The sequence below is a fragment of the Acidihalobacter sp. genome (genome assembly GCF_037381185.1).
Taxonomy (GTDB): Bacteria; Pseudomonadota; Gammaproteobacteria; order DSM-5130; family Acidihalobacteraceae; genus Acidihalobacter_A.
On the sequence record NZ_JARRQY010000007.1, the window covers coordinates 56,547 to 114,217 of the forward strand.

Consider the following 57,671-nt stretch of genomic DNA (forward strand, 5'->3'; position numbering starts at 1 on the left):
CCACCGAGAGCTCGCTCTCCCGGTAAGTCTTTCTCAGCTCGCTTACGCGCAGCACGGGCTCGTTGGAGGAAAGAGCGTCTAAGACCATGGTTGATCCGTTATTCGTATCGCAACGCTTCGGCCGGCTGCGTGCGTGCCGCACGCAGGGCCGGGTAAATGGTCGCCAGCACGGTCAGCACGAAAGCGATCACGCCGATATGCAGCACGTCGCGCCATTCCAGATAGGACGGCAATTGGCTGATGTAGTACACCTGCGGCGAAAGGAATTGCACATGGAACACCCGCTCGATCGCCGGAACGATGGTTTCCACGTTGAGCGACAGCACGACGCCACCGGCGATCCCGACCAGCACGCCCACCAGGCCGATCACCGTGCCCTGGATGACGAACACCCTCATCACCCGCCCCGGTGACATGCCCAGCGTTCGCAGAATGGCGATGTCGGCCTGCTTGTCGTTGACCACCATGACCAGCGTCGACACGATGTTGAACACACCGACCGCCACGATCAGGAACAGGATCACGAACATGACCGTCTTCTCCGTGCGCACCGCATGAAAGAAGTTGGCGTTTTCCCGAGTCCAGTCGGTAACCCAGTAATTCGGTCCCAGCGTGCTGCTCAGGCGCGCAGCCACCTCGGGTGCCTGCATCACCTTATTCAGTTTAAGTCGCAAGCCGGTGACGCCGTCGAGGCGGAACAGACGCGAGGCGTCCTGCATGTCGATGAAGGCCATGCCGCGGTCGTACTGATACATACCGGCGGAAAAGACGCCGACCACGGTGAAACGCCGGAAACGCGGCAGAACTCCTGCCGGCGTGACCGTCGCATCAGGCGTGATGACGGTAACGTGATCGCCCAAGCTCACGCCCAGATAAGCGGCCAGATCCTTACCCAGCACGATGCCGAAACCGCCAGGCTTGAGCGCCGCCAGCGAACCGGAAACCATATCGCTGCCGACTTTTGAAACCGCACCTTCGCGCGAAGGCTGCACGCCGCGCAGAACCGTGCCGCTGACCGCACGGCCGGCCGAGACCATGGCCTCGCCCTGCACGTATGGCGCCACACCGGTCACTCCCGGAGCCTTGCCGACACGCTTGCTCAACTCCTGCCAATTCTTGAGCCCGCCACTGAACTCGCGCACCGTAACGTCGGAAGCGAATCCAAGAATACGGCTCTGCAGTTCACGCTCGAAACCGTTCATGACCGACAGCACGGTGATCAAGGCCGTCACGCCCAGCGCAATGCCAAGCATGGAGATCAGCGTAATGAAGGAAATGAAATGATTGCGCCGCTTGGCTCGCGTGTAACGCAGTCCGATGCTGAGTTCGAGAGGTCGGAACATAGCGGGCGATTAAACCATAGTGATATGACCAGTTAACAGGCTTGCGGTGGATATTCATGTGGGATAGGGCCCCTGGACATCGATCACCTTTGCCTAGAACCGGACCCACCTCATGCCAGCGCTCAAGCGAACGAACACCATACTTAGTCCGCGACAGTTCAATGTCTCCCATCAACGGCCAGTGCAATTTGAAACTCCAAAAGGCTATAGTCACGAGGGCAGTCCCAAAAACCGCCGCCGGCCGTGTACAGCGCCCGCTCAACCTGTACCGGCACGGGCCTGGTCGATGGTTCCCGGGAGACTGACATACACAATTCGAACAATTGACTGGAGAGCACCATGTCGCGCGTCCTACAACTCAGCCTGACGGCTCTGCTCGGACTGACCCTCGCCTCGCCCGCGCTGGCCCAGGTCATCATCCTGCCCAACGGACACGCCCAAGCTTCGACGCTGTCGAAGCAGCCGACCCGCGGCATGACCATGCAGCAGGTACGCAGCCAGTTCGGAACGCCGCTCAAGAAACTGGCCCCGACCCCGACGGCTCCCAACTACCCGACCATCGCGCGTTGGATCTACGCGGACTACACCGTCTACTTCGCGGACAAGCACGTCATCCACACCGTGGTACACACCGGCAAAACGGCCGCAAAACCCTGACCTCCGGACACACCGTGACCCACACCGAAACCCAACGGACCCTTCCTGCGGAATGGGCCCCGCAAAGCGGCGTCATGCTCACCTGGCCGCACGACCGCACGTTCTGGGCTCCGCAGCTGACCGCCGTCGAAAGCGTCTACCTCGAAATCGCCAACACCATCTGCACGCGCGAAGACTTGCTCGTCGTCTGCCGCGACGCGGACCACCGCAGCCACGTCGAAGCGATCCTGCGTAAAGGCGGCTGTCCGCAACCGCGCCTGCACTTGGCGATCGCCCCTTCGGACGACACATGGGCGCGCGACCATGGCCCCATAGCCATACTTCAGAACGGCATACCACGCCTGCTAGACTTCGCTTTCAATGCCTGGGGAGGCAAATATGCCTATGCGCAGGACGACGCCATCAACCGCACCGTCGCCGCTGGCGGCGCCTTTGGCGACACGCCGCTGGAGCAGGTCGGGCTGATCCTCGAAGGCGGCTCCATCGATACCGACGGCGCGGGCACGCTCCTGACCACACGTCACTGCCTGCTCACCCCGACCCGCAACAAGGGCCTCGACGAGACTGCCATCGAAGCCGAACTGCGTGAAACCCTTGGAGTCAACAGGATTCTGTGGCTAGACCACGGCGCATTGGCAGGCGACGACACCGACGGCCATATCGACACGCTGGCCCGCTTCTGCGACGAACACACCATCGCCTACGTGCACTGCGGCGACCCGACCGACGAGCACCATGCCGAGTTGCAGGCCATGGAAACCGAACTCATGGCGCTGCGCGACGCTGCCGGGGAACCCTACCGGCTACTGCCCCTGCCAATGCCCAAGGCGCACTACAAACATGACGGCCAGCGTCTGCCGGCGACCTATGCCAATTTCCTGATCATCAACCACGCCGTGCTCATGCCAACCTACGACGATCCGGTGCACGATGAGGCCGCCATGGAGATTCTGGGCAGCGCCTTTCCCGGCCGCGAAATCATCGGCATCAACTGCATACCGATCATCCAGCAGTACGGCAGCCTGCACTGCCTGACCATGCAATTGCCATTCGGCGTGCTCACCCCCCACGATCGCTAGAGGCCCCAGCCATGCGCGTCGCACTCATCCAACAAGCCAACTCGGCCGACCGCGAAGCCAATCTCGCCACGAGCATCCACGGCATTCAGGAAGCCGCCGAGCAGGGCGCCGAATTGGTCCTGCTGCAGGAGCTGCACGCCGGACTGTACTTCTGCCAGACCGAAGACGCCGAAGTCTTCGACCAGGCCGAACCCCTGGACGGACCGACCGTCGCCGCTTTGTCCGAAGAGGCCCGCAGGCACGGCGTCGTGATCGTCGGTTCGATCTTCGAGCGCCGCGCCGCCGGCATCTATCACAACACCGCCGTGGTGCTCGAACGTGACGGCAGCGTCGCCGGCATCTACCGCAAGATGCACATTCCTGACGATCCCGGCTACTACGAAAAATTCTACTTCACGCCCGGCGACCTCGGCTTCGAACCGATCGACACCAGCGTCGGACGGCTCGGCGTACTCGTCTGTTGGGACCAATGGTACCCGGAGGCGGCCCGGCTCATGGCCCTGGCCGGTGCCGAGCTGCTGCTCTACCCCACCGCCATCGGCTGGCACCCCGAGGAACCGGAAGACGAGCATGTCCGACAGCTCGACGCCTGGCGTCTGGTGCAGCGCGGCCATGCCGTAGCCAACGGCCTGCCTCTGCTGGCCTGCAACCGCGTCGGCCCGGAATCGGACCCGAGCGGCGTGCTGGCCGACGCGCAGTTCTGGGGTGCCAGCTTCGTCTGCGGCCCGCAGGGCGAACTCCTCGCCGAAGCGCCATCCGACGCGCCCTGTGTGCTGCTCGCCGACATCGACATGCAGCGCAGCGAACAGGTGCGCCGCATGTGGCCGTTCCTGCGCGATCGCCGCATCGACGACTACGACGAGATCCTGCTGCGCTACCGGGACTGAACGACCCGGCGGACAGCGGACGGCAGCTCATGGACACACGCTCCTGGCTCGAACACTTCCCGGCCCTGCGCGAGATCGACGATCCGGCAGGACTGCATGCGCTGGACGCAGCTGAAATCGTCCGCGCTCCCACCGACACGCGGGTATTCGAAAGCGGCCAAGCCTGCCACAATTATCTGCTGATCATAGACGGCAGCATACGCGTACAGCAGCTTTCGGCCAGCGGCCGCGAAATCGTGCTGTACCGGGTCGCCCCCGGCGAGTCCTGCGTGTTGACCACGACCTGCCTGTTGGCACACGGGCACTATACGGCCGAAGGCATCACGGAAACCGAAGTGCTCGCCGCGGCCATCCCCGCAGCCGCCTTTCGCGCCGCTCTCGAAGCTTCGGACCCGCTGCGGCGATTCGTTTTCGCCTCTTACGGCGAACGCCTTGCAGCTCTGCTGCAGCTGGTCGAGGAAATCGCGTTCGAGCGCTTCGATTCGAGACTTGCCAGACGGCTGCTCGGACTTGCCGGCTCCGAAACGCGCATGACCATCACGCACCAGGCGCTGGCGGTTGAACTCGGCAGCGCACGCGAGGTGGTCAGCCGCGTACTGAAGCATTTCTCGGATTGTGGCTGGGTTCGAGTCGGACGCGGAGAACTCGAGATTCTCGAGCCGGCGGCATTGCAGCGGCTCGCGGCGAAATCATCTGAACGACCTACCCTCGAACGGTGATCTAGTCACCGAAGCGAAAACCTGCCGGGAGCATAATGAGCCCACTCAGCTATGCGACATCGCACACGCTGTTTTCGCCACGCATCAAATCACGTCCGGAGGATACAAGCATGAAGATGAACGTCGGCGGCATCGACCGCGTGATCCGCATCGTTATCGGCCTGTTGCTCATCTCCCAGGTTTTCATCGGCCTACAGTCGCCCTGGGGCTGGATCGGCGTCGTCCCGTTGTTAACCGGCATTGTCGGCTACTGCGGCGCCTACACCCTGTTCGGCATCAATACCTGCCCGCTAAAAAACAAGTCATGAAGCCCCCCGGCGCCCCATCCCAGGGGCGCCGGGACACCCAGCCCCACGCACGCCCCGCCCCATGTATCGCTCCGCCCGCGCAATCACGGCAACGGCACAGGAACGATTCTCCCTCCCGCATCCCGCGGACCTGAAATTTGCATCATGAGAGAGTAATATTCGTCCTTTTTCCCCTTGGGAGACACCATGCCCTCGACCGCCCGCTTCCCCGGACTGGAACGCCTCGAACTCGACTATGCCGATCTGCGTACGGCGCAGGGACTCGCCCGATTCGACGCCGCTTTTCTGGAGGAATTGAGTGCCAAGGCGCCGGAACTCGCCGGGCAGTTGCTGGCTTTCCGTGCCGGAGGGCAGGCCGAAGACAGCGCTCTCAGTGAATGGCTCATCGCCGTCGCCGCGCATGTCGAGGACTTCATCGTCCGCATGTTCACGGTCGAAACGGAAATCGACGAGTTGCGCGCGGAAATTCTCGCCCAGGACCCGGTCATGCGCATGAAGGCCGGCCTGGTGTCGCGCCGCGCCCGCCGCTACCGCGGCCAGGTCACGGTCAGCCGCGAGGAACTACACGCCTGGGTTGCCGAACGCGCCGCAGAACTCGCCTCCGACGATATGGAACTCGGTACCGCCCTGCTCTTCGACCGTCTGGTCAATGACCCCGAGGCCAACGAAGACCTCGACCGTCTGATCCAGTGGGCCGTCGTCACGCTCAAAGAACCGGAACTGGTCTCCGGCTGGGCAAGCTTCCGCCTGCCGGGCCGCGTGGATCACGCGCGCCTGGTCGAGTTGCAAGAAGCGCCTGGCGACGCGCACGGCCGTCTCCAGGCACAGCCCGTCCATTGGCGCCCGCGCGACGGCTTCGCGCTGACCGACACCCGCGCCGGTCAGCGTGAAGTGCAAGACCAGGTCAACTACTGCATCTTCTGCCACGATCATGACGGCGACTTCTGCTCCAAGGGCTTCCCGGAAAAGAAAGGCAGCCCCGAGTTGGGCCTCAAGCAGGACCCGCTGGGCAACACCCTGACCGGCTGCCCGCTGGAAGAGAAGATTTCCGAGATGCACCTACTGCGCCGCGACGGCCGCCCTCTGGCCGCGCTGGCCGTCGCCATGCGCGACAACCCGATGATTCCGGCCACCGGCCATCGCATCTGCAACGACTGCATGAAGGCCTGCGTCTACCAGAAGCAGGATCCGGTCAACATTCCGCAGATCGAGACCCGCGTATTGACCGACATCCTTGACCTACCCTGGGGCGTCGAACTCTACGATCTGCTCACGCGCTGGAATCCGCTGCGCGCCAAGCAGCCGGTAATGCGGGAATACACCGGCCGCCGCGTGCTTATCGCCGGCCTGGGACCGGCCGGCTTCACCATGGCGCACCACCTCACGCAGGAAGGCTGTGCCGTGGTCGGCATCGACGGCCTCAAGATCGAGCCGCTTCCGCAGCAGTTGATCGACGAACCGGTGCGCGACTGGAACGAGCTGGTCGAACCGCTGGATCGGCGCATCCTGCTCGGCTTCGGCGGCGTCGCCGAATACGGCATCACGCCCCGTTGGGACAAAAACTTCCTCAAGTTGATCTATCTCACGCTGCTGCGCCGTCCGACCTTCCAGGCCTTCGGCGGCGTCCGCCTGGGCGGCACGCTGACGCTGGAAGATGCCTGGCGCCTCGGTTTCGACCACGTCTGCCTGGCCACCGGCGCCGGCCTGCCGCGCGTGATTCCGATCGGCAACAGCCTGGCCCGCGGCATGCGCCAGGCCAGCGATTTTCTGATGGCGCTGCAGCTGACCGGCGCCGGCAAGGAGGACAGCCTCGCCAACCTGCAGGTGCGCATGCCCGCCGTGGTCATCGGCGGCGGCCTCACCGCCATCGACACCGCCACCGAGGTGCAGGCGTACTACATCAAGCAGGTCGAAAAGGTGCTGCAGCGCTACGAGACGCTGCAGGCCGCGGGCAGCGACGGCGAAGTGCTGCCCGGCCTCATGCCCGAAGATCAAGGCGTGCTGGAGGAGTTCCTCGGCCACGGCCGCGCGGTGCGTGCCGAACGCGAACGCGCAGCCGCCGAAGGACGTGCCCCCGAATTCATCCACCTGCTGCGCGAATGGGGTGGCGTCACCCTGGCCTACCGCAAGGGCATGAACGCCTCCCCCGCCTATCTGCGCAATCACGAGGAGATCACCAAGGCCGCAGAGGAAGGCATTTACTACGCCGAAGGACTGGATCCGCTGCGCGTCGAACTCGACGAACACCAGCACACCGAAGCCGTGGTATTCCGCCGCGTGGTGGCCGAGGAAGGCCGCTGGATTGGCACCAACGAGGAAGTGCGTCTGCCCGCACGTGCCGTATTCGCCGCCGCCGGCACCGTGCCCAACACGCTCTACGAGCGCGAGTACCCGAACACCTTCGAACTCGAGGGCACACACTACAAGCCGCACCGCAACCACACCGGCAGCCTGCAGCCGGTCGGTGTCGCCGAACACTGCAAGAGCAACGAGTTCGGCGGCTTCACCTCCTACGAGCACGAAGGCCGCAAGATCACCTTCCTGGGCGATACAAACCCCGTGTTCAACGGCAGCGTGGTCAAGGCCATCGCCTCCGCCAAGCGCAGCTACGGCGGCGTCATGCGCTCACTGAATACCCTGCCTGCGCACGATGATGAGGCCTACGACGCCTTCGCCGCGCGCCTGCACGACCGTCTCACCGCTACCGTGGCCGAAGTGCTGCATCCAAGCCCGGCGGTGGTCGAACTCTGGGTGCGTGCCCCTATGGCTGCGCGCAACTTCCGCCCCGGCCAGTTCTTCCGCCTGCAGACCTTCGAAAGCAACAGCCCGACCGTCGCCGGAACTCGGCTGCAGATCCCGGTCATCACCGTCAGCGGGACCGGCGTCAAGGGCGATCGCATCCGTCTGCTGGTGCTGCAGTGGGGCAGCGGCCCGCGCCTCACCGGCCGCCTCAAGCAAGGCGAACCCGTGGTGCTCATGGGCCCAACCGGCGCCCCGGCGCACATACCCGAGGGCAAGACGGTGCTCATCGTCGCCGGCCGCTGGGGCGCTGCGGTGATGCTGGATCTGGGCCCCGCCCTGCGCGCTGCCGGCAACCGCGTGATCTACGTCGGCGCTTTCAGCTCCGCGCACGAACTCGACCGCCAGGACGAACTCGAACAGGCCGCCGACCAAATCATCTGGGCGGTCAGCTCAGGCCGCCAGATCGACGCCCGCCGGCCACAGGACATCAGCATCGAGGCCCGCGACGTGGTCGATCTGCTGCAACGCTACGCCCGCGGCGCACTCACCGGCGACGATCAGGCGCATACGCCGCTGGCAAGCGTCGATCAGATCATGGTGATGGGTTCGACCGGCTTGCTCGGCGCGTTCCAGCAGGCACTGCAGCCGGAAGGCCGGCTACACGAGGCATTCAAGCCCGGCGTGCAGGCCTACGGCACGGTCGGCAGCCCGATGCAGTGCATGCTAAAGGGCGTCTGCGGACAGTGCCTGCAATGGCAGATCGACCCCGAGACCGGTGAACGCACGCGCGCGGTGTTCTCCTGCGCCGAGCAGGACCAGCCGCTGGCCTGGATCGACGTCGGCAACCTCGCTGCCCGCCAGTCGCAGAACCGCCTATCGGACCGGCTCAGCGCCCGCTGGCTGGATCACGTGCTAGCGCAGGTGCCTGTCGAAGAATGAAGCCGCGCGACCCCGGCTACGCGCCGGCGGCCGCCGTTTCCCGGATCAGGCCGCGCAGCCACACGTGACCGGCGTCCTTGTTCAACAATGGACTCCAGATCATCTTCAGCTCGAATGGCGGAATAACGAACGGCGGCGGAATGATCCGCAGTTGCGGATCGCCACCGTAAAGGCGCGCCGCGCGGCCGGGCAGCGTAGCGACCAGGCCGGGCTCGCGGGTCAGGTGCATGGCGACGTGATAGTTGCGCGTAAACACGCTGATGTTGCGCTTGGCGCCCAGCACCGCCAGGGCCTCGTCCACCCAACCGAGTTTCTGCACGTCTTCGGTGTCCATGCCGACGCCGACACCGAAGCCGGTCTTGCTGACCCACACGTGCCGGGCCGCCAGATAGTTCTCCAAATCCGGACGTTCGACGAATGCGCTGTCCGCATGCACCAGGCAGCAGAAATCGTCCGTCCATAGCGTGGACTGGTGGAAAGACAGCGGCAGGTCGTCGAAACGGTTCAAGGCCATATCCACCTTCCCGCTCTCCACCTCGTGAATGGTGACGTCGCTGGGCGTCATGATATCCAGCGCGACTTCGGGCGCCACGTCCGTCAAACGCTTCAGCAGCGCCGGAACCAGCGTGCTCGCCGCATAGTCGCTGGCCATGATGCGGAAAACGCGCCGGCTGGCTTCCGGCTTGAACGCGTGATCCGGCTGCAGCGTCTCCTCCAGCGTCAGCAGCACGCCACGCACCACCGGCTGCAGCCTCAGGGCGCGCTCGGTAGGCACCATGCCGACCGAGGTTCGCACCAGTATCGGATCGTTCAGCAGCGTACGCAGGCGCTTCAGGCCGTTGCTCATCGCCGGCTGGGTGATGCGCAGGCGTGAAGCGGCCCGGGTCACGTTCTGCTCGCGCAGCAAGACGTCCAGATAGAGCAGCAGGTTCAGATCGAACTTCTCGATATTCATATTCACACCATGAATTACGAAGATAACAACAATAAATTGGCTGAATTATACCCTGTCCCACTACACTGGCTTCCGAGGAGTCAAGGATTGAACGATGCGGGTCAGCAATCGGAAAGAACCCGCCGCCGACACATCCGAATCAGTCATATCACGGGGGACACGCCATGTGCGCCAGCAAACGTAGCGAACAGATTGCCCAGATCGAGAAGGATTGGCTCGAAAATCCGCGTTGGAAAAACGTGAAGCGTGGCTATAGCGCCGCAGACGTCGTACGTCTGCGCGGCTCGGTGCAGCCCGAATACACCTACGCCCGCAACGGCGCAGAACAGCTCTGGAAGCTGGTCCGCGGCGGTGCCCGGAAAGGCTACGTCAACTGCCTCGGCGCCATCACCGGCGGTCAGGCGGTGCAGCAGGCCAAGGCCGGCGTGGAAGCGATCTATCTGTCCGGCTGGCAGGTCGCCGCCGACGGCAACACCTCCGAAACCATGTATCCGGATCAGTCGCTGTACGCCTACGACTCGGTCCCGACCATGGTCCGGCGCATTAACAACGCCTTCAAGCGTGCCGACGAGATTCAGTGGGGCCGTGGCCTGGAGCCCGGCGACGAAGGCTTCATCGATTACTTCCTGCCCATCGTCGCCGATGCGGAAGCCGGTTTCGGCGGCGTGCTCAACGCCTTCGAACTGATGAAGAACATGATCGCCAACGGTGCGGCCGGCGTGCACTTCGAAGACCAGCTCGCCGCGGTGAAAAAATGCGGCCATATGGGCGGCAAGGTGCTGGTTCCTACTCAGGAGGCGGTACAGAAGCTGGTTGCCGCGCGCCTGGCGGCGGATGTCTGCGGCGTTCCGACCCTGGTGCTGGCGCGCACCGACGCGGAGGCCGCCACCCTGCTGACCTCCGACGTGGACGCGTACGACCGTCCCTTCGTCACCGGCCAGCGTACCTCCGAAGGCTTCTACGAAGTGCGCAACGGTCTGGAGCAGGCCATCTCGCGCGGCAAGGCCTACGCCCCTTATGCCGATCTGGTGTGGTGCGAAACCGGCACCCCCGACCTGGGCTTCGCACGCGAATTCGCCGAAGAAGTGCTGGCAGACAATCCCGACAAGCTGCTGGCGTACAACTGCTCGCCGTCGTTCAACTGGAAAAAGAACCTGGACGACAAGACCATCGCAGAGTTCCAGGACAAACTGTCCGAGTACGGCTACAAGTACCAGTTCATCACCCTCGCCGGCATCCACAACATGTGGTTCAACATGTTCGACCTCGCGCACGACTACGCGCGCGGCGAAGGTATGAAGCACTACGTCGAGAAGGTGCAGCAACCCGAGTTCGCCGCGCGCGACAAGGGCTACACCTTCGTCTCGCACCAACAGGAAGTCGGTGCAGGCTACTTCGACGACGTCACCACGACCATACAGGGCGGCACTTCGTCGGTGACGGCACTCACGGGCTCCACGGAAGAAGCCCAGTTCACTGCCGCCGCCGGTCGCTGAAGCGAGACGGTGTCAAACCGCAAAATCAAGGATGACTCTGGACAAGGACGTCACCCCTTCGCGGGGCATGAGCAATGACATCCGACGCGAAAACGACCGGTTTCAAAACTGCCGATCTCTATGACGAATTCGGCGACCGGCTTCAGGTCTGCGCACCTGGGCTGGCAGATTTCGGTGGACGCCGGGCCTTTGCGGGCCCGGTCGAAACCGTGCGCTGCCATGATGACAACTCCCGCGTACGCGAGTGCGTATCGCAGCCCGGCCACGGCCGGGTGCTAGTGGTCGACGGTAGCGGCTCGCTGCGCTGCGCGCTGATCGGGGACATATTGGCACAGAAAGCCGTGGACAACGGCTCCGATCAGTTTTCTCGGCGTGGATTTTTTCCCGGGCGATCAACTATATGCCGACGAAGACGGCATCGTGCTGCTGTCGCCGCCGAATTCCTGAACCTCGCCCTGGAGCGCATATTCGTGGATGAAGCGCTGCGACTGAGGATAAGGAAAGACATCGGCAATCCTGCCCGCGCGAATGCCCTCCTGAACCTCGCGCCAGTACGCCGCATCGAGCAGTTCGGCGTGCATGCCCACGAACATCTGCCGCATGCCTGGCTGCGGCATGATGAACGTCACGAACTCCTCGGGAAAGATGTCGTTCGGCCCCACCGAATACCAAGGCTCTCCGGACATTTCCTGCTCCGGCGTCTGCGGCTTCGGAATCTTCCTGAAATTCACATCAAGCAAGTACTGCACCTCGTCGTAGTCGTAGAACACCACTCGACCCTGACGCGTCACGCCGAAATTCTTCAGCAGCATGTCGCCCGGAAAGATGTTGGCCGCCATCATGTCCTTCAGCGCCACGCCGTAATCGAAAATGACGTCACGCTGAGCGGCCTCGTCCAGATCCTTGATATGGATATTCAGTGGCGTCAGTCGACGTTCGATATACAGATGTTTGATGACGAGCAGATCTCCGTCGAACTCGAGCGACGACGCAATGCTCTGCTTCAGCTCCCCGAGCAACACCGGATCGATGCGCGCAAGTGGCAAGGCTACATCGGAATACTCCATTGTATCGGCCATGCGCCCCACCCGGTCGTGTTTCTTGACCAGTTGGTAGCGACGTTCGACGATGGCACGCGAAAAGTCCTTGCCGGGCGGGAAGCGGTCTTTTATGACCTTGAAAACATAGGGAAACGAAGGCAGCGTAAACACCTCCATCACCATCCCCCTGACGCCCGCTGCGCGCTGGAACATGTCCGACGAATTCGTCATGTGCGTCAGCAGCTCGCGGTAGAATTCCGTTTTCCCCTGCTTGTGGAATCCGATGGCCGAATAAAGCTCTGCAACTTTCCGATGCGGCAGCAATTCCTTGAGAAAATACACCAGCGCCGACGGCGCCTGGGTCTCGACCATGAAATACGCACGCGAGGTCCCGAAAATTACCGTCATCTGGTTGGCGTCGGTGATCAGTGTATCCATATAGAGTCCGATTCCTTCGCGATTCAGAATCGGGATGATGAACGGCTGAACGCCGCCGCGCGTCACCACGCGCCCCACGATATAGGCCGCTTTGTTGCGATAAAACGCGGACTTGAGAATATCGAAGCGCACATGATGCAGCTTATGGTTCGCCTGCTCGGACTGTCTGGAAAAGGCCCTGACCATCAACAGGATATCTCGGTCCATGTCGACGAACGACAGGCTGAATCCGAAGTCCGAAAGAATCCTTCGAATGGTATTGCGCAAGCCGTCGACACCCGGAAAATAACTCCGGTACACGCTCTCCTTGGGAACCGGAATAGTCTCCGCCAGGGTGGTTTCGACGAAGATATTGTCGTTGTTGAAATACCGACGGTCGAAAAGTTTGCAAAAAACCGAGTTGTAGAAGGTTTCCGCGAGTTCGGCCTGCGGATGAAACATCAGCAGATCGACATAGCGACGCTTCACTTCCTGCCACAGCGGCCCGTCAAGCTCGATCATGCCGGTATCGCCATGAAAATGCTCGACTACCTCGCGCACGCGCTCTTCGTAATAGGAAATGCGATCCGCCGAGGCCTTCTGCACTCCTTTCCAATCCGCCGTCTCGAAACGGGCCTTGGCCCCGGCAGTTATCTTCTGGAACAGCCTGAAATGCCGATTGAACCCCTTGAGGATCGTGTTCGCGATAATTTCTGCCTGATCTCTCATTCCAACCTTTCACGACTTGAAGCCTTGTCTACTAGATAGCAGATGCGTCCAAGGCGTGTACATCCGAAAAGCTGATTCGCATGACGAATATCAGGAGGAACAAACAATCATGAGCGATCGTATCCAATGCGCCGACCTATCCGTCGCCCCCGTGTTCCACGCATTCATCCGCGACGAGGCGCTGCCGGGCACCGGCATCGACGCGGAGACGTTCTGGCACGCCTTCAGCGGGATTGCCCATGAACTCGCGCCCCGGAATGCGGCCCTGCTGGAGAAACGCGACGCGTTGCAGCGGCAGATCGACGAATGGCACCGGCAACATCGCGATCATCCCCACGACCAGGATGCATACGAGACATTTCTGCGCGAGATCGGCTACCTGCTGCCCGAAGGCGAGGACTTCAGCATCGACACTGCCAACGTCGATCCGGAAATCGCCACACTGGCCGGTCCGCAGTTGGTGGTGCCCGCCAGCAACGCACGCTATGCGCTGAACGCCGCCAACGCGCGCTGGGGCAGCCTGTTCGATGCGCTGTACGGCACCGATGTCATTGCGGAGACGCCGGAAACCGCGCGCGGCGACGGTTACAATCCCGCCCGTGGCGCGCAGGTGTTCACCTATGCCGCCGGCTTTCTCGACCAGGCCGCCCCCCTGAGCAGCGGCAGTCACGGTGACGTCGTCGCTTACCGGCTTCGAAACGCCAGCTGCGTGGCGCAGCTGGCGGACGGCCGCGAAACCACGCTGGCCGATCCCGCTCAATTCGTCGGCTACCGCGATGCCGAAAACAGACTCGCAGCGGTGCTGTTGCGCAACCATGGCCTGCACATCGAATTGCAGATCGACGCCGCACACCCGATCGGACAGCAGCATCCCGCCGGCCTGAAGGACGTCCTGCTCGAGGCCGCGGTCAGCACGATTCAGGACTGCGAGGACTCGGTGGCTGCCGTCGACGCCGAAGACAAGACCGCCGTCTACCGCAATCTGCTGGGACTGATGAAAGGCACGCTGGAGGCGAGCTTCACCAAGGGCGGCCGCCAGGTGACCCGCTCGCTCAATCCCGACCGCGTCTACGCCACCCCCGAGAGCGGTGAGCTGAGCCTGCCCGGGCGCAGCCTGACACTGATCCGCAACGTCGGCCACCTGATGACCAACAACGCAGTGCTGCTGAGCAACGGCGACGAGGTCTTCGAGGGCATGCTCGACGCCATGGTCAGCGCCCTGATCGCACTGCATGACCTGCGCGGCGACGGCCCGATCCGCAACTCCCGCAGCGGCAGCGTGTACATCGTCAAGCCGAAGATGCACGGCCCGGAGGAGGTGGCCTTCGCAGCCGAGCTGTTCGCACGGGTGGAGGATGCCCTGGGCATGGCGCGCAACACGCTCAAGATGGGCATCATGGACGAGGAGCGACGCACCACCGTCAACCTGAAGGAGTGCATCCGGGCGGCCCGGGAGCGCGTCATCTTCATCAATACCGGCTTCCTGGACCGCACCGGCGACGAAATCCACACCTCGATGGAAGCCGGCCCCATGCTGCGCAAGGGGGACATGAAGCACGCCGACTGGATCCAGGCCTACGAGGATCGCAACGTCGACGTCGGTCTGCGCTGCGGCCTGTCGGGAAAGGCGCAGATCGGCAAGGGCATGTGGGCCATGCCGGACGAGATGGCGGCCATGATGGAAAGCAAGATCGGCCATCCCATGGCCGGCGCCAACACCGCCTGGGTACCCTCGCCTACCGCGGCCACACTGCACGCCATGCACTACCACGAGGTCGACGTGTTCGCCCGCCAGCGCGAACTCTCGGCGCGGAACACCGCGCCGCTGCGCCGCATTCTCACCGTCCCGCTCGACCCGCGGGCGGACTGGAGCGCCGAGGAGCGCCAGCAGGAGCTGGACAACAACTGCCAGGGCATCCTGGGCTACGTGGTGCGCTGGATCGACCAGGGCGTCGGCTGCTCCAAGGTGCCGGACATCAACGACACCGGCCTGATGGAGGATCGCGCGACGCTGCGCATTTCCAGCCAGCACATCGCCAACTGGCTGCACCACGGCGTCGTCGGCGAGCAGCAGGTCATCGACACGCTCAAGCGCATGGCGGCAGTCGTGGATGCGCAGAACGCCGGCGATCCGCAGTATGTCGCCATGGCACCCGATTTCAACGGAATCGCCTACCTGGCCGCCAGCGATCTGATCTTCAGGAGTCGCGAGGTACCCAACGGCTACACCGAACCCACCCTGCACAAACGTCGCCTGGAATTGAAGGCCCGACAGGCCTGAAGTGCAGGCGGCAGGCAGGCATCATCCCTGCCGGCCGCCTGCGGCACACCGCATCAACCGCCTGACGCGTGGCCCGGCAGCGCACCGCCGGCATGGCCGCGACGCCGCCACCAGCGCATCGCGGCGTAGTCCACCGACAGGGCGCCTGCGCCGTGGAACATGGGCGCCAGCAACAGCACGCCCCACAGGAACTGCTGATAGAGCGCCGCACCGTGCAGATCGGGATAGGAAATCACCGCGACGATGTTGTAGACGAACAGCACGAAGGCGGTGAACCGGGTCGCCGTACCGGTCGCCAGCAACACCGAGAAGATCACCTCGACCAGCATGCCCAGCCAGGCCGCCAGCACCGGCGGCAGCAGCGGTACGTGGTAGACGTATTCGAACAGCGCCACCGTCGAACTCATGCTCGCGAGCTTGGCCAGCCCGGCGTACCAGAACACCTGCGCCAGGACCAGGCGAATGGCCAGGTCTCCTGCCGGCACCGAGAAATCCAACACCCTGCGCGCATAGCCGTAGAGCCTCAGGCCCCATTGCAGATACCCGTTCATGACTCCCCCTCCACAGCAATCCCATACCAACGATCGACGACACCCACGGCAACGAAATGCTGCAGGCAGGCCGCGACGTCCAGTTCCTGATCCACTTCCCATGCCTGTTCGGCGGGGGTGGCTGGAGCCGGACGGAAGCGCAGGCTGCCGAACTCCGTCTCCGCAACGCTTCCCAGCCCCGAAAAGTCGAACTCCGCCGCATCGACGGCGGTCAATGCGGTCCGCTGCAGCCACTCCAGGCGTGCGACATCCGGCAGATAGGCCAAGGCGGCAAACTCCGGCACCCTGGCGAGAAATGTCGGCAGCGCGGCGCCGAGTTCGTGCAGATCGCCGCAGCGGGACGGATGCGCCTGGAGATAGCGTTCCACACAGCCGTCGAAGCATTCCTTACCGAGCAACACGCACACCGCCGGGAAAGCCCCCTGCAGCGCGTTGCAGGAAGCGACACGCACGTTGTTGCGATAGACGGCGGTGGCGACTTCCGCGGACAGGTGCGTCTCGTCCAGGCCCGCGATCAACCCGCGGCCGAGCACCGCGTCGGCCATCGCATCCTGCAGCTCACGCAGCGCGGACATCGGTCTTCTCCAGATAGGTCCGCGCCTTGTCAGCCTCAGCGAGCAGGGTTTCCAGCTCCGGCAGATCGTTGTCCCATTCGATCAGCGTGGGCCTCCGCCCCAGGCGCACCAGCGCCTTCGCATACAGTTCCCACACCGGCGCCGTCACCGCGCGGCTGTGCGTATCGACCAGAACATCTCTGCCGGCGACCTGTTGCACGCTGAAACCGGCCAGATGAATTTCTCCGACCGCCTCAGGCGGAATGGCAGCGAGATAGTCCAACGGATCGAAGGCGTGGTTGATCGCGTTGACGTAAAGATTGTTGATGTCGAGCAGAATGCCGCAACCGCTGCGCCTGGCCAGCTCGGCCAGAAAGTCCCATTCGCTGTAGTCGGCGTCTCGATACTGCAGATAGGCCGAAAGATTTTCGATCAGGATCGTGCGGCCCAGGCGCTCCTGTACGGCCCCCACGCGGGCGCAGACATGGTGCAACGCTTCGACCGTATACGGCAGCGGCAGCAGATCGTTCACGTAGCGGCCGTCGCCGGCCTGCCCCCAGCACAGATGCTCCGACACCAGAAACGGCTCGATGCGTTTGATCAGACGGTCCAGCTTGTCCAAATGCGTCTGCGACAACGGCGCTGCCGAGCCCAAGCCGAGTCCCACGCCATGCAAGCTGACGGGGTAGTCGGCGCGCACCCGCGCCAGAACGTGGATCACCGGGCCACCTTCCACGAAAAAGTTCTCGCTGTGCACTTCGACCCAGTCGACTGCGGGCCGCGTCGCGAGAAACACGCCATGGTGAGGGGCGCGCAGACCGATCCCCACGGCCTCAGGTGCGGGCGGCGCGCAGATTTCAGAAGCGCCGCTCCAGTCACCCGGCTCGGGTAATGCGCGAGCCGCATTTCGCTTGATCCGATTCATGTTGCCTCCCCCCGATAGGAACCGCCTCGCCCGAACGCTGCGGGCGAGGCGGTGGACGACTACATGCCCGGCTTGGTGCTGCCGCCGGCGAGCTTGCTGCAGACGCCCGTCGGCACAAGCACGAAGGACTGCGGATCGCTCGCCTTGCTGGCCTGGCCGGCGCATGCGTGATCGGAAGATCCGCAATCGTTCTTGTGCACGGCATTGACGCCGTAGCACTTTTCCATACCGGCAGCATTGGCGACCGTCGCCACACCGCTGGCTCCCAGGGCCAGCAGGCCCGCCATCGCGTAATTGATCGCCCGACGCTTCTGGTTCATCGTTGAATCCTCCCTTGGATCACTTGAGTTCGAAGACGCAAACTGCGCCCTCGCAAACTCAGTCGTCGCAAGTGCCCGAGGACTTACACCCGCAGCGAATTTTTTTGCGATGAAACGAAAACGGGCCGCAGCGGCTTTGCCGCTGCGGCCCGTTGGACGTACGAATAAAACTGGACGGAGCCTGGTATTCCGCGCCGATCCGCCTACTTGAGGCTTTCGACCCGGATGCGGGTCAGCGGCATGGTAATCGCCTCCAGCAGCTGAATGGCTTCGATCGCCTCGTTCATCTGCAACTCGCGCACCGGCGCGGTGAGAATGACGATCGAAGCATCTTCAGCGTCTTACCGGCAGATCGGCCAGCGCGTCCGGCTGGAAGGCCAGATGCGGTACGCGGTTGTTCGGATCGACGGTCAGGTCGCGTGCCACGTCGACCAGATCCGCCACCACGGCCGAGGCCGTGGGCTCGGCCCCGGCGCCGGGACCATAGTACAGCGTCGGCCCGACCGCATCGCCACGCACCAGCACCGCGTTCATCACCCCGTCGACATTCGCCAGCAGGCGGCGCTCCGGAATCAGCGTGGGATGCACGCGCAGTTCGATGCCTTCCGGCTGCCGGCGCGCCACCCCCAGGTGCTTGATGCGATAGCCAAGCTCCGCAGCATTGCCGACGTCCTCACGGGTAATGCGCGTGATGCCTTCGGTGTACACACGGTCGAACTGCAGCGGGATGCCGAAGGCGATGGAAGCCAGGATGGTGAGCTTGTGCGCGGCGTCGATACCCTCGACGTCAAAGGTCGGATCGGCCTCCGCATAGCCCAGGCTCTGCGCCTCGGACAACACGTCCTCGAAATCGCGCCCCTTGTCACGCATTTCGGTGAGGATGAAGTTGCCGGTGCCGTTGATGATGCCGGCGAGCCATTCGATGGTGTTGCCCGACAAGGCCTCACGGATCGCCTTGATGATGGGAATACCACCGCCGACAGCGGCCTCGAAGGCGACCGTCACGCCCTGCGCGCTGGCGCGGGCGAAGATCTCGTTGCCGTGCAGAGCGATAAGCGCCTTGTTGGCGGTTACCACATGCTTGCCGTTGTCTATGGCACGCATCACCAGCTCGTGAGCCAGCCCCGTACCGCCGATCATCTCGAGGACGATCTGCACTTCGGGGTCGTCCACGACTTCGTGGGGCTGCGAGGTCAGCGCAATACCGCTGAGGTCGCAGTCGCGCTCGCGCGTCAGATCACGGGCGGACGCGCGGACGATGCGTATGCCACGGCCCGCGCGGCGTTGGATTTCTTCGGCATTACGGGCCAGCACGCGGACCACTCCGCTACCGACCGTTCCCAGGCCCAACAGGCCGACTTTCACTGGCTCCAAGAAAAACCCCTTTGTTTTTCTATATGTTGCATGACTGTTCGCATGTGACTTGTCATTCGGAATTGCGCAGCATGTGGCGAATCCCGCGGATCGCCTGGCGCGTACGATGGCCGTTCTCGATCAGACCGAACCGCACGTGATCATCACCATAGGAACCGAAACCGACGCCCGGCGCCACGGCCACCTTGGCCTCCTTGAGCAGGCGCTTGGAAAACTCCAGCGAACCGAGTTCGCGATACTGCTCAGGAATCCGCGCCCACACGAACATCGTCGCCTTGGGAGACTCGACCTCCCAACCGGCGGAATTGAGCCCGTCGCAGAGCACATCGCGGCGTCCCCGATAGGTTTCGCGGATTTCGTCCACGCAGTCCTGGGGGCCTTCCAGCGCGGTGATGGCGGCCACCTGTATAGGCGTGAACATGCCGTAGTCGAGATAGGATTTCATGCGCGCCAGCGCAGCGACGAGCTTGGGGTTGCCGCACATGAAACCGACCCGCCAGCCCGGCATGTTGTAGGTCTTGGACAAGGAGTAGAACTCGACGGCGACGTCCTTGGCATCCGGCACCTGCAGGATCGAAGGCGCGCGGTAGCCGTCGAACACGATCTCCGCATAGGCGATGTCATGCACCACCCAGATGCCATGCTCGCGAGCTATGGCGATCACTTTTTCGAAGAAATCGAGTTCGACGCACTGCCCGGTCGGATTGCCGGGGAAGTTCAGGATGAGCATCTTTGGCCGCGGCCAGCTCTCGACGATGGCGCGTTCGAGTTCGTGGAAGAAGTCGACCTCCGGCGTCATCGGCACGTGCCGGATATCGGCACCGGCAATCACGCAGCCATAGGGGTGGATCGGATAGGCTGGATTGGGTACCAGAACGGCGTCGCCGGGGCCGAGCGTGGCCAGCGCCAGATGCGCGAGCCCCTCCTTGGAGCCGATGGTCACGATGGCCTCGGACTCCGGATCGAGTTCGACGTCGAAGCGTTCCTTGTACCACCCGCAGATGGCGCGCCGTAGCCGCGGGATGCCGCGCGAAACGGAGTAGCGATGGGTATCGCCGCGTTGCGCCGCCTCCACCAGCTTGTCGACAATATGCTTCGGTGTCGGCTGGTCCGGATTGCCCATACCGAAATCGATGATGTCCTCGCCACGGGCTCTGGCCTTCGCCTTGAGTTCGTTGACGATGTTGAAAACATACGGGGGTAGCCGCTGGATGCGCGGAAAATCGTCTTTCACTGAAGTCTCTGCGGGCAGATTGACGCGGGGGATTACAGAACGATCGACATTACGCATGAACCTGCAAACTGTCAATCGGCCCTACTTGGATCGCCTTGTACAATGCACCTGCGGCAGCGATTCCTCACCTCGAGCACCGGCAGACACTGCACGTTACACTTGGGCCTGCTCACACTATTGAGCGGTGAACTGTTGCGTCCGGTTGGCCACCACTCGGCGTTGCTCGTCGTTTACATGGGAATGACCAAACCTCTCGCCACGCACGATTATCAGCGAGACCAACCTCTGCCCAGTGAGAGGGATCGAAACGATGAAAATGACCGAGGACAAGGGAAACGCGCGTTACGTCATCAACGCCCATGCGCCGGGCCGGGTGACGATCAATCACAGCGTCTACACCCGTAGCCTGGTGATCGGGCCGCAACGGCTGGTTGCCGAGTGGCGGCCACGCAACCTGGACGAACTGGAAAGCGAAGATATCGACGTCGTACTGGAGGGCGCCCCCGATATCGTCCTGCTCGGCACGGGTAATCGGCAACGCTTTCCGGCAACCGAGATTCTGCGCCGTTTCGCCGAAGCGGGCGTCGGATGCGAAGTCATGGACAATGCCGCCGCCTGCCGCACCTATACCGTATTAATGGCAGAGCAGCGCCGTGTGATCGCCGCCCTGCTACTGGCCGACTGAGCCCGGCTGCGGGCTTCAGTCCTGCAACAAGGCCTCTTCCGAGAAACCCGTCGACTCCAGGGTCCTGCGCAGATGGCGCAACGCCTCCATCTGGATCTGCCGCGCACGTTCACGCGTCACACCCAAAGCACGCCCGACCTCCTCCAGCGTCGCCTTTTCGTAACCGAGCAGACCAAAACGCCGAACGATCACCTCGCGTTGCTTGGCGTCCAGTTCGTCGAGCCAGGACGAAACGTAGTGCACAATACTCTCGTCCTGCAATTGTTCGGAAGGCTCCTGTGACTGTTCGTCCGGAATGACTTCCGACAGCGAACGTCCGCCCTCCTTGCCCACCGGCACATCCATGGAGGACGCCCGTTCGCTAAGGCGCAGCAGGCGCTTGATGTCATCCAGCGGACGTCCCAGACTCTCCGCGACCTCCGGCAGGGTCGGCTCGCGCTTGAGTTGCTGGGTCAGCGCGCGGACGGTACGTAGATAGGCGTTGAGATCCTTGACCACATGGATCGGCAAACGAATAGTGCGCGTCTGGTTCATGATCGCGCGCTCGATGGTCTGGCGGATCCACCAGGTAGCATAGGTGGAGAAACGGAACCCCCTTTCGGGATCGAATTTTTCAACGGCGCGGATCAGACCAAGATTGCCTTCCTCGATCAGATCCAGGAATGCCAGCCCACGGTTCATATAGCGTCTGGCGATCTTCACCACCAGGCGTAGATTGCAAACGATCATCTTGTTGCGTCCGACCGGATCGCCCTTGCGCGCGAGACGCGCGTAATAAACCTCCTCTTCCGGCGTGAGCAACTTCGAATACTCGATCTCACGCAGATAGAGGCGCGTCGCATCGAGTTCTGCCGGAGGTGCCTCGAGACTCGTCAGCCGAGCATCGTCTTCCTCGGCGTCATCGTCGTCACCCGAAGGTTTCGAGACACTATTCTCATCGCTGAGTTCTTCATCCACGACGCTCAGATCGCCATCGTCGGGTTCATTGTCTCCGGGATGCAACAGCATCTCCACTTCGTCGTTCTCACCCGCCTCCATGGGCCGTGTCCCTCCAATCGTTTGAGCGTTGCAGGCTCTATCTATGCTGCCGCGGCAGGTAACGCAGGGGATCGACCGGCTCGCCGTCACGGCGAATTTCGAAGTGCAGCGTGGGTCGGTGAATATTCGTCCCGCTGCGCCCCATGGTCGCAATCTCCTGCCCCTGCCTGACCACGTCTCCTTCGTGGACCAGCAGCTTCTCGTTATGGGCGTATGCCGTCAGGTAGCGCTCATTATGCTGGATAATCAGCAATTTTCCATAGCTAGGGAGTCCACTGCCGCTGTACACCACCTGCCCGGCGGCGGCGGCGACGACAGGTTCTCCCATTCGCCCGGTGATATCGATACCTCGACTACCTCCGGAACCCGATGTAAAACGTTCGCTGAGTTTGCCTTTGGCCGGCCAGATCCAATGCAGCACGGCATGCGCAGAAGCCTCCGAAGACGACCGATGCGCGATGTGCGCGGATGGCCGTGCAGGACTGGCACGGCGCCTAGCGGCGGAAACATGGACTTTCGGCTCGCGAACCGGCGCCGCCTTGACCGTCCGCCTGGACACCGCGTAACGCGCGCCAGGCGGTGGATTCATGCGCAGCCGCTGGCCCGGATAAATGATGTACGGCGCCGAAATCCCATTCCATCTGGCGAGTTCCCGATAGTTCAGGTCGAAGCGCCAGGCGATCGAGTACAGCGTATCGCCAGGGTGCACCTGATAGTAGCCTGGATGGAACCTCACCCCGGAGTACGGCAGTACGGCACATCCGCCCAACGACAGTGCCAGCACAAGCGACAGCAGTCCGCTGTGGCGCCGTACCCGCATCAGTCACGCACGTTCAGCCAAATCAACAATATCGCTACCGCCAGCACGCTCAACCATCCCAACCATTCGACCCAGCGCCTGATCCAAGGTTCCACACGCGGCCCGAAGCGGGCAATCAGAGCGGCGACCAGCATGAAACGCGCGCCGCGGCCGATGAACGATGCGAAAACGAACGGCAGCAACGGCATGCTCATCGCACCGGCAGTAACGGTGAACACCTTATACGGCAAGGGCGAAAAACCCGCCACGAACACGATCCAGACACCGTATTCTCGAAACCAGCCCTCGACCCGCAGCACCTGCGCCCAGTAGCCGGCGTCCCTGATCAGCGGTGTGATCAGGTCGAAGGCCAACCAGCCGAGCAGGTAGCCCAGCAGGCCTCCCAGCGTCGAAAATGCCGTGGTCAGCATCCCCAGGCGCAACGCTTTGTTCGGACGTGCCACGCATAGCGGGATCAACAGCACGTCGGGCGGCACCGGGAAGAACGCGGATTCGGCAAAACTCAGCGCGGCCAGATACCGCGGCGCGTGGCGATGCGCAGCCCAACTCATTACACGTGCATAAAGCGATGCGAACATGAGTCAGGCGTCCAGGCCGCGGCGCAGTGGAACGAAACTGACTGGTTCGACCACCTGGCGCACGTAGGAGCGATTCTCACGCCGCACCACCATCAACTGCTGCGCACCTTCCGAACCGACGGGACCGATCAAGCGACCTTCCGGAACCAACTGATCGAGCAGGCTCTGCGGAATCTCGTCAGGCGCCGCGGTCATCACGATCGCATCGAACGGCGCCTCCTCCGACCAACCCCAACTGCCGTCGCTGGTGCGGAAACGAATATTGCCGAAACCCACTTCAAGAAGCAGTCTGCGCGCCCTCTCCGCCAGCGCGACAATACGCTCGACGGTGTATACCTGCGGCACCACCTGCGCCAGCACCGCCGCCTGGTAGCCGGAGCCGGTACCGATCTCCAGAACCCGCTGCGGACGCCCGGCCTGCAGTACGAGTTCCGTCATGCGCGCGACGATATAGGGTTGAGAAATCGTCTGCCCATAGCCGATCGGCAGAGCCGTATCCTCATACGCGCGGCTGGCCAGAGCCTCTTCCACGAAAAGATGACGCGGGGTCGCGCGCATGACTGACAGCACCCGCGTATCCCTGATACCCAGTTCCTCCAGGCGGGCGACCATACGGTCGCGGGTGCGCTGGGAGGTCATGCCGATGCCGTGGTGAGGCGCCCTGCTCACAAGGTGCACCTATCCAGCCACTGCGCCAGAGGTTCGACCGCATCGCTGCGTGTGAGGTCGACCTTGAGCGGTGTGACCGAAATGCATTTTTCGTTCAAAGCATGAAAGTCGGTCCCCGGCCCGGCATCCTGCTCGGCTCCCGCCGTCCCGACCCAGTACACCGGGCGGCCGCGCGGATCCTCCGTGCGAACGACCCCTTCGGCGCGATGCCGATGTCCAAGGCGCGTCGCGCGCATACCGCGAATTTCGCTCCACGGCAGATCGGGAACGTTGACATTGAGGATCGAATCGGCCGGCAGTGGATCGGCGTCCAGCCGCCCGATCAACGCCAGCACCGCGCGCACCGCGCTATCAAAATGCCGAGGTTGATAGCTGTTCATCGATACCGCCATCGCGGGCAGGCCCAGGAAACGGCCCTCCATGGCTGCAGCCACCGTACCCGAATAGAGCACGTCATCGCCGAGATTGGAGCCGTGATTGATTCCCGAAACGACCATATCGGGTTCATGTTCGAGCAGGCCGGTGATGGCCAGATGCACGCAGTCGGTGGGTGTACCATCCACACGCACATAGCCGTTGGGCAGGGTTTCGGCACGCAGCGGCCGGATCAACGTCAGCGAATTGCTCGCACCGCTGCGGTCGCGGTCGGGGGCGACGACAGTCACCTCTCCAAGCGCGCGCAAGCCTTCCGCCAGAGCCGCCAGACCGTCCGACAAATAGCCGTCGTCGTTGCTAACCAGAAAGTTCATATACTCCTCACCGCTCTGCGGCGCTAATATACTGCAAAAGGCCTTCGACCGCCCCGGCGTCCCGCATCGGCTACGCCGACTCGGCGCGGGAGCGCCATATTACGAAGACGCATTCGCGTGGGATCGCCCATGTCCGACATCGACGAAGACGACCGACACCTGTTCCGAGAGACCGTAGGCAACGTCAAACGCTTGAGCCACGACCGCCGCGAGCATACCCCGCCTCAGCGTCCTGCGCTGCCGCGGCAGCGCGAAATGGAGACGCGCGAGGTCATGCTCAGCCTGAAACACGACCCACAGGCGCATACTGACGAACAGCCTGGCGACCCGGTCTTCTACGCCCGCAGCTTCCTGCCACGCAGCGTCGGCCGCCGTCTGCGCCGTGGACATTATCGAATCGATGCCGAACTCGATCTGCACGGCATGAATATCGGTGAAGCTCGCCGCTCGCTCCTGCAATTCATCCATGAGGCGCGTCAGCACGGCGCAGGCTGCGTGCGCATCATCCACGGCAAGGGTTGGCGTTCGGGCAACGCCGGCCCCGTGCTCAAACCCAACGTCAACTACTGGCTGCGCCAGATCGATGAAATCCTGGCATTTTCATCGGCCACACCAGCCGATGGCGGCACCGGCGCCGTATACGTATTGCTCAAGGCATTCTGATGCCAGAGCCATTGAAACTTGATCAAGGTCAATTTGGCGGCATTACCGTTACGCCATACTCGCCCTGACTCCGAGTAGGTACTGAGCACAACAACTCAAGTTTCAGTGCGAAAGGCTCAATCAGGAACGGAATTCGTCTACATCAATCCCGAGGAGAGGAGACTATGGTCCCGAGCGATCTCGTCGTAGAACTATCGCGTTGGCAGTTCGCTGCTACCGCGCTTTATCACTTTATGTTCGTCCCCTTAACTCTGGGGTTGAGCTTCATCCTAGTCGCCATGGAAACGGTCTATGTAGTGACCGGACGTCAGATTTACAAAGACATGACGATGTTCTGGGGCAAGCTGTTTGCCATCAACTTCGCCCTTGGCGTCGCGACCGGCCTTACCATGGAGTTCGAGTTCGGTACCAACTGGTCCACCTACTCGTACTACGTGGGCGACATCTTCGGCGCTCCGCTGGCCGTCGAAGGTCTTATGGCCTTCTTCATGGAATCAACCTTCGTCGGCATGATGCTGCTCGGGTGGCACCGTCTGAACAAGGTTCAGCATCTGACCGTCACTTGGCTGGTCGCCCTCGGCTCGAACCTTTCCGCACTATGGATCCTGGTCGCCAACGGCTTCATGCAGGATCCTCAGGGCTCTGTATTCAACCCCTTCACCCAGCGCATGGAACTGACCAGTTTCATGCAACTGATCATGAACCCCGACGCACAGGCCAAGTTTGTTCATACCTCGCTGGCCGGCTATGTGACCGGCGCGATGTTCGTGGTCGGCATCAGCGCTTGGTATCTAGCCCGCAAGCGCCACATCGAACTTGCTCGTCGTTCGCTACGCATGGCCTCTCTGTTCGGCGTCATTTCCGTCGTCGGTGTCATCACCCTTGGCGATGCGCTGGGTTTTATTGACGGCGGCAAGCAGCCGACCAAGCTCGCCGCGATGGAAGGCCTGTGGAAAACCGAGAAAGCTCCTGCGCCATTCAATCTGATCGCTTTCCCCAACCAGGAAGCGCAGAAGAACGACTTCGCCATTCAGATACCTGGTCTGCTATCGATACTGGTGAAACATGATTTCACATCGAGCGTCACCGGCATCGACCAGCTAGAACAGGAAGCGGTTTCGCGTATCAAGAACGGCATTCCTGCTCTGAAGGCGCTCGAAAGCATTCAGCAGCAGCTCAGTCAGAACCCCGATCTGGCCAACGCAAATGCGCGCAAAAACGATCCCACCCTGCAACAATCGCTGGCTCAGTTTGACGCGCACAAGAAAGATCTGGGCTACGCCTATCTGCTCAAGTACTACGCTCCGGATGTGAGCAAGGCAACGCCCGCGCAAATCGAACTGGCAGCCAAGAAATCGATACCTGAAGTTTGGATCGTCTTCTGGGCCTTCCGCATCATGGTAGCACTCGGATTCCTCATGCTGTTCTTCCTAATCTGGGGCACGCTGCTATCGCTGCGAGGACAGGAAAGGAACAGCCCGATGTTCCTGAGGCTCGCACCGTGGATGATCCCAGCTGGTTTCCTCGCCTGCGAATTTGGCTGGATCACGGCCGAAATGGGTCGCCAGCCGTGGACGGTCTACGAAACACTCCCGACTTGGCTCTCGGCTTCCACCCACAGCGTAAGTTACATGGCTTTCTCGCTGATAGGCTTCGTGTCTCTGTACAGCATCTTTATCGTGGTCGAGATGTACCTAATGTTCAAATTCGCGCGCAAGGGTCCTGACGAGCATGGCACTGGCGGCGGCAGTCTCGCCGGCGAACCTGCCTTTGCGCGGCCTGTCCAGACCCTGAACCGCGACTGATCCCAGACGGAGCATTCATCATGGAAGTCATAACCGCATATGCAATATTGAAAGTCGTCTGGTGGATCCTGCTCGGCGTCTTGTTTGCCGGCCTAGCCATCATGGTCGGCATGGACATGGGCGTCGGCACCATCCTGCGCTTCGTCGGCCGTACCGACGACGAACGCCGCGTGGCGCTCAACATCATTGGCCCGCACTGGGACGGCAACCAGGTGTGGTTCATCCTCGGCGGCGGCGCAATTTTCGCCGCCTGGCCCACCATCTACGCCACTGCCTTCTCCGGTCTATATGTCGTAATGCTGCTCCTGCTATGGTCGATGATCGTACGCCCACTGGGCTTCGAATATCGTAGCAAGCTGCCAACGCCCGGCTGGCGCAACGTATGGGACTGGACGCTGTTCATCAGCGGCTTCCTGCCCATGCTGGTCTACGGCGCCGCCTTCGGTAACGTGATGGTTGGCTTTCCTTTCCACTACAGCCTGCAAGGCACGGCCGTTTCGGTGTACACGGGCAGCTTCATCACCCTGTTCAACCCCTTTGCGGTATTGATGGGCCTACTGTCGGTCTCTCTGTCCGTCTACATGGGCGCGGCAATGCTGATGGGGCGGTCCGCAGGGGCCATGAAGGAACGCGCACGGACGCTAGTGACTATCGCTGGCCCAGTCGCGCTCGTGCTGTTCACCATTGGTGGTATCTGGGTCGCGATGATGAAGGGGTTCACTTTCAACGGCCCGGTGGACCCCAACATGCCCGCCAACCCGACAATCGGCTTGCCGATCGTGCAGGAATCAGGCGCATGGCTACACAACTTCAAGTCAGTGCCGATCTTGTGGATTCTGCCGCTGTTGACCTATGCCGCTGTGGTAATCGGCTTCTTCGCTGCGCGCGCCGATCATTTCCAGCTGACATGGTGGTCCGGCGCGGTGGCTTGGATAGGCGTATTGGGCACCGTTGGCGCAGCCACATTCCCCTTCTTGATGCCTTCCTATACGGATCCCGCACATAGTCTAACCGTGTGGAATTCAGGTTCCAGCGAAACGACGTTGTGGTGGATGCTCGGTTGGAGTCTCGTTTTCACCCCTGCGATCCTTGCCTACACCAGCTGGTGCTTCTGGGTGATGCGCGGCAAAGTCAGCGCAGAACACGTCAAGGCCGACGAGCACGCTTATTGATTCTCCCGGCTTTTGCTTGCACGGTTAATATAGGAGACAACCCATGCTTGTGAGGTTCATCATCTATTCGATCATCGCCTTGGTGACTCTGCTTTTGGTCATCATATTGGGCGATTACGGCCCTTGGTATTTCGCCTGGATCGTCGGCACCGTGATGATCGTGCTGATCTCGGCCGCAGGCGGCGCCATGCTCGACACCCAGATCGAGCACGAAAACAAACAGCAGTAAATGCCTGAGTGGCTTGCCGGGCGGAGTACTCCGCCCGGCCATCTCAAGGCCAAAAGGTCCCAACCACCGAACTCACTCCGATATTGCCGCCCCGCCCCGGAAACCGGAGCGAATAAAAACCACTACGCGGCGCTAGCAGCCTGTTCAGAAACGCGCGAGAGGCGACAGGCCAGATGCAAATCGACTTGAACGCGCAGTACATATGAGCATTCCGAGTCGACTTACAGCGCCGCATCATCACCCGCAAGCGCTTTTCGACAGGCTGTCAGGTCTCTCTCCCCGTGCGACACGCACCGCTGGAAACTCACTGACCGGCGACGACGACATACGACTGGGTCCCCTTCAGACCACGGATTGCGTAGGATGCAGGGGATATTTGAATGTCCTTTTCGATTAAGAACGACCTCCGCCTGGCGGGCTCCTCCCTCCCAAACAGGCTGAGAGGCGATAACACAACCAGGGGAAATTCCGACGCCATGCCATCGAACCGTAAACTGAACCTCCTCGCCAACACACTTGCCCTGCTCGGCGGGGCCGGCATATTCGCCCTGATTCTCATGTACCCCTGGACCGTGGCTCTCAGCGGCCCCGTTGTCAGGGAATCTCTATTCGTACTTATGGTCCTTGGAGGCGCTCTCGGCTTCGCTTATGGGCTGGGATTTCGCGCAGAAACCGGTATTTTCGGCTTCATACTGTCACCGGTGACCGTATTTGTGGTGATGGCTGCAGCCCTGCTATGGATAGCCTATGCCCTCGTGACCGGACCACAGCAACTGCCCTGAACCTAACTTTCGGACAGATACACTGCTTGCTCTAAACTTTGGTAAGGTTAACCCATGGCATGACAGATTGGCATCAATGACACAATGTCATACATTTATTGTGACACTCACAGGACAAGCCGTTGTTTCTACGGCCCGGAACGCCAATCACTGCCTGGCCCGATGTTTGCTTTAACAAGCCGCTTTGACATTTTCATTACAGCTGCAACTGATAGACCACCTCAATCAACTACATTGGAGCGGACCACCCATGGCACATATCGTCATTCTCGGCGCAGGAACCGGCGGCATGCCCGCCGCGTATGAAATGCGCGAGGCACTGGGCAAGGGACACGAAATCACCGTCATCAACAGCAACGAATATTTCCAATTCGTTCCATCCAATCCCTGGATCGGCGTCGGCTGGCGCAAACGCGACGACATCACCTTCCCAATCCGTCCCTATCTTGAACGCAAGGGCATCGAGTTCATTGCCCAGACGGCCACCGAAATCGACGCCGAAGGCAATCGCCTGACGCTGGCCAACGGTGAAACCGTCGACTACGACTACCTGATCATCACCACCGGCCCGAAACTCGCTTTCGAAGAGGTGGAAGGCTCCGGACCCCACGGTGGGCATACCCATTCGGTGTGCACCGTCGATCATGCCGAAACCGCTTATGACGACTACCAGAAGCTGCTTGACGAGCCAGGTCCGGTGGTCGTCGGCGCCATGCCTGGCGCCAGTTGCTTCGGCCCCGGCTACGAATTCGCCTTTATCGTCGAATCGGACCTGCGCAAGCGCAAGATGCGGCCGAAGGTTGAAATGACCTACGTCACCAGCGAGCCGTATATCGGCCACTTGGGCCTGGGCGGTGTGGGCGATTCCAAGGGCCTGCTCGAGAGCGCCCTGCGCGAACGCCACATCAAGTGGATCACCAACGCCAAGGTGACCAAGGTCGAAGAAGACAAAATGCTTGTCGACGAACTGGACGAAGACGGCAACGTCAAGAAACAGCACGAACTGCCGTTCAAGTTCTCGATGATGCTGCCATCCTTCAAAGGCGTCGACGCCGTGGCCAATGTCGAAGGATTGTGCAACCCGCGCGGCTTCGTGATCGTCGACGACTATCAGCGCAGCCCAAAATACCCCAATATCTACTCGGCCGGCGTCTGCATCGCCATCCCGCCGGTAGAGAAGACGCCTGTCGCCACAGGCGCACCCAAGACCGGCTACATGATCGAATCGATGGTCACCGCCATTGTCCAAAACGTGAAACAGGAACTCAGCGGCGAGCAGCCGACGCATACCGGCACCTGGAATGCCATCTGCCTGGCCGACATGGGCGACACCGGCGCCGCCTTCGTCGCGCTGCCGCAGATTCCGCCGCGCAACGTCAACTGGTTCAAGGAAGGCAAGTGGGTGCACGTCGCCAAGATCGCCTTTGAAAAGTACTTCATGCGCAAGATGAAGAAGGGTTCATCCGAACCTATCTACGAGAAGTACGTGCTTAAGGCGCTCGGCATCGAGCGAATCGGCAAGCGCTAGACCTTGCCGCAAGGGCCGGCTGGAACCACCAGCCGGCCCTGTCCAGAGGCGCCTAGCGGGAAGACGCGTCCCTATATTCCAACAGGTCGCGCAGCACAGCCGTGGCAAACGCCCCGGCCGGCAGCATGAATTCGAGCATCAGGCTGTGGTCGGCCTCATCCAGCGACCAGTGCAGATTTTTCGGGCAAAGGCGCAGCGGCCGGCGCTCCTGACGCAGCCCCGCCGCGACCAGGCCTCTCGCCAATACGTCCGCCTCTCCTAGTACATCCGCTTCCACCTGCGCAGCAGCATTGCGACAAGGCGGCTCCCCCTCCCCCCAGAGCGCTCCGGAGGGATGTATGTCATGTGCGGCCAGCCGCTGTTCCAGCTCTGTATCGACCGCATCAGCCACGAAAAAACTGTTCGAACCGTCCAGCATGACCGCCTCTCCGGGAAGCAGCTTGTCCCAACAGTTATCCGCTACCCGCCGGGCGAGAATGCCGTTGAAAACGGCACTTCTCGCTGCCGAGAGATACAATCCGCGGCGTTTCCGGTCACGTTCCGGATGCCCTGAAAACATCCGCACGGCCGCCTCCAGATTCGCCGCACCACGCCCGAAGCGCTGCTCGCCGAAATAGTTCGGCACACCGCGCTCCACAACCGAACGCAAACGCTGTTCGAGCAAGGGCGCATCGATCTCCAGTTCCCGCATGCGCAGTACAAAACGATTCCCGCGCAATCCGCCCACGCGCAACTTGCGCGAGTGGCGTGAGCTGCGCAGCACCCGCACATGCTCGGTTTCGAACCCTGATGGCGGCGCCTCCCCGCCCACACCTCCCGGCAGGTGCACGCTGAACCATTGACGTGTCAGTGCGTGCCGGTCCTTGCGCCCGGCGTACCCGACCGCCATGGGTTTCACGCCGGCGGCACGGGCGAGTCGCTTGGCCACCGCTTCGGTATTCTCCACACGCTTCTCGACCCACAGCCAAAGGTGCTCGCCGGCTCCCTCCGGCTCTTGCACCGGCACCTCCTCGACAATGAAGTCCTCGGCCTGGCCGCGGATCACTCCCCGTCCTGCAACCTGACCGGAGCGCGGCAGCTCGGCCACACGGGCCCACGCGCGCCACGACGGCTCGGAAACGGCATCGTTCATATGGAAATCCCTTAAGTCGACTGGAGGAGCAACGGCGACAGGTATGCCGGCTCGAAATGGATTTCAGCTGCGCACTACACGGTCACGCAGATACACAGGCTGAGCGTCGGCCGCTTCAACAGCCTCGCCCTCTTTCCAGGCTCGACGCCCCAGAACCAGCGCATGCACGGCATGCGGCAGGCTGTCGGGCAGCGTACGACTGAGTCCCAAACGCTGCGCCAACGCCTCAGGATAGGCAGAAAAACCACTGCCGGCTCCGATCCAGGGGCCGTCATGGAGCGCTGGAACAGCCTCGGGTGCAATCACCGATTCCTGCCCGATCGCGACCGCAACACCGTCGCTATCGGACAGATAAGTTCCCCAATACACTTCACCCATGCGGGCGTCGAACGCGACCGCCACATGCCCGGCGCCCGCCTCGACTGCGCCCTGCGCCACAATCGCCAGACTGGATACCGGCAACACCGGCCGGCCGACCGAGAACGCCAGCCCCTGCACCACTCCCACAGCGATGCGTACGCCGGTGAATGCTCCCGGACCGCGCCCCATCACAAAGGCATCGACATCGGACATTCCCAGGCCTGCGTCCTTCAGTACCGCTTCCACCATGGGCAGCACCAGGCGAGTGTGCTCGCGGGGCGCCACCTCGTGGCGCACGAACACTTCCGTTCCCGCGCCGAGCGCGACGGAACAGGCGTCCGAACTCGTTTCGACGGCCAGCATCACGGAGGGTTGGTTCATGAAACACCTTCACCCGCATCGGCACCGGCCTCGACCGGCTCGTGCGCAAGGAACTCGATGACCTCCGCCTGCTCGCGCGTCACCGGCGCCGGCGGAAGACTGTTGCGGAACACGCTGCCATAACCGCCCTGATCCAGGCGAGGATCACACACGACAAGCACGCCGCGGTCATTCACGTCACGGATCAATCGTCCTACGCCCTGTTTGAAGGCGATCACCGCACGCGGCAGATGATAGTCGCGAAAGGGATTGCCGCCGCGGGCGCGCAGCGCATCGGAACGCGCCTTGAGCAACGGGTCATCGGGCGAGGCGAATGGCAACTTGTCCATGGTCACGCAGGACAGCGCTGCGCCCTGTACGTCCACACCCTCCCAGAAGCTCTGCGCACCCAGCAACACGGCGTTGCCGGCCTCCCGGAAACGCTCCAGCAGTTCACGTCTGGAGGCACTGCCCTGCACCAGCAACGGGCGTTGCGTCGCATCGGCCAGCAGGCCGGCCGCGATCTGCAGCGCACGATGGCTGGTGAAGAGCAGGAACGTACCCCCCGGGTTGGCCTCGATCACCGGCAGCACGGCCTGTATCACGGCCTGCGTGTAGCGGGGCGTGTTCGGCTGCGGCAGATTCTGTGGCCGGTACACCAGCGCCTGATGGGCATAGTCGAAGGGACTGCCCAGTTGCAGGCTGCGCGGCGTCCCCAGGCCCAGTTGGGCACAGAAATGGCTGAAATCGTCCGCCACGGCCAGCGTGGCGGAAGTGAATATCCAGGCCGCCGGATAGCGCGCCTTGTGCTTGGCGAAGGTCTGAGCGACCTCGAGCGGCGTGAGATTCAGCGAAAAGCTGCGCAGATGCGTCTCGCACCAGCGCACCGCGTCGACCTCGGGTTCGAGAAAGCGTTCCAGGCGCTCCGCCGCCACCGCAGCGCGGCGCGCCACGGCCTGCAATGCCCGGCCGCGTTCAGCGACCGCATCCAGATCTTCGCGCAAGGTACCGACGGCGGCGACCAGCTCATCCATCGCCTCGGGGATTCCCTCGCGCGCACTCAACGCGTCCCAGGCCTGACGGGCCGCTCCGCTGCCCAGAGCGGCGCGCATGCCGCGCACGGCATACTCCAGATCCCGCGCCCGATCGCGCAGTTCGGGCTGGTCCGGCGCCTCGTTCAGGCCGGCGGCGAGCGAGTCGCGGGCCAACTCGGCCAACACGCGACTGCTGACGCTCATGCCGAAAAAGTTGGAAGCCACCTCCGGCAGCTGATGCGCCTCGTCCAGGATGAAAGCGTTGGCGCTGGGCAGAATCTCGCCGAAGCCCTCCTCCTTCAATGACAGGTCGGCAAAGAACAGATGATGATTGATTACCACCACGTCCGCCTCCTGCGCGCTGCGCCGCGCCTGCAACACGTGGCAGTCCCCGATGTCCGGACATTCCTGCCCCAGGCAGTTCTCCGCCGTCGAGGTCACCTTGGGCCAGATCGGCGCCCCTTCCGGCACGCTCGCCAGCCCGGCCGTATCGCCGTCCGGCGTACGCCGCGCCCAGGTTTCGATCTGGCGCAACTGCGCGGCGTCCTCGACCTCGCGCCCGGCACTGAACTCGGCGTACTGGCGCAGCCGGTAGCGGCACAGATAATTGGAACGCCCCTTGAGAAGCGCACAGCGAACGTCGCGCCGCAGCGCGCGGCGCACCACCGGAAGGTCCTTGCGGAACAACTGGTCCTGCAGATTCTTGGTACCGGTCGACACGATCACCTTGCCGCCGCTGGCCAACGCGGGCAATAGATAGGCGAAGGTCTTGCCCACGCCCGTGCCGGCCTCGACCACCAGCGTGTCGTCGGCGCCGAGCGCTTCGGCCACCGCCTCCGACATTTCCACCTGCTGCGCCCGCGGCACAAATCCGGGCAGAGTCTCGACCAAGGGGCCATCGTGCGCGAACAGCTCGCGCACGCGCCCGAGCAAATCGCTCTCGCTCATGCCGACAGCCACGGTGACACGATTGACGTCGTCATCGCTTACAACGCTTCGGCACGCCGCTGCGCCTGCGCCGCGCCGGCCTTGTCGCCTAGAGCGTTGCGCGACGCCCCGATGATGCGCCAGTTCATTTTCTGCAACGCGGCATCGCCAACGGCGTAGCCATTGGACTTGAACGCGCAGGTCTCGGCCTGACGATACTCGCCCTGGCTGTAGCGCACCGCCGCAAGACGCTGCCAGAGCAACGGATTGCGCGGCGCAATGTTGAGCGCGCGCTCGAGTTGCCGCGAAGCCTGCGGCCAGTCGCGGGCACGCGCGGCGCGGTCCGCCGCTTCGGCCAAACTAAGCGCTGCCGCCGGCATGGCGCGCGCGTCGCGTATGGCCTTGGCCTGCATCCCGGACGGCGGTGCCGCCTGCGTTTCAGTTGGCGATGCCGAGCCCCGCGTACCGGGGCCTGAAGCGCAGCCGGCAAGCAACGCCAGCGTCAGCACCAGCGCGATGTGGAGAAAACGGATGTTCATTGCAGCAGTCCCTTGAACCATTCGATGGCCCGACGCACCGGACTGGCGCGGCAGGGTGAATCTCCCTTGGGTTCGCTCCCTTTGACGAAAGGCATCCACTGCGCGCCCGAACAATAGTCCTGCGTGCGCAGCCCGGTCTTCGGATCGATCGTCAGCCAGTCCACATTGGCCGGTTGGGTCATCTGCAGGGACTCGGCGTGAATCCCGCGCATGATCGAGGCCCAGATCGGCAACGCGCCGGTCGCCCCCGTAAGTCCGGTGGGCTTGTTGTCGTCGCGCCCCACCCAGACCACGGTCACCTCGCGACCACCGAAACCGGCAAACCAGCTGTCGCGCAAATCGTTGGTGGTACCCGTCTTGCCGGCGACCTCCATGCCTTGGGGCAACAGCTTGCGCAGCGACTGCGCAGTGCCGCGGCGCGTCACCTCATGCAAAGCGGCATCCAGCAGATACACCGCATCCGCGGGCGCCATCCGCTCTACCTTGAGCGGATAACGCTGCAGCGTATCGCCGCGCGGCCGGACCACCGCCTGAATCGCCCGCAGCGGTGCGCGATACCCGCCTGCCGCCAGCGTCTGGTACATCTGCGCGATCTCGATCGGCGGCACCGGCACCGCCCCCAGCAAAGTTGCGGGATAGTCCGGAATCGTCTGAGCGATGCCCAGATCGTGTGCCGTCTTGATCACCTCGGGCAAACCGAGATCGAGGCCGAGACGCGCGCTGGAAACGTTGTAGGAATGCACGAGCGCATCCATCAACGTGACTTCACCGTGGTTCTCTCGATCGTAATTCTGCGGCGTCCAGACCTTGCCCTGGCCATAGCGATAGGCCAACGGCTTGTCGTCCAGCAGAGTCGCCAGAGTGTAACGCGTCGGCTGCTCCAGCGCCGTCAGATAGGTGGCTGCCTTGAACAACGAGCCGATCGAACGGCGTGCGTCCAGGGCGCGGTTGAAACCGTCGACGTCGGCGCGACGCCCTCCGACCACGGCGTAGACTTCGCCGTTGCCGACCGAGGTCACCACGGCTGCGGCCTCCAGCGTGTCCCGCTTCATTCCATGCCGCTGTTCCAGCGCCCGCAAACCCTGATCTACGGCACGCTGGGCCGCCAGTTGCACCAGAGGACGCAAAGTGGTGTAAATCAGCAGGCCTTCCGTGCGCAGGTCGTCGGGCCGATAATCCCGCGCCAATTGCGCACGCACCAGATCGAGAAAGTCCGGGAACGGCGTCACGCTGGAAACCGGCTTGCGGATTACGCCGAGCGGCTCGGATTGCGCCCGGCGCATCGCGGCGGCGCTGATCTCGCCGGCCCGGGCCATTTCCTTCAACACCAAGTTGCGCCGGGCCAGCGCACGTTCGGGATGGCGACGCGGGTCGTAGTACGTCGGCCCCCGCACCAAGGCGACCAGCAAGGCAACCTGGGCGGTATCCAGGCGCTGCACCGGACGTCCGAAATAGAACTCGCTGGCCAAGCCGACGCCGTGGATCGCCCGCCGGCCGTCCTGCCCGAGGTAAACCTCGTTGAGATAGGTTTCGAGTATGGTGCGCTTGTGGTAGTGCAGCTCCAGCAACACCGCCATGATGGCTTCGTTGAACTTGCGCCACAGGCTGCGCCGGTTACTGAGATAGAAATTCTTGACCAACTGCTGCGTCAGCGTACTGCCGCCCTGCACGAAGCGCCGCGCCCGCAGATCCGCCACCAGCGCACGACCGATCGCAACCGGATCAACACCATGGTGCTGATAGAACCGGCGGTCCTCCACCGAGACCAACGCCTTGGGCAGCAGCGGCGGCAGCTCACTCATGCGCACCAGGATCCGATCCTCATGCGTCTGCGGATAAATCTTGGCAATCAGAATCGGGGCGAGTCGCGCCAGGGCCACTGCCTTCCCGTCGGCGCTGCTCAGACCTTGGAGACGACCTTCGGCGAAGCGCACACGCAAGATTCTCGACGGCTCGTCACCGTCGGGCGAGGAGAACCCCCGCGTATGAATCAGATAACCGCCGCCCAGCGCCTGATAGCTGCCCGGATTCGCAGCGCTGTTCCCACTCTGATGAAAATGCAGCAGGCGCAACGCCTCGCCCACGTCCGCACGGTCAATGCGTTCGCCCGTGTACAGCTCCAGAGGACTGGAGTACACACGGGCCGGCAACGCATAGCGCTTGGCTTCGAACTGGCTGACGATGAGATGGTTGAGATAGGCGACATACAGCCCCGCCGAAACGACGAATACGAGCAGCACCAGCCACGGCCAATGACGGCTGCGGCGGGTTTGGGCGGCGCGTTTCCTGGCCCTGACAGGCTTGCGCGACGGGCGCTTGCGCGGGCTTGAGGGTCTTCCCATGCGGAGGGGCTGGTGGCAGTTTGTCACGGCAAAGACGTATCATTATCCTTGTCGCCATTCGATACCACAAGGATCAGGAGTCGCACGTGCCGGACCAATCCCTGCTGCTGTCAGGCCTGAGCCGGCCGGAAGCCTACCCCCACCCGGTCGAAGATCTGCGCATCATCGAAACGCATATCTCCGCTGTATTCCTGACCGGCCGCTACGCCTACAAACTTAAGAAGGCGCTCAATCTCGGCTTTCTCGATTTCTCCACCCTTGAGCGCCGCAAACGCTTCTGCGAGGAAGAGCTGCGGCTCAACCGCCGCCTGGCGCCGCAGCTGTATATCGACGTCCTGCCTGTGAGCGGCACACCGCAAGCGCCGCGCATCGGCGGCGACGGCGATGCGCTCGACTACGTGCTGCGCATGCACCAGTTCGATCCCGACCGTCAGCTCGATCGCCTGCTCGAACGCGGCGTGCTGGACACCCGGATCATCGACCGCCTGATACCGATCATCACCCGCTTCCATGCCGAAGCGGAAACCGCTCCCGCCGACAGCGAGTACGGCTCTCCAGAGGCCGTGTTCGCTCCCATGCAGCAAAATTTTGACCAGTTGCGTCCGCTGATCACCGACCCGGCACAGACAGCCCAACTCGATCGCCTGGAAGGCTGGACCCGAACGCAATTCGAGGGACTGCTGCCACTACTCGAACAGCGCCGGACGGATGGCTACATCCGCGAATGCCATGGCGATATGCATCTTGGCAACATGACGCTGATGGGCGATGAAATCGCCGTCTTCGACGGCTACCCAGCGCTGAAGCTGATGCGTTTCTATCAGACCTACCGCGCGATGGTGCGCGCCAAGGTCGCCAGCATCCGTCTTGGTCAGGCCGGCCTAACCGAAGACGAGCGCATGCAGATTCTCGACGCCTACCAGCGCTACGCCGACTTGGCCGAAAGCTATGCCAGCCCGGTTCCCCCGGCGCTGCTGATCACGCATGGCTTCTCCGGCGCCGGCAAGACCACCGTCAGTGGACAACTGGTCGACGATCTCGGTGCCGTGCGTATTCGCTCCGACATCGAACGCAAGCGCCTGCATGGATTGGATACGCAGGCCCGCACGCATTCGCAGATCGACAGCGGACTCTACGACCCCGCCGTCATCGAACGCACCTACGAGCACCTGCTGCAGCTGGCGGGCGAAACCTTGCGCGCCGGCTACCACGTCGCCGTCGACGCCACCTTCCTCAAGCGGACGCAGCGCGACCGCTTCGCCGCCCTGGCCCGCGAACTCGGCTGCCCGTTCCTGATCCTTTCGGTTGAGGCCGACGATGCGACGCTGGAGGCCCGCGTCGAACAACGCAGCGGCGACGCCTCGGAAGCGACCACCGAAGTCGTTCGGCACCAGCAGCAAAGCGCCGATTCTTTGGCGCCCGAGGAATCCACCCTGGCGGTGGACAGCCTCACGCCGCTGCCGATACCTCGCATCCGCGAGCTGCTCAGCGGCTAAGCGCCATGCACCGACTGCGCAGCCTGTCGTTCGCGGCCTTTGCCGCCCTGCTGCTGGCGGCTTGCGCCGGCAGCCCCCAACGACCGGCTGCGCCCGCCAACGACGTCGGCGCGCGCATCGCCAACAACGCCTTGGCCCAGATCGGCCGCCCTTACCGCTACGGCGGCGATACGCCGCCCCAGGGCTTCGACTGCAGCGGGCTGGTGCAATACGCCATAGCGCAGGCCGGTTTCGACCATGTGCCCCGCACGGTCGCCCAACAATACCGTGCCGCCCATCGCGTAGCGCTCGACGCGCTACGCCCCGGCGACGTGCTGTTCTTCCGCTTCAGCCGCATACGTCCGACGCACGATGCCATCTACATCGGCAACAAGCAGTTCGTGCATGCACCGAGCAGCGGCGGCAAGGTTCGCCGCGCGTCGCTGGAAAATCCCTACTGGCGGCGCCACCTGCTCGCCGTCGGCCGCCTGCGCTAGCATCCCGTCCTGCAAATAACGTGCAGTTCTGAGTCTCCATACGATTTGTGGTCTAGACGCGTCGCGCGGGCAATATCCGTCGCCCTTGGCAAGCAACGCAGCGAGAAGCACGAACCATCTCGGTCCGCACAAAACCGGACACCCCGCCTCGGCGCGACTGAGCCCCGGATCAGCGCCTCCGACTATTGCGCCACGCGCTCGGACTCTTGCCCGTGACCCTGAGAAATTCGCGGTTGAAATTGGACTTCGTCAGAAACCCGACCTCGAACATCACTGCGCTGATCGGCTCATCTCCCGCCGCCAGCAACTCGCAGGCGGCCTGCACGCGATATCCGTTCACATACTGTGAAACGCTGATGCCGAACTGGCGATTGATGGCATTCGAAACCTGCCGGGCGGGCAAACCCAAGCGCCGCGAAAGCTTCCCCAGGTTGAGTTCCGGGTCGCGGAACAGTCCACGCTCGCGCATCGCCGCATCGATCATCACGGCGATATTGACCACCTCCTCCGAACGCGTATCACCGGAAACCGATTTCTCGTCCGGCGCGGCAGACTCGTCCGCCGCGGCAAGATCGGTTCCCGCGACGGCGACGCCCATGCCGAGCGCGAGCAGCACGAGTCCATCGGCGACGGAGACGATCAGACCTGCATGGACACCGCCATTGCGCGCGATGTCCATGCTGATCAGGACATCGGTCACGGCCGACCCGATCAGGGCGAATCCGGTGACCTGCATGGCCCGATGCGAACGCACGGCGCCGTCCAGACGCGACGAAACCAGTGCGTCGGGCCCTCGCCGCGCCAGCCACAGCAAACCCAGCCCATACCCCAGGTAAATCAGAATGATGAACGGCCCGATAGGGCCGCGCCATAGCGCCAGCATCAGTACGAGCACGACCGCGGGCAAGAGGTGCGGCCAGACATCACGCCCGCGTATCGCGGCGGACTCCTCCGTCAGCGTCCGGAAGAACACCCAGGTCAGCGGCGCAATGATGCTCGCCAGTACCGACATGAACGGCAGAACCTCGCGTGCCGCGTACCCCCAACGCAAGCCGACCAGTACCGATTGCAGCGCGTAAGCGAGAATCAACAGCTGGAACAGTCGGCTCCCCCGCTCTCCGGCCTCGTCCCGCGAAAGGGTCCGCAGCAGCAGGGTGAGCAGAAACAAGGTGACGACAAAGGGCAACGGAAGAAAAATCATCGGTACGCAGGCAAGTCGGCAGGCAGCTCGGCAGGCATTTTGACCGCGATCGTAATCGAGAACGTCCCGAATCGCGATCGAGGTCGCGCCAATCCCAACCTGCATCGAGGATTCCGGTTATCCGCGGCAGTCGCCGCGCAAACGGGAAGAACCGACATGAAATTCGCTCGCTCACTGTTCGCCGTATTCGCCGTCGCCGTACCCATTAGCGCCGGTTTCGCCGCAACGCAGCACAGCCTCGACATCTCGCACATCACCGCGGTCAGAATCACCGGCGCGGCCAGCCACATATCCCTGTCCACCACCAGGGGAAACTACCAGGCATCCATAGGGGCCCGTCACACGGGCTGGTTCTCCTGGTGGTATTCGAGTTGGTTCTTCAACGACTGCAGCACCACCAGCCGGATGTGGCTGAACGGAACTACCTTGCATATCCAGGTTACGCCGCAGCCGTCCCCCTCCGACTGTACGGTGGAGATCCAGGCCCGCCTCCCTGCGGGCATCGGCGTGTCAATCACCCAGCCAGCCGCGGATGTGCAGATGCATGGAAACTATGCTTCGATCCGAGTTCGCGGCGAAGCCGCAAATTTCTCCCTGACCGGCGATGTCGCCGAACTCGTCCTGCACGGCAGAGCATTGCACGCCCGGCTCAGGTACACCCGGGTTCGGCACGATGAAAGCGTGCGAATAGACGCCAACTCGCTCGCTGCCGACATTTCGTTCCCGCGCGGCACCCGCATCAGCTACGACGTACGGGCCCACGCCGCACTGGTCGACAGCGCACTGAGCAATACGCCCGGCGCACAGCCCGCAATCGCCATAACAGCCGACTACGTCATGGCGACCATCCGCTGAGGGGCATCCGCCGGTATACGCACCGCCCTTCTGAGCGCCCCCGCTAATGCGCCAGTGACTTGAGATCCATCTCCTGCAGGATCACCGTGGCAATCTCCTCGACCGACATGCGTGTGGTGTTCAGCGCCTTGATACCGAGCCGGCGGAACATCCGATCAGCCAGATGCAATTCGTGGCGGCACTGTTCCACCGAAGCGTAGCGACTGTTCGGCAGGCGCTCGCTGCGTATCTCGGAAAGCCGTTGAGGGTCTATAGTCAGACCATACAGTTTGCTTTTGTGGGCCAGCAGCTCCTCCGGCAGGCGTTCCTTCTCCAGGTTCTCCTCCGTCAAGGGCATGTTTGCTGCGCAGATACCGTGCTGCAGACCGAGGTAAAGACAGGTCGGCGTCTTACCGCAACGCGATGGGGCCAGCAAAATAACGCCCGCATTGGCATAATTGCGTGTTGACACACCATCGTCATGTGCCAACGCATAGTTGACCGCCTCGATGCGGCGATAGTACGTACCAGGATTGATACCGTGAGCGAGACCCATGGAGTGGGATGCCCGGGTGCCCAGCGTATCTTCAAGACGCGCGATAAAGGCATCGAAGAAATCGATGAACACTGCGTCGACCGCCTGCAGCAGCACGCGCACGTCGTCGTCCACCGCGGTGCTGAAAACCAATGGTTTTGCATGGCCGTTGCTACGCGCATACGCGTTGATGCGCGCCACGGCTTCGGCAGCCTTTTCGCGCGAATTGATGAAGGGCAGCGTAAAGCGCTCGAACTGCACCCCTTCGAACTGGGTCAGCAGCATGTTACCGAGGGTTTCGGCGGTAATACCGGTTCGATCCGAAAGAAAGAAGACACCGCGCGTCTGTTGCATGGGATAACTGCCTCTAGACTTCAATGAATGGTGCTTGGGCCTGATTTACTAACTAGGAGATGATAATGGGAACTCAGTACGTCCTCTGGTTCAACCAAGTGGGGATGAATGACGTCGGCCAGGTAGGCGGCAAAAACGCTTCGCTCGGCGAAATGATCAGCCACTTGAGCGAACTCGGCGTAAGCGTCCCCAACGGCTTCGCAACTACCGCCGATGCCTACCGCGAATTCCTCGCTCACGAAGGCCTGAACGCGCGTATTCGCGAACTGCTCGCCGCGCTCGACGTGGACGACGTCAACGCGCTGGCCGCCACCGGTCGCCAGATCCGCGAGTTGGTCATGGCACAGCCCTTCCCCGCTGCCTTCGAAACCGCAGTGCGCGACATGTTCGCCCGGCTCGAAACTGAAAGCGGTCCGGAACCCTCCTTCGCCGTGCGCTCCTCGGCCACCGCCGAGGACCTGCCCGACGCATCCTTCGCCGGCCAGCAGGAAACCCTGCTCAACGTCAGCGGCATTGACGGCATCATGGCCGCCATCAAGGAAGTGTTCGCCAGTCTGTTCAACGATCGTGCCATTTCCTATCGGGTGCATAAGGGCTTCGATCATAACGAAGTGGCGCTCAGCGCCGGCATCCAGCGCATGGTGCGCTCCGACATCGGCTCCAGCGGCGTCATGTTCAGCATCGACACCGAATCCGGCTTCCGCGACGTCGTCTTCGTCACCGCTTCCTACGGCCTAGGTGAAGCGGTCGTTCAAGGCTCGGTCAATCCCGACGAATTCTACGTCCACAAACCGACCCTGCGCAGCGGGCGTCCCGCGGTGTTGCGCCGCACGCTGGGCAGCAAAGCCTCGAAGATCATCTACGCCGGCGACGACCATCATGCCACGGTCGAGACCGTCGACACCGACCCCGCCGTGCGCCACGTGTTCTCGATCGACGATGACGACGTCGAGGCCCTGGCCCGCCAGGCGCTGACCATTGAGGAACACTACGGACGCCCCATGGACATCGAATGGGGCAAGGACGGCCACGACGGCAAGCTCTACATCCTTCAGGCTCGGCCCGAGACCATCCATGCGCACGGCGCGCAGTCGATCGTGCGCTACAGCATCGAGGACAAGCGCGAACGCAAGATCCTGGCCGAAGGCCGCGCCGTCGGAGACCGCATCGGCGCAGGCACCGTGCGCGTCATCCACGATCTGAGCGAAATGGATCAGGTACGCGACGGCGACATCCTCGTCACCGGCATGACCGACCCCGACTGGGAACCGGTCATGAAGCGTGTCGCCGCGGTCGTCACCGACCGCGGAGGACGTACCTGCCACGCCGCCATCATCGCCCGCGAACTCGGCATTCCCGCCGTGGTCGGCAGCGGCACCGCCACCCAGGATCTGGCCGACGGCGTCGAGGCGACCGTCTCCTGCGCCGAAGGCGACACCGGCTACGTCTACGCCGGCAAGCTGGACTTCGCCGTCGAGGAGTTCACCCTGGAAGCCATGCCGGAAATCCCGGTCAAAGTGATGATGAACGTGGGCAACCCGGACCGCGCCTTCGCCTTCGCCGGCGTTCCCAACCGCGGCGTCGGCCTCGCGCGTCTCGAGTTCATCATCAACCGCATGATCGGCATCCACCCTCGCGCCCTGCTCGAGTTCGACGCCCAGCCGGCCGATCTGCAGGAAGAAATCCGCAGCCGCACCGGCGCCTACGGCGACCCGGTCGAGTACTACGTCAAGCGCCTGGCCGAAGGCATCGCCACCATTGGCGCGGCCTTCGCACCGGAGCCAGTCATCGTGCGCCTGTCCGACTTCAAGTCGAACGAGTACGCCAACCTGCTCGGCGGCAGTCGCTACGAGCCCGACGAGGAAAACCCCATGCTCGGATTCCGCGGCGCCTCGCGCTACGTATCCGACGACTTCCGGCCGTGCTTCGAACTCGAATGCCGTGCTGTGCGCTACGTGCGCGAAACCATGGGTCTGGAGAACGTGCAGATCATGATTCCGTTCGTGCGCACCGTCGACGAGGCTCGCAAGGTCAGCGAACTGCTCGCCGAAAACGGACTCGAACGCGGCAAGCATGGGCTCAAGCTGATCATGATGTGCGAGCTGCCCAGCAATGCCTTGTTGGCTGACGAATTCCTGGAGTATTTCGACGGCTTCTCCATCGGCTCCAACGACATGACGCAGCTGACCCTGGGTCTGGACCGCGACTCCGGCCTCATCGCACACCTGTTCGACGAGCGCAACGCCGCCGTACGGCAGCTGCTGGGCATGGCCATCGAGGCCTGCCGCAAGGCCGGCAAATACGTCGGCATCTGCGGCCAGGGGCCGTCCGATCACCCCGACCTGGCGCAGTGGTTGATGGATCAGCAGATCGAGAGCATTTCGCTGAATCCCGACACGGTTGTCCCGACCTGGATGCTGCTGGCCGGACAGAAGGACTGATTCGGGAGAGAAGCCGCCCCGCCGGGCGGCGGGGCGGCTAAGTCAGGGCTAAGGATTGAACGGCAGAGGCGGAACAGCCTCTGCCGATAAGCTCAGGAAAACAGACTCGCGGCTCAACTGAACCAGTTGTCGCGCCGGCGCCGTGCCAGATGCGGCATCAACAAGCCGAGAACCAGACCCACTAGCAACACCCCGCCGCCGGCCATGAACCAACGCAGCAAGCCGGTATTCTTCAGTGTCTCGTTTTCGCTGGTTACCGCCGACAGCCGCTTGCTCAAAGTCGTGGTGCGCTGCTTGAGCGTCCGATTCTCGTCCGCCACGGCGACTGCATTCTTGGCGGTCTCACGCAGGTTGTTGTACTGCTTCTGCAGCGCATCGTAGCGCCCCTGGAGATCGGCTTCGGCCTGGGTCTTGGCCTTCAGCGCATCCTGGGTCTGCGAAAGCGCATCGGCCACCGACTTCAGCTTGGTATCGGCCTGATCCAGCGACTGGCGCGCCTGATCCAACTGCGCGCGAGCGGTGGGATGATTCATCAGATACCGTGTCAACACCCAACCCTGGGTACCGTCCGCTGTACGCACCTCGGTATACCCGGTCTGAGCATCCTGCTGAACAACCTGCAGTCGGTCGCCGGTACTCAGCATGCGCACGATCTGGTAGCGCAGTCCCGCCCCCTGGCGCAGGGTGACCTTGAACTGGTCCGTCACGTAGCGGACACTGCCGCTGGGGGTGACCACGGCCTGAGCTTGAGTGACTGTCGTATTGGCCGCCGGCGCGCCCGTATTGGCAGCCATTGCCGGCCCTGCGAACACCATCCCCATCAGCAAAATCCCGCTTTTTCTCATCATCTTCACCGGCTGCGATTCCATGCATTTGTCGACCGCCGGATACTAGCATAGGTCCGCCTTGCCGCTCAGGGACCCGGCGCCCGCTTTCTGCTAAACTCTGCCCCGCTCGCCCCGGTGGCACAGTTGGATAGCGCGGCCCCCTCCTAAGGGGCAGGTCGGGGGTTCGAATCCCTCCCGGGGCACCAACTTCGCGGAGCGTCTTCGCCCTCGGCTAGCGGGCGAAGACGACGCCCCCTAAGGAGGCGCTAATCTATTGCTGATGTGTCTTGTGCGCCGCGTGGAACATCCCGGAAGCCCTTCAGACCGAGCCGGCCGGCAAACTCAGCATTTTTATGACAGCTGCAACGGGGCATTTTCGGTCTCGGGGCACCCATTTCCCGATCCTCAGGCACACGTCTCCAGCAACCGCCTTCGGGCTAGTACGAGATTGGCCAGGCCGAACAGCGTATAGAGCTGCGCGGTGTTCTTGGCCAGTCCCCGGTAACGGATCTTGCGATGCCCGAAGCGCTGCTTGATCACCTGGAACGGATGCTCGACCTTGGCCTGCTCCAGGCGCTCGCGCGCCCGACCCAACGCATCCGATTCCTCGCCGTGCAGCAGCCGGTCGGCCTGCGTCACGTCACTGACCTCGGCCGAGGTGGCTACCACCGTGTGCACCCGCCCCGAGTCGGCATCCACGCCAATGTGCGCCTTCATGCCAAAGTGCCATGTCGATCGCGAGTCCACCATGCCGATGGCGCTGCTGTAGCCGGCTCCCGAGCAGCAGCCGGCGCGCACCATCCCTGTATGCATCGGCACCGTGCAGCACCCGCTGCTTTCGGCCTCGCGCTGCTACCGGCTCAGCCAGGCGATCGACCGGGCTGTCGAAGCCTACGACAGGTCGTGGTCATCGGCTCCGAAGGACTTCACACCGGCTCTACGGCCACTGGGCTTCATCAACAAGGATTTCGATCTCAGATTCATGAACTCCCTGATTACCGATCCGCAATGGGCTACACAGTATTCCAATGCCAATCTGGCAGGAAACGTCGCGTCGGAACCATCCATTCCAACCGCCACATCCCTATCTCCAGCACCGCCACCAGGTTGTTGGCGTTGGCACGACGACAATACGCCGACACGGCACTCACTCGGACGCCGTATCCTTAGCCCGGCATTTCCGCTTCCGGCCGCCATTCTTACCGCGCGGACATCGTTTCATGCCCCCGATCGTCGCCATCGCCCCATACATCCTGATATGCTTCGCACATTGAAATCGGGCCATCCCGCCTCGATGTTAAGAACAAGCGATTAGCATGCGACGGCCAGGGCCAAGCCGCCGGTCGTCACCAGGAGCGGCCCGGGGGAATCGGTCCCGCCGTGCCCCGACAAACCTTGTGCTGCGGAACCCATGCAGATCATGTTTTTCCTTTCACGCGCTTCTAAAGTACCGTACGCATACCTCGTCCCAACAGCTCCGGATACCGCGCCTGTCCGGTACGCGGCCTGAACGGTTCCCGCCCCGTGTCGCCGTACAAACCCCGCGCGCTGTTCGCGATCAGTTCGCTCGGACTCGGCCACGCCACTCGCAGTCTCGTGGTCGTCCGCGAATATCTGCGGCGAGGCTACGAGGTCACCATCGTATCCGCGGGCAATGCGCTCTCGTTCCTGCGCATGGAGCTGGAAGGCGAATCCAGCGTCGAACTAAGCGAGATGCCCGACTATCCGCCGCTCGAACGCGGCACCGGCTGGCGGCTCTATTACTACCTTGTTATCGACCTGTTCCGCACCTGGCGTGTGATCCACGGAGAACACCTCGCTGTGCAAGCCATGGCGGGCGAATACGATTTCATCTTCAGCGACGGCCGCTACGGTTTTCACAGCCGCGGGACACCTTCTTTCATACTCTCGCATCAGATCGCCTTCATGCCTCCCAAGGGGCTGCGCGAGACCTCCTGGCTGACGGAACATGTCAACGTCGCCGCGCTGTGCCGTTTCGATCGCCTGTTCATTCCCGACTACCCCGGCCCCAGCGCCAATCTGGCCGGCAACCTCGCCCACACCCCGACCCTGCACCGCTGCAAACATCAGTATGTCGGGATCCTGTCCTCCTATCCGCATCTGCGTATGGAACAGGACATCGACTATCTGTTCGTGATCAGCGGCTACCTGCTCGAACACAAGGGTTCTTTCGTCCAGACGCTGCTCGAACAGGCACGAAATCTCCCGGGCAAAAAGGTTTTCGTGCTGGGCAACGCCCAGGGCGACAGTCATCTCTACGACGCCTACCGCAGCGACGATCTCGACATACACGCCGTGGCCAGCGGCAAGCTGCGCCAGGAGCTGTTCAGCCGCGCTCGCTGCGTAATCTCGCGCGCCGGCTACACCACCGTTATGGACCTCGCAGAACACGATAAGCGCGCTCTGCTGATTCCCACCCCGAACCAGACCGAACAGGAGTATCTGGCCTACTACCTGAGCAGCCTTGAGCACTACGTCACCCGCGACCAGGATCAGACCAACGATCTTCCAGAGGCGCTGGAAGCCTGCCGGGAGACCCGCCTGTTCGAACCACCCTGGCGCACCGAGGAGTCGACCCAGCACATCGTCGACGCTATGGCCGGACTGCTGCGCAAACACTTCGTTTCGATCATCGTCCCCGCCCACAACGAGCAGGACGAACTGGCCGCCACCCTGCGCTGCCTGCTGGCGCAGCGCTACCCGGCCGAACGCATGGAGATCGTCGTCGTCGAAAACGGCTCCAGCGACGCCACGCTCGAGATCGCCGAACGCATTGCCGCGGAGGCCTCCAGCGAAGGACGTATCCGCGTGCTGAAGAGCGAGAAAGGCGTGTCCCGCGCCAAGAACGCGGGCCTGGCCGCGGTTTCGCGCGAATCTGAATGGATCGTGTTCTGCGATGCCGACACTCGGCTCGGCCCCAACTTCCTGCACCACCTCAACACTTGGCTGAACCGCCACAGCGACCAAGGTCTGAGCGTCGGCACCACCTCGGTACGGCCCCAGCCCAGCGACCGACTGTACGCGCGTGTCTGGTTCCGCAGCTATGACCTGATCCATCGGTTTACCAAGAGTTCCTATGCCATTCAGCTGGCCCGCACCCCGGTCGCCCGCGGCATCGGCTTCCGCGAGGATCTCAACTTCGCCGAGGACCTGATCTTTATCCGCGAATGCCGGCGCTATGGGCGTTTCTTCTTCGTCTCAACCGACCAGGTCGCCACCTCGACGCGCCGCTTCGAGAGCTGCGGTTACCTGCGCCAGAGTCTGCGCTGGCTGGTGGAAGCGCTCATGCCGCTGAAACTCAAGGCACATCGAAAATACGATGTCATTCGCTGATTTCAGCTCGCTCGATCAACTCCTGACCTTTCTGGCTCAACACCGCCAATGGGCCTACGTAGTCCTGTTTCTCGGCGCCTTTCTGGAGACCGTCATCCCGTTCTCGCTGGTGGTACTCGGCGAAATTTTCTTCCTATCCGGCTCGCTACTGGCCGGTATGGGCATACTCGACCTGTGGGGTGTCATGGCGGTGCTCTACATCGGCGGCATCCTCGGCGACAACGCCAGCTACTGGATGGGCTACTACTACGGGGCCGGGCTGTTCGAGCGCCTCTCCCACTGGCCGCTGATCGGGCGCCTAGTGCACGCCGAGAACTACGACAAGGGCGTCGAGTTCTTCCGCAAGCGCGGCGCGCTGGCGGTGTTCACTGCACGACTCAGCGGGCCGCTATCCTGGGTCACGCCGGCCATGGCCGGGATTTTCCGGCTCAACTACCTGACCTTCCTGCGTTTCAATACGCCAGCGGTGGTCATCGGCATCAGCGAATTCGTCATCATCGGCTACTTCTTCGGCAACCACATCCAGGACATCCTTTCCTGGATGCACGACTATGCTCCGGCCGCAGCGCTGGTGGTGGTCGGCATCGTCGCGCTGATCCTCATCGTCCGCCGCTACTTCAACTGGCGTGCGGAACTGGACCGCACCGAGGCCGAAATCGTCGACTTCATCAGCAAGCATTTCGGCCTCTCGCTGCTGATCATCGCCGTCGTGATCGCCGGCGTGCTGTACCTGATACGCCCCATCTGACCCCCACCATCCGCAAACGCTCCCCCCACACCCTCGACGAGCGGGGATCGGCCTCAACACCATTCGTCGCAACAAAGCGACCGTACGCACGCCATCGTACGCGGCGCACTCGTACGTCCGGCGTAAATTTCATATCCTGTAGCCATGCAAACAACGCCGTACCGCCTGCATGGCCACACTTCGCCAGCCTCTTGACACCCTGCACGAAGCCGCCGAGCGGCTCGGCGAGATCATCCTCGGCAAGACACCCCAGATACAGCTGGCTCTCGCCTGCCTGCTGGCGGGCGGACATCTGCTGATCGAGGATCTGCCAGGCGTCGGCAAGACCACGCTCGCGCATGCCCTGGCGCGCACCTTGGGCCTCGAGTTCCAGCGCGTACAGTTCACCAGCGACCTGCTTCCGGCCGACGTCATCGGGGTATCGATCTACGACCGCGAGGCAGGCGATTTCCACCTCCACCCCGGCCCGGTGTTCACGCAGGTTCTACTTGCCGACGAGATCAACCGTGCGACGCCGAAGGCACAGAGTGCTCTGCTGGAAGCCATGGAAGAGCAGCAGATCAGCATCGATGGGCACACTCATCACCTACCCGAACCCTTTTTTGTCATAGCCACACAGAATCCGGCCCAGCAACTCGGCACCTATCCGCTGCCGGAATCCCAGCTCGACCGCTTCCTGATGCGCATCAGCCTTGGCTATCCGGACGCCGCTGCCGAGCGCGCCCTGCTCGCCGGCAGCGATCGCCGCGCCCTGCTCGCCACGCTGAAGCCCGCCCTGAGTGCCGAAGGACTTCGTCAGCTGCAAACGGCCGCCGACAAGGTACACGCCGCCGGACCGCTGCTCGACTACGTACAGGCACTGCTGGCGGCAACGCGCAACGCGCCGCAACTGCGCCTCGGGTTGTCTCCCCGAGCCGGTCTCGGTCTGCTGCGCGCAGCCCGCGGCCTGGCCCTGCTGCGCGGGCGAGACTATCTCGTACCCGAAGACGTGCAGGCGGTATTCCCCGCCGTCGCCGGCCACCGCCTGCTCAGCCTGGACACCGACGCGCCCGTGCCGGAAGAAGCGCTGAAACAGCTGCTCGACCGTGTTCCCCTGCCCTGACCTGCAACCTCGCCGGCCATGAACTGGCTGCTCCGCTGGGCCGGCCCCCGCCTCGCCATCCGCGGCGAGCAGACCTGTTTCGACCGGCGCCGCCTGTTCATCCTGCCGACCGGCGCCGGGATCGCCTTCGCCGCGCTGCTGCTGATCCTGCTGCTGGTGGCGATGAACTACAACAACAGCATGGTGTTCGCCTTCACGTTCCTGCTCGCAGGCATCGGCGCCAACGCCATGTGGCAGACGCACCGCAATCTTCTCGGCCTATGTGTCACGCTGCACCCTCCGGCTGAGGTGTTCGCACGGCAACCGGGTTCGCTGCACCTACAGTTCGAATCCGGCGCCAGCACACGGCGAGCGCTGGAGATCGAATTCGAGCCGGCGGATGCACAGCACCTTCCCTCACTGGTAACCGTTGCGGGCAATGCTCAAGCCACCCTCGCGCTGCCCGCCATGCGGCGCGGCCTGCGACCGCTGCCCGTGGTACGGATTTCCTCGCGCTATCCCCTCGGCCTGTTCAGGACGTGGTCGCTGCTACCGTTTTCCACCCGTGTGCTCGTATACCCGCAACCGGCCAGTCAGGCACCGGCGTTGCCCAGCAGCCCGGCCACGGGAGGCGTTCGCGCCGGCCCCGGCACCAACGAAGAGGATTTCGAAGGGCTCAGGGACTATCGACCGACCGACCCCCCGCGCCGCATCGCCTGGCGCGCATCCGCGCGCAGCGACACCTTGCTCAGCAAATCCATGCACGCTGGCGCCGCGCCGCATGTCTGGCTGGATTGGAATGCACTGCAGGGCCACGATCCCGAAGAACGCCTGTCGATCCTGTGCCGCTGGATTCTCGACGCCGAACAGCTCGGACTGCGCTACGGGCTACGCCTGCCGCGGCGCACGCTCGAACCCGACCGCGGCACGGCCCACCGCCGCGAATGCCTGCGCCTGATCGCCCTGCACGGCGACATCGCATGAAGCGTCGGACGCCCGCAATCGCGCTTCCGCTCGATCAACGCCCGACGTTCGGCCTGCTGCTCGCGGTGCTCGCGTTCGCCGCAGTCCCGCTGCTGGCGCCGCTTCCGCCATGGGTTCCAGCCTCCGCACTGGGCCTGCTCGCCCTACGGGCATTAGCGCTCTGGCGCCACCGCCCCATGCCGCCGGGCTGGCTGCTCGCGCTTGCCGGGCTTGCCGGCGGCGTTCTCGTGTTCGCGCAGTTCCATTCGCTCAACGGCCGCGAGGCCGGTATCTCGCTGCTACTGCTAGGCTCTGCTCTGAAGGCGTACGAAGTACGCACACGGCGCGATCTGATCGTGCTGATCTACCTCGGCTATCTGCTGAGCCTCTCGCACTTCCTGTTCAATCAGTCGATCCCTTGGGTGCTCTACGCCCTGCTGTTGCTCACCACACTCACCGCCCTGCTCGCACGCCTTCACGCCGGTCCGCAGCCGCCAAGCTGGTTCGTCCTGAGTCGAAACGGAGTATTCAGGCTGCTCGCCGCAGCGCCGCTCATGCTGCTGCTCTTCGCCCTTTTCCCGCGCATCGAAGGACCTTTGTGGGGACGGCCGGCGCAGGACAGAACCGCGGTCACCGGGCTTGCAAACGACCTTGCGCCCGGCAGCATCGCACGACTGGTACAGTCCCAGGCCGTCGCCTTCAGAGCGACTTTCAACGCCTCGCCTCCGCCGCCCGAGCAACGTTACTGGCGCGTACACGTCATGAACCACTTCGACGGCCGACGCTGGAGCGTGTCGCCCACCCTCACCGGCCCCGGACGGCTCCGGCCGGAAGGCGCGCCGCTGCGCTACAGCCTGCTGCTGCAGGCCAGCGGCCAGCGCTGGATACCGGCGCTGGACATGCCGGACAGCCTGCCCCCGCAAACCCGCCTGGGCAACGGCCATACGCTGAGCACCGCGCATCCGATCGAGCGCACGCGCAAGTTCGACATGAGCGCCATCAGCCGCTACGTGCTCGCCCCGTCACTGTCTCCCACGGTCCGGCGCGCCGATCTGCAACTGCCGGCTGGCAGTGCGCCGCGCGCACGCGCTCTCGCGCAGCAGTGGCGCCAGGAGGATTCTGCGCCACAGGCCATCGTCGACCGCGCCCTGCGCTACATACACGACCAACCTTTCTACTACACCCTGCAGCCGCCGCCGTTGCATGGCGACGTTACCGACGCCTTCCTGTTCGGCACCCGCCGCGGCTTTTGCGAACACTACGCCAGTGCGTTCACCGTGCTGATGCGGGCTGCCGGCATTCCTGCCCGGGTCGTGACCGGCTACGCTGGCGGCGAGTGGAATCCGGTCCTGCACTACCTGCTGGTACGCCAGTCCGACGCCCACGCCTGGGTCGAGGTATGGCTGGCCAAACGCGGTTGGGTGCGCATCGACCCGACCTCCGCCATCGCCGCCGACCGCGTCCAGCAGGGCGTCGCCACCGGCACCGCGCAGGCTTTCGCCTCTGGAAGCGGCGCATCGGGCGCACTGCAACGCTGGATCGGCAGCCTCAGCATGAGCTTGGACAGCGTGCAGTACTTCTGGGACAGTTGGATCGTGGCCTTCGGCCCACAGCAACAACGCGCCTTCCTGCATCGCCTGGGGCTGCAGGCCGACTGGTTTCACCTCGGCCTCTACATGACGGCAGGCACCGGCCTGCTCGCCCTGCTGTGGCTTGGCGCCGGCCTGCTGCGCAGGCATCGCCCCCGCACCGACGCACCGACACGACTCTACCGGCGTCATCTGCGCAGACTCGCTCGCCTCGGGCTGCGGCCCGCCGACGGCGAAGGCGCACTCGACTTCGCCGAACGCGTCGCCCATCGCCAGCCGCGCGAAGCCGACCATGCCCGGCGCATCGCGGCGCTGTACGCCGAGGCGCGCTATGCCGGTGGCGACAAGCCACAGCGCGAACGCCGTCTGCGGCTGCTGGCCGAAGCGCTGGACAACCACTCTTCCAAGAAATGAGGACCCCGTCCGTGCGGCCGATGCTTCGCGCGCCTTGCAGCTCATACCGGCGCGCAACGCCCGGCTGAGACTCCAAGGCCGGAAACAAAGAGGCCCGCACTCTGGCGGGCCTAGTTACCGGCTGGGGGAAACACCGGCGTAGCACATCCCCGTTGACTTCTGCGCTTCAGGCGCTGCGCTGCTCCTCGGCGGGCTGGCGCTTGCCCTGGTAATCGGCAATCGCCGCCTTGATCGCATCCTCGGCCAGCACCGAACAGTGAATCTTCACCGGCGGCAACGCCAACTCCTCGGCAATCTGCGTGTTCTTGATCTCGCCCGGTCAGCCACTTCACGCACATCCGGACGATTGCTGAACTGATCCAGCGTAATCCCGTCAAGGAAGGCATACAGGCGATCGCTGAGTTCGTCCCACAACTGATGGGTCATGCAGCGCTCATCGCCATCCTCGCACTCTGCGTGCCTCTGACCGACGGTCTCATCGACCGCGGCAACGATCGAAGCCACCGTTATCTGATCGGCTGGACGCGCCAAACGGTAGCCGCCGCCCGGACCGCGTACGCCCTCGACCAGTCCCGATTTGCGCAGCTTGGCGAACAACTGTTCCAAATAGGACAGTGAAATGCCCTGACACACCGAAATGTCTGCCAGAGTTACAGGCCCCGACTTGTCGTGGATCGCCAGATCCATCATCGCGGTCACTGCATAACGTCCCTTAGTCGAAAGTTTCATAAACATCACCTGCTTGGCGCAATAACAACACCCGGCGTATTTCCGAGTGATTTCGTAAACTATTTTAATCTGCCCGTCATGCTTCGATCAAGCTGAATGTCGGGCAGCATTCCCCTTCGTATAAAGAATAGCTCGCTCAGGCAGAAATGGGGGCCTCTCCGAAACGGTGTCCCTGCCCGAGGCAATGCCTCAGCCATTCATGCAAAAAGACATTGGCATGCCAGCTGAGGGCCAGTTCACGCTGACCGCCTTCGGCCACCGGCTCGCAGTTGAGCCCTTCCGGATGGACGCCGGAAACTAGCACTTCGGCCTGGCGTGCATCCCGGTAGACTCGCACCGGCAGCGTCGGCGTTTTCCCTGCATCACCGATGCGCTGACTCAGCTCCACGGTCGTGGTGTATCGCGTGCGTTCGAGCAAACGCAGGTGTAGCGCAGCGGCGCCATCGGGACTCGACACACTCACCCCGTCAAGCTCATCAAGAACCGGACACAACCGACGCAACGCAATGTAGTTGCGTTCGTACAACTCCATCAGCGCCGCGAAACTGCTCGGCTGGGCGGCCAGATGGTTTGGCATGCGAAGCTCTGGGAACATGGCGCGAAGCATAGCATAGGGACAACTCGAGACGGATTTGCTAACGTCGAATATCATCCAGGCGAGCATCAAGGAAGAGTCGATGAGCGAACCCGTCTCCACCCATCCTTTCGCAGACCAGCGTCCGGGCACCTCCGGCCTGCGCAAGTCGGTGACTGTCTTCCAGCAGCCACACTACCTCGAAAATTTCGTCCAGTCTCTGTTCGACTGCATCACGGATGAACTGGAGGGTGCGACGCTGGTGCTTGGTGGCGATGGCCGCTATCACAACCGCGAGGCCATCCAGATCATTTTGCGCATGGCTGCAGCAAACAAGGTCCACCACGTGCTGACCGGGCGTGGGGGCATTTTCTCAACGCCCGCGGTATCCGCCATGATCCGCGAACACGGCGCTGCCGGCGGCATCATACTCTCCGCCAGCCATAACCCTGGCGGCCCGCAGGGCGACTTCGGCATCAAATTCAACGCCCGCAACGGAGGACCGGCATCGGAGTCGCTGACCGAACGCATCTACGCCCGCAGCCAGGTCATAGAGCGCTATTTCATCGCCGAACCACAGCACATCGACATAGACACCCCGGGGCTCTATTACCTCAATCAGATGGAAATCGAAGTGGTCGATCCCGTCGCCGAATACGCGCAGCTGATGCAGCGACTGTTCGACTTCGAGCGCATCCGCAAACTGATCCACGGTGGCCTGCGCCTGAGCTTCGACGCCATGCATGCGGTCACCGGCCCTTATGCGAAGGTCATCTTCGAGGAACTCCTCGGCGCTCCCGCCGGCAGCGTGCGCAACGGCGTGCCGCTGGCCGATTTCGGCGGCGGCCATCCCGATCCCAACCTCACCTACGCCCCAGAGTTGGTCCAGGCGATGCAAGCCCACGACGGCCCCGATTTCGGCGCCGCCTCGGACGGCGACGGCGACCGCAACATGATTCTCGGCCGCGGTTTTTTCGTCACGCCAAGCGACAGCCTTGCGGTACTCGCCGCCAATGCCACGTTGGTGCCCGGCTACCGCGACGGCTTGACGGGCATCGCCCGCTCAATGCCCACCAGCCGGGCCGCCGACCGCGTAGCCTCCGAACTCGGCATCCCCTGTTTCGAAACCCCCACCGGCTGGAAATTTTTCGGCAATCTGCTGGACGCCGGACGCATCACCCTGTGCGGCGAGGAGAGTTTCGGCACCGGCTCCGACCACGTACGTGAAAAGGATGGTCTGTGGGCGGTGCTGTTCTGGCTCAACCTGCTCGCCGTGCGGCAGCAGTCCGTCGCCGACATCGTCCACGAACACTGGCGCCACTACGGACGCGACGTGTATACGCGTCACGACTACGAAGGCGTCGACGCACAAAGAGCCGGCGAGCTGATGAGCGCCCTGCGCGGCAAGCTGGGCGCCCTGCCCGGCCAGGCCTACGGCGGTCTGAACATCACGCATGCCGACGATTTCGCCTACGACGACCCCGTCGACGGCAGCCGCACCGAGCATCAGGGGCTGCGTATCCTGTTCGGCGACGAGGCGCGCATCGTCTACCGCCTGTCCGGCACCGGCACCCAGGGCGCCACGCTGCGCGTCTACATCGAACGCCGCGAGACGCGCGAGACCCATATCGACAGCGACGCCCAGGTTCTGCTGCGCAGCCTGATCGAGGCGGCCGACGCCATAGCCGGCATCCAGGCTCACACCGGCCGCGAACGCCCGGACGTCATCACCTGAGGGCGGATGGGTCATGAGCGGCTGCTGCGATGATGGATACGCCCTGGACACCGCGGGTTCGCGCCAGCGCGGCACGCTGCGCGCGGTATTGGTCATCAATGCGTTGATGTTCGTGCTCATCGCCGCCGCCGTCTATTCCGGCTCGAGCGCCCTGCTTTCGGACAGCCTGGATAACTTGGGCGATGCCCTGACCTACGGCCTGAGCCTCTACGTCGTGGGTGGAAGCATCCGCGCCAAAGCCCGCGTGGCTCTGTTCAAGGGCCTGCTAATCCTACTCGCGGCCTGCGTGGTAGCAGCGCAGATCGTCGTCCGGCTGTTCGAACCCACGGTGCCGCTGTTCGAGGTGATGGGATTATTC

50 protein-coding genes, 1 tRNA gene and 4 pseudogenes (2 of these 55 cut by a window edge) are annotated in these 57,671 nt (G+C 63.0%); 28 read left to right on the forward strand and 27 right to left on the reverse strand.

The genetic code is table 11. The annotated features are described in order from the left end of the window. Together lolD and P8014_RS03550 are read right to left on the reverse strand one after the other, a co-directional pair. On the reverse strand, positions 1-88 hold the start of the coding sequence (lolD, locus tag P8014_RS03545) for a lipoprotein-releasing ABC transporter ATP-binding protein LolD (RefSeq protein ID WP_337815932.1). Its footprint begins 617 nt before the window's first position; only the first 88 of its 705 coding nucleotides appear in the window; its start codon is at positions 86-88; the stop codon falls past the left edge of the window. A gap of 10 nt (positions 89-98) precedes the next feature. Beyond that, complete coding sequence (locus tag P8014_RS03550) at positions 99-1,343, reverse strand: lipoprotein-releasing ABC transporter permease subunit (RefSeq protein ID WP_337815933.1); 1,245 nt, start codon at positions 1,341-1,343, stop codon at positions 99-101. Between the two features lie 339 nt (positions 1,344-1,682). Between P8014_RS03550 and P8014_RS03555 the strand changes: the two genes are divergently transcribed. From P8014_RS03555 to P8014_RS03580, 6 genes are all read left to right on the forward strand, one after another. After that, entirely contained in the window at positions 1,683-2,000 is a 318-nt protein-coding gene (locus tag P8014_RS03555) for a hypothetical protein (RefSeq protein ID WP_337815934.1), read from the forward strand. Between the two features lie 14 nt (positions 2,001-2,014). Continuing rightward, positions 2,015-3,079, forward strand: coding sequence for an agmatine deiminase family protein (locus P8014_RS03560; protein WP_337815935.1), 1,065 nt, complete (start codon positions 2,015-2,017; stop codon positions 3,077-3,079). An 11-nt stretch (positions 3,080-3,090) separates the two neighbouring features. Continuing rightward, positions 3,091-3,966 (forward strand): carbon-nitrogen hydrolase, encoded by an 876-nt coding sequence (locus tag P8014_RS03565; RefSeq protein WP_337815936.1) that lies wholly within the window; start codon positions 3,091-3,093, stop codon positions 3,964-3,966. A gap of 29 nt (positions 3,967-3,995) precedes the next feature. Continuing rightward, positions 3,996-4,685, forward strand: a complete 690-nt coding sequence (locus P8014_RS03570; protein ID WP_337815937.1) for a Crp/Fnr family transcriptional regulator — start codon at positions 3,996-3,998, stop codon at positions 4,683-4,685. Positions 4,686-4,795: 110 nt separating this feature from the next. Beyond that, positions 4,796-4,993 carry a DUF2892 domain-containing protein gene (locus P8014_RS03575; RefSeq protein WP_337815938.1) on the forward strand — a complete coding sequence of 66 codons (198 nt, stop codon included), beginning with the start codon at positions 4,796-4,798 and terminating at the stop codon, positions 4,991-4,993. Between the two features lie 186 nt (positions 4,994-5,179). Next, positions 5,180-8,674 (forward strand): FAD-dependent oxidoreductase, encoded by a 3,495-nt coding sequence (locus P8014_RS03580; protein WP_337815939.1) that lies wholly within the window; start codon positions 5,180-5,182, stop codon positions 8,672-8,674. Between the two features lie 16 nt (positions 8,675-8,690). Here the strand turns inward: P8014_RS03580 and P8014_RS03585 are convergent, their stop codons facing one another. Beyond that, complete coding sequence (locus P8014_RS03585; RefSeq protein ID WP_337815940.1) at positions 8,691-9,629, reverse strand: LysR family transcriptional regulator; 939 nt, start codon at positions 9,627-9,629, stop codon at positions 8,691-8,693. A 164-nt stretch (positions 9,630-9,793) separates the two neighbouring features. On the opposite strand from P8014_RS03585, the gene aceA reads away from it, so the two are divergent. Next, positions 9,794-11,125: an isocitrate lyase gene (gene aceA / locus P8014_RS03590; RefSeq protein ID WP_337815941.1), complete on the forward strand. Its 1,332-nt coding sequence runs from the start codon at positions 9,794-9,796 to the stop codon at positions 11,123-11,125. A 74-nt stretch (positions 11,126-11,199) separates the two neighbouring features. Beyond that, positions 11,200-11,572: pseudogene (locus P8014_RS03595) on the forward strand (putative 4-hydroxy-4-methyl-2-oxoglutarate aldolase). On the opposite strand, the gene aceK reads toward P8014_RS03595, so the two are convergent. After that, positions 11,518-13,311, reverse strand: coding sequence for a bifunctional isocitrate dehydrogenase kinase/phosphatase (gene aceK, locus P8014_RS03600; RefSeq protein ID WP_337815942.1), 1,794 nt, complete (start codon positions 13,309-13,311; stop codon positions 11,518-11,520). The pseudogene P8014_RS03595 and the gene aceK sit on opposite strands and share 55 nt — an antisense overlap. A 109-nt stretch (positions 13,312-13,420) precedes the next feature. Between aceK and P8014_RS03605 the strand changes: the two genes are divergently transcribed. Then, positions 13,421-15,592, forward strand: coding sequence for a malate synthase G (locus P8014_RS03605; RefSeq protein ID WP_337815943.1), 2,172 nt, complete (start codon positions 13,421-13,423; stop codon positions 15,590-15,592). A 53-nt stretch (positions 15,593-15,645) separates the two neighbouring features. Here the strand turns inward: P8014_RS03605 and P8014_RS03610 are convergent, their stop codons facing one another. From P8014_RS03610 to alaC, 6 genes and pseudogenes are all read right to left on the reverse strand, one after another. Continuing rightward, positions 15,646-16,143, reverse strand: coding sequence for a DoxX family protein (locus tag P8014_RS03610; RefSeq protein ID WP_337815944.1), 498 nt, complete (start codon positions 16,141-16,143; stop codon positions 15,646-15,648). Continuing rightward, on the reverse strand, positions 16,140-16,718 hold the full coding sequence (locus P8014_RS03615) for a DNA-binding domain-containing protein (RefSeq protein WP_337815945.1): 579 nt from the start codon (positions 16,716-16,718) through the stop codon (positions 16,140-16,142). Before P8014_RS03615 ends, P8014_RS03610 begins: the two co-directional genes overlap by 4 nt. Then, on the reverse strand, positions 16,702-17,622 hold the full coding sequence (locus P8014_RS03620; RefSeq protein ID WP_337815946.1) for a DUF692 domain-containing protein: 921 nt from the start codon (positions 17,620-17,622) through the stop codon (positions 16,702-16,704). The genes P8014_RS03615 and P8014_RS03620 overlap by 17 nt, the downstream gene beginning before the upstream one ends. Before the next feature lie 59 nt (positions 17,623-17,681). After that, positions 17,682-17,942, reverse strand: a complete 261-nt coding sequence (locus P8014_RS03625) for a DUF2282 domain-containing protein (protein ID WP_337815947.1) — start codon at positions 17,940-17,942, stop codon at positions 17,682-17,684. Positions 17,943-18,145: 203 nt separating this feature from the next. Continuing rightward, a pseudogene (locus tag P8014_RS03630) lies at positions 18,146-19,316 on the reverse strand (homoserine dehydrogenase). Between the two features lie 52 nt (positions 19,317-19,368). Continuing rightward, positions 19,369-20,550: an alanine transaminase gene (gene alaC / locus P8014_RS03635; RefSeq protein ID WP_337815948.1), complete on the reverse strand. Its 1,182-nt coding sequence runs from the start codon at positions 20,548-20,550 to the stop codon at positions 19,369-19,371. A 310-nt stretch (positions 20,551-20,860) separates the two neighbouring features. Here alaC and P8014_RS03640 point away from each other — a divergent pair, with 310 nt between their 5' ends. Then, positions 20,861-21,235 (forward strand): Mth938-like domain-containing protein, encoded by a 375-nt coding sequence (locus tag P8014_RS03640; protein ID WP_337815949.1) that lies wholly within the window; start codon positions 20,861-20,863, stop codon positions 21,233-21,235. A 15-nt stretch (positions 21,236-21,250) separates the two neighbouring features. Here the strand turns inward: P8014_RS03640 and rpoS are convergent, their stop codons facing one another. The 5 genes from rpoS to surE form a co-directional block, all read right to left on the reverse strand. Beyond that, complete coding sequence (gene rpoS, locus P8014_RS03645; RefSeq protein WP_337815989.1) at positions 21,251-22,243, reverse strand: RNA polymerase sigma factor RpoS; 993 nt, start codon at positions 22,241-22,243, stop codon at positions 21,251-21,253. 67 nt (positions 22,244-22,310) lie between these two features. Further along, entirely contained in the window at positions 22,311-23,093 is a 783-nt protein-coding gene (locus P8014_RS03650; RefSeq protein WP_337815950.1) for a peptidoglycan DD-metalloendopeptidase family protein, read from the reverse strand. Continuing rightward, positions 23,093-23,671 (reverse strand): VTT domain-containing protein, encoded by a 579-nt coding sequence (locus P8014_RS03655; RefSeq protein WP_337815951.1) that lies wholly within the window; start codon positions 23,669-23,671, stop codon positions 23,093-23,095. The genes P8014_RS03650 and P8014_RS03655 overlap by 1 nt, the downstream gene beginning before the upstream one ends. Before the next feature lie 3 nt (positions 23,672-23,674). After that, positions 23,675-24,310, reverse strand: a complete 636-nt coding sequence (locus P8014_RS03660; protein ID WP_337815990.1) for a protein-L-isoaspartate(D-aspartate) O-methyltransferase — start codon at positions 24,308-24,310, stop codon at positions 23,675-23,677. Positions 24,311-24,336: 26 nt separating this feature from the next. After that, complete coding sequence (gene surE, locus P8014_RS03665) at positions 24,337-25,089, reverse strand: 5'/3'-nucleotidase SurE (RefSeq protein ID WP_337815952.1); 753 nt, start codon at positions 25,087-25,089, stop codon at positions 24,337-24,339. 129 nt (positions 25,090-25,218) lie between these two features. Here surE and P8014_RS03670 point away from each other — a divergent pair, with 129 nt between their 5' ends. From P8014_RS03670 to P8014_RS03695, 6 genes are all read left to right on the forward strand, one after another. After that, positions 25,219-25,752 (forward strand): Smr/MutS family protein, encoded by a 534-nt coding sequence (locus P8014_RS03670; protein ID WP_337815953.1) that lies wholly within the window; start codon positions 25,219-25,221, stop codon positions 25,750-25,752. A gap of 164 nt (positions 25,753-25,916) precedes the next feature. Then, positions 25,917-27,557 carry a cytochrome ubiquinol oxidase subunit I gene (locus tag P8014_RS03675; protein WP_337815954.1) on the forward strand — a complete coding sequence of 547 codons (1,641 nt, stop codon included), beginning with the start codon at positions 25,917-25,919 and terminating at the stop codon, positions 27,555-27,557. Between the two features lie 20 nt (positions 27,558-27,577). Further along, positions 27,578-28,729 (forward strand): cytochrome d ubiquinol oxidase subunit II, encoded by a 1,152-nt coding sequence (cydB, locus tag P8014_RS03680; protein WP_337815955.1) that lies wholly within the window; start codon positions 27,578-27,580, stop codon positions 28,727-28,729. A 43-nt stretch (positions 28,730-28,772) separates the two neighbouring features. Then, entirely contained in the window at positions 28,773-28,958 is a 186-nt protein-coding gene (locus tag P8014_RS03685) for a hypothetical protein (protein ID WP_337815956.1), read from the forward strand. Between the two features lie 380 nt (positions 28,959-29,338). Further along, on the forward strand, positions 29,339-29,740 hold the full coding sequence (locus P8014_RS03690; RefSeq protein ID WP_337815957.1) for a hypothetical protein: 402 nt from the start codon (positions 29,339-29,341) through the stop codon (positions 29,738-29,740). Between the two features lie 250 nt (positions 29,741-29,990). Then, a complete protein-coding gene (locus P8014_RS03695) occupies positions 29,991-31,268 on the forward strand; it encodes an FAD/NAD(P)-binding oxidoreductase (protein ID WP_337815958.1) in 1,278 nt (425 codons plus the stop codon). Between the two features lie 52 nt (positions 31,269-31,320). On the opposite strand, the gene truD is transcribed toward P8014_RS03695, so the two are convergent. The 5 genes from truD to mrcB all read right to left on the reverse strand — a co-directional run bounded on the left by truD (position 31,321) and on the right by mrcB (position 37,962). Further along, positions 31,321-32,400, reverse strand: coding sequence for a tRNA pseudouridine(13) synthase TruD (gene truD / locus P8014_RS03700; RefSeq protein WP_337815959.1), 1,080 nt, complete (start codon positions 32,398-32,400; stop codon positions 31,321-31,323). 63 nt (positions 32,401-32,463) lie between these two features. Beyond that, a complete protein-coding gene (gene tsaB / locus P8014_RS03705) occupies positions 32,464-33,141 on the reverse strand; it encodes a tRNA (adenosine(37)-N6)-threonylcarbamoyltransferase complex dimerization subunit type 1 TsaB (protein WP_337815960.1) in 678 nt (225 codons plus the stop codon). Next, positions 33,138-35,102: an ATP-dependent DNA helicase gene (locus P8014_RS03710; RefSeq protein ID WP_337815961.1), complete on the reverse strand. Its 1,965-nt coding sequence runs from the start codon at positions 35,100-35,102 to the stop codon at positions 33,138-33,140. Before P8014_RS03710 ends, tsaB begins: the two co-directional genes overlap by 4 nt. A gap of 38 nt (positions 35,103-35,140) precedes the next feature. Beyond that, entirely contained in the window at positions 35,141-35,620 is a 480-nt protein-coding gene (locus P8014_RS03715) for a hypothetical protein (RefSeq protein ID WP_337815962.1), read from the reverse strand. Continuing rightward, positions 35,617-37,962, reverse strand: a complete 2,346-nt coding sequence (gene mrcB / locus P8014_RS03720) for a penicillin-binding protein 1B (protein ID WP_337815963.1) — start codon at positions 37,960-37,962, stop codon at positions 35,617-35,619. The genes P8014_RS03715 and mrcB overlap by 4 nt, the downstream gene beginning before the upstream one ends. An 86-nt stretch (positions 37,963-38,048) precedes the next feature. Here mrcB and P8014_RS03725 point away from each other — a divergent pair, with 86 nt between their 5' ends. Both P8014_RS03725 and P8014_RS03730 read left to right on the forward strand, forming a co-directional pair. After that, positions 38,049-39,458, forward strand: coding sequence for an AAA family ATPase (locus tag P8014_RS03725; protein ID WP_337815964.1), 1,410 nt, complete (start codon positions 38,049-38,051; stop codon positions 39,456-39,458). A gap of 5 nt (positions 39,459-39,463) precedes the next feature. Beyond that, positions 39,464-39,934, forward strand: a complete 471-nt coding sequence (locus tag P8014_RS03730) for a C40 family peptidase (protein ID WP_337815965.1) — start codon at positions 39,464-39,466, stop codon at positions 39,932-39,934. 169 nt (positions 39,935-40,103) lie between these two features. Here P8014_RS03730 and P8014_RS03735 read toward each other — a convergent pair whose 3' ends face one another. After that, positions 40,104-41,135: an AraC family transcriptional regulator gene (locus tag P8014_RS03735; RefSeq protein WP_337815966.1), complete on the reverse strand. Its 1,032-nt coding sequence runs from the start codon at positions 41,133-41,135 to the stop codon at positions 40,104-40,106. 156 nt (positions 41,136-41,291) lie between these two features. Between P8014_RS03735 and P8014_RS03740 the strand changes: the two genes are divergently transcribed. Next, positions 41,292-41,990, forward strand: coding sequence for a hypothetical protein (locus P8014_RS03740; RefSeq protein WP_337815967.1), 699 nt, complete (start codon positions 41,292-41,294; stop codon positions 41,988-41,990). Between the two features lie 43 nt (positions 41,991-42,033). Here the strand turns inward: P8014_RS03740 and P8014_RS03745 are convergent, their stop codons facing one another. After that, a complete protein-coding gene (locus tag P8014_RS03745) occupies positions 42,034-42,858 on the reverse strand; it encodes a pyruvate, water dikinase regulatory protein (RefSeq protein ID WP_337815968.1) in 825 nt (274 codons plus the stop codon). 65 nt (positions 42,859-42,923) lie between these two features. Here P8014_RS03745 and ppsA point away from each other — a divergent pair, with 65 nt between their 5' ends. Then, positions 42,924-45,299 (forward strand): phosphoenolpyruvate synthase, encoded by a 2,376-nt coding sequence (ppsA, locus tag P8014_RS03750; protein WP_337815969.1) that lies wholly within the window; start codon positions 42,924-42,926, stop codon positions 45,297-45,299. 113 nt (positions 45,300-45,412) lie between these two features. On the opposite strand, the gene P8014_RS03755 is transcribed toward ppsA, so the two are convergent. Further along, positions 45,413-46,093, reverse strand: a complete 681-nt coding sequence (locus tag P8014_RS03755; RefSeq protein WP_337815970.1) for a TIGR04211 family SH3 domain-containing protein — start codon at positions 46,091-46,093, stop codon at positions 45,413-45,415. Positions 46,094-46,255: 162 nt separating this feature from the next. Between P8014_RS03755 and P8014_RS03760 the strand changes: the two genes are divergently transcribed. Beyond that, positions 46,256-46,332: transfer RNA gene (locus P8014_RS03760), tRNA-Arg, on the forward strand. A 199-nt stretch (positions 46,333-46,531) separates the two neighbouring features. On the opposite strand, the pseudogene P8014_RS03765 reads toward P8014_RS03760, so the two are convergent. Next, positions 46,532-46,861, reverse strand: a pseudogene (locus P8014_RS03765) (transposase); the annotation flags it as partial. Between the two features lie 789 nt (positions 46,862-47,650). Here P8014_RS03765 and P8014_RS03770 point away from each other — a divergent pair. From P8014_RS03770 to P8014_RS03790, 5 genes are all read left to right on the forward strand, one after another. Beyond that, complete coding sequence (locus P8014_RS03770) at positions 47,651-49,480, forward strand: glycosyltransferase (protein WP_337815971.1); 1,830 nt, start codon at positions 47,651-47,653, stop codon at positions 49,478-49,480. Then, complete coding sequence (locus tag P8014_RS03775; RefSeq protein ID WP_337815972.1) at positions 49,467-50,228, forward strand: DedA family protein; 762 nt, start codon at positions 49,467-49,469, stop codon at positions 50,226-50,228. The genes P8014_RS03770 and P8014_RS03775 overlap by 14 nt, the downstream gene beginning before the upstream one ends. Before the next feature lie 169 nt (positions 50,229-50,397). Beyond that, entirely contained in the window at positions 50,398-51,330 is a 933-nt protein-coding gene (locus P8014_RS03780; protein WP_337815973.1) for a MoxR family ATPase, read from the forward strand. An 18-nt stretch (positions 51,331-51,348) separates the two neighbouring features. Continuing rightward, on the forward strand, positions 51,349-52,293 hold the full coding sequence (locus tag P8014_RS03785) for a DUF58 domain-containing protein (RefSeq protein WP_337815974.1): 945 nt from the start codon (positions 51,349-51,351) through the stop codon (positions 52,291-52,293). Next, on the forward strand, positions 52,290-54,275 hold the full coding sequence (locus P8014_RS03790; protein ID WP_337815975.1) for a DUF3488 and transglutaminase-like domain-containing protein: 1,986 nt from the start codon (positions 52,290-52,292) through the stop codon (positions 54,273-54,275). Before P8014_RS03785 ends, P8014_RS03790 begins: the two co-directional genes overlap by 4 nt. A 166-nt stretch (positions 54,276-54,441) precedes the next feature. Here P8014_RS03790 and P8014_RS03795 read toward each other — a convergent pair. From P8014_RS03795 to P8014_RS03805, 3 genes and pseudogenes are all read right to left on the reverse strand, one after another. Next, positions 54,442-54,588: pseudogene (locus P8014_RS03795) on the reverse strand (iron-sulfur cluster assembly scaffold protein); the annotation flags it as partial. Beyond that, entirely contained in the window at positions 54,540-55,004 is a 465-nt protein-coding gene (locus P8014_RS03800) for an Rrf2 family transcriptional regulator (RefSeq protein WP_337815976.1), read from the reverse strand. The pseudogene P8014_RS03795 and the gene P8014_RS03800, both read right to left, overlap by 49 nt. Positions 55,005-55,140: 136 nt before the next feature. After that, on the reverse strand, positions 55,141-55,599 hold the full coding sequence (locus tag P8014_RS03805) for a DUF1249 domain-containing protein (protein ID WP_337815977.1): 459 nt from the start codon (positions 55,597-55,599) through the stop codon (positions 55,141-55,143). Between the two features lie 82 nt (positions 55,600-55,681). On the opposite strand from P8014_RS03805, the gene P8014_RS03810 reads away from it, so the two are divergent. After that, on the forward strand, positions 55,682-57,313 hold the full coding sequence (locus P8014_RS03810) for an alpha-D-glucose phosphate-specific phosphoglucomutase (protein WP_337815978.1): 1,632 nt from the start codon (positions 55,682-55,684) through the stop codon (positions 57,311-57,313). Between the two features lie 13 nt (positions 57,314-57,326). Continuing rightward, a protein-coding gene (locus P8014_RS03815; RefSeq protein WP_337815979.1) for a cation transporter crosses the window boundary here: on the forward strand, positions 57,327-57,671 show its 5' portion. Its footprint extends 207 nt past the window's final position; only the first 345 of its 552 coding nucleotides appear in the window; its start codon is at positions 57,327-57,329; its stop codon lies beyond the right edge, outside the window.

Coding starts and splice junctions, on each gene's coding strand:
- P8014_RS03570 (WP_337815937.1), top strand. CDS start 3,996: ATGGACACACGCTCCTGGCTCGAACACTTCCCGGCCCTGCGCGAGATC.
- surE (WP_337815952.1), bottom strand. CDS start 25,089: ATGAACTTTCTGGTTAGCAACGACGACGGCTATTTGTCGGACGGTCTG.
- P8014_RS03605 (WP_337815943.1), top strand. CDS start 13,421: ATGAGCGATCGTATCCAATGCGCCGACCTATCCGTCGCCCCCGTGTTC.
- P8014_RS03715 (WP_337815962.1), bottom strand. CDS start 35,620: ATGAACATCCGTTTTCTCCACATCGCGCTGGTGCTGACGCTGGCGTTG.
- P8014_RS03625 (WP_337815947.1), bottom strand. CDS start 17,942: ATGAACCAGAAGCGTCGGGCGATCAATTACGCGATGGCGGGCCTGCTG.
- truD (WP_337815959.1), bottom strand. CDS start 32,400: ATGAACGATGCCGTTTCCGAGCCGTCGTGGCGCGCGTGGGCCCGTGTG.
- P8014_RS03565 (WP_337815936.1), top strand. CDS start 3,091: ATGCGCGTCGCACTCATCCAACAAGCCAACTCGGCCGACCGCGAAGCC.
- P8014_RS03550 (WP_337815933.1), bottom strand. CDS start 1,343: ATGTTCCGACCTCTCGAACTCAGCATCGGACTGCGTTACACGCGAGCC.
- mrcB (WP_337815963.1), bottom strand. CDS start 37,962: ATGGGAAGACCCTCAAGCCCGCGCAAGCGCCCGTCGCGCAAGCCTGTC.
- P8014_RS03650 (WP_337815950.1), bottom strand. CDS start 23,093: ATGCGGGTACGGCGCCACAGCGGACTGCTGTCGCTTGTGCTGGCACTG.
- P8014_RS03655 (WP_337815951.1), bottom strand. CDS start 23,671: ATGTTCGCATCGCTTTATGCACGTGTAATGAGTTGGGCTGCGCATCGC.
- P8014_RS03620 (WP_337815946.1), bottom strand. CDS start 17,622: ATGAATCGGATCAAGCGAAATGCGGCTCGCGCATTACCCGAGCCGGGT.
- P8014_RS03805 (WP_337815977.1), bottom strand. CDS start 55,599: ATGTTCCCAGAGCTTCGCATGCCAAACCATCTGGCCGCCCAGCCGAGC.
- P8014_RS03775 (WP_337815972.1), top strand. CDS start 49,467: ATGTCATTCGCTGATTTCAGCTCGCTCGATCAACTCCTGACCTTTCTG.
- P8014_RS03685 (WP_337815956.1), top strand. CDS start 28,773: ATGCTTGTGAGGTTCATCATCTATTCGATCATCGCCTTGGTGACTCTG.
- P8014_RS03790 (WP_337815975.1), top strand. CDS start 52,290: ATGAAGCGTCGGACGCCCGCAATCGCGCTTCCGCTCGATCAACGCCCG.
- P8014_RS03745 (WP_337815968.1), bottom strand. CDS start 42,858: ATGCAACAGACGCGCGGTGTCTTCTTTCTTTCGGATCGAACCGGTATT.
- P8014_RS03755 (WP_337815970.1), bottom strand. CDS start 46,093: ATGGCTGCCAATACGGGCGCGCCGGCGGCCAATACGACAGTCACTCAA.
- cydB (WP_337815955.1), top strand. CDS start 27,578: ATGGAAGTCATAACCGCATATGCAATATTGAAAGTCGTCTGGTGGATC.
- P8014_RS03640 (WP_337815949.1), top strand. CDS start 20,861: ATGAAAATGACCGAGGACAAGGGAAACGCGCGTTACGTCATCAACGCC.
- tsaB (WP_337815960.1), bottom strand. CDS start 33,141: ATGAACCAACCCTCCGTGATGCTGGCCGTCGAAACGAGTTCGGACGCC.
- P8014_RS03695 (WP_337815958.1), top strand. CDS start 29,991: ATGGCACATATCGTCATTCTCGGCGCAGGAACCGGCGGCATGCCCGCC.
- P8014_RS03690 (WP_337815957.1), top strand. CDS start 29,339: ATGTCCTTTTCGATTAAGAACGACCTCCGCCTGGCGGGCTCCTCCCTC.
- P8014_RS03555 (WP_337815934.1), top strand. CDS start 1,683: ATGTCGCGCGTCCTACAACTCAGCCTGACGGCTCTGCTCGGACTGACC.
- P8014_RS03580 (WP_337815939.1), top strand. CDS start 5,180: ATGCCCTCGACCGCCCGCTTCCCCGGACTGGAACGCCTCGAACTCGAC.
- P8014_RS03585 (WP_337815940.1), bottom strand. CDS start 9,629: ATGAATATCGAGAAGTTCGATCTGAACCTGCTGCTCTATCTGGACGTC.
- P8014_RS03740 (WP_337815967.1), top strand. CDS start 41,292: ATGAAATTCGCTCGCTCACTGTTCGCCGTATTCGCCGTCGCCGTACCC.
- aceA (WP_337815941.1), top strand. CDS start 9,794: ATGTGCGCCAGCAAACGTAGCGAACAGATTGCCCAGATCGAGAAGGAT.
- P8014_RS03810 (WP_337815978.1), top strand. CDS start 55,682: ATGAGCGAACCCGTCTCCACCCATCCTTTCGCAGACCAGCGTCCGGGC.
- P8014_RS03780 (WP_337815973.1), top strand. CDS start 50,398: ATGGCCACACTTCGCCAGCCTCTTGACACCCTGCACGAAGCCGCCGAG.
- P8014_RS03575 (WP_337815938.1), top strand. CDS start 4,796: ATGAAGATGAACGTCGGCGGCATCGACCGCGTGATCCGCATCGTTATC.
- rpoS (WP_337815989.1), bottom strand. CDS start 22,243: ATGCTGTTGCATCCCGGAGACAATGAACCCGACGATGGCGATCTGAGC.
- P8014_RS03735 (WP_337815966.1), bottom strand. CDS start 41,135: ATGATTTTTCTTCCGTTGCCCTTTGTCGTCACCTTGTTTCTGCTCACC.
- P8014_RS03675 (WP_337815954.1), top strand. CDS start 25,917: ATGGTCCCGAGCGATCTCGTCGTAGAACTATCGCGTTGGCAGTTCGCT.
- P8014_RS03710 (WP_337815961.1), bottom strand. CDS start 35,102: ATGAGCGAGAGCGATTTGCTCGGGCGCGTGCGCGAGCTGTTCGCGCAC.
- P8014_RS03615 (WP_337815945.1), bottom strand. CDS start 16,718: ATGTCCGCGCTGCGTGAGCTGCAGGATGCGATGGCCGACGCGGTGCTC.
- P8014_RS03730 (WP_337815965.1), top strand. CDS start 39,464: ATGCACCGACTGCGCAGCCTGTCGTTCGCGGCCTTTGCCGCCCTGCTG.
- P8014_RS03660 (WP_337815990.1), bottom strand. CDS start 24,310: ATGACCTCCCAGCGCACCCGCGACCGTATGGTCGCCCGCCTGGAGGAA.
- P8014_RS03785 (WP_337815974.1), top strand. CDS start 51,349: ATGAACTGGCTGCTCCGCTGGGCCGGCCCCCGCCTCGCCATCCGCGGC.
- P8014_RS03800 (WP_337815976.1), bottom strand. CDS start 55,004: ATGAAACTTTCGACTAAGGGACGTTATGCAGTGACCGCGATGATGGAT.
- ppsA (WP_337815969.1), top strand. CDS start 42,924: ATGGGAACTCAGTACGTCCTCTGGTTCAACCAAGTGGGGATGAATGAC.
- aceK (WP_337815942.1), bottom strand. CDS start 13,311: ATGAGAGATCAGGCAGAAATTATCGCGAACACGATCCTCAAGGGGTTC.
- P8014_RS03610 (WP_337815944.1), bottom strand. CDS start 16,143: ATGAACGGGTATCTGCAATGGGGCCTGAGGCTCTACGGCTATGCGCGC.
- P8014_RS03670 (WP_337815953.1), top strand. CDS start 25,219: ATGTCCGACATCGACGAAGACGACCGACACCTGTTCCGAGAGACCGTA.